Raw genomic sequence first — 57,671 nt, 5'->3', positions numbered from 1 at the left:
GCGCGTGAACGTACACATTTAAAGCTCACTTTACGTGGCAAACGACTTGGGTTGTCATTATCTGACATTAAGAGTCTGGTCGACATGTACAGCTCGCCTAAAGATACCGAGCCACAATTACAACGTTTTATTGCTGTATTGGCGCAACATCGCGCTGCTTTGGAGCAGCAACAAGAAGATATTGATGTATTGCTGACCGAAATCAGCGCGCACGAAGAAGAGTGCCAGCGAATCTTGAAAGCTGAGTTGAAAACCGAATCGAAGTCAGAAACTAAGTTAGAAAATAAGCCAGAAATAAACATCAAGCCAAAGGCAATAGTTATTCGTAGTTAAAAAGCTATGACTTCAATTGACGTTTACGTTAACGTCAATTGAGGTTATCATTTTGCAGCTACATATTTAAGCACAGCCAACACAACAAACAGCATAGCGAGGAATCCATGTTACATCTGCCCGGTTTAACCTTTGACCACGGTGAAGATATCGCCGCCTTACGTGAATCAGTACAGCAATTTGCGTCGAAAGAAATTGCACCGCGCGCAGCGGAAATTGATAAAACTGATCAATTTCCGATGGACTTGTGGAAAAAAATGGGCGATTTAGGTGTGTTGGGTGTGACCGTCAAAGAAGAAGACGGCGGCATTGAAATGGGCTACCTGGCACATATTATCGCGATGGAAGAAATCTCCCGCGCCTCTGCTTCGGTCGGCCTGTCTTACGGCGCACATTCCAATTTGTGCGTGAACCAGATTAATCGTAACGGTACTCCAGAACAAAAAGCCAAGTATTTGCCTAAGTTGATTTCAGGCGAACACATCGGCGCATTAGCAATGTCCGAACCCAACGCAGGCTCCGACGTAGTTAGCATGAAATTACGCGCTGATTGGAAGGGTGACCGTTGGGTACTGAACGGTACCAAAATGTGGATTACCAACGGCCCAGACGCTGATGTATTAGTTGTTTATGCGAAGAATGACCTCGAAGCGGGTCCACGCGGAATGACAGCCTTTTTGATCGAAAAAAACTTCCCTGGTTTTTCGATTGCACAAAAACTCGACAAGCTTGGTATGCGCGGTTCACACACCGGTGAATTGGTGTTTCAAGATTGCGAAGTGCCAGCTGAAAATGTGCTGGGCGGCTTAGGCAAAGGTGTCAATGTATTGATGTCCGGTTTGGACTTTGAACGCACCGTATTATCCGGCGGCCCGCTCGGTATTATGCAAGCCTGTATGGACGTGGTTGTGCCGTATATCCATGATCGTAAACAGTTCGGTCAGCCGATCGGTGAGTTCCAACTCATGCAAGGTAAAATCGCAGATATGTATTCGACGATGATGGCTTGTAAAGCGTATGTTTATGCTGTTGGTCAAGCCTGTGACCGCGCTAAAAATCCGGAAGCGGTGCGCGCATTGCGTAAAGATGCTGCCGGCGCGATTTTGTATTCGGCTGAAAAAGCTACCTGGATGGCAGGCGAAGCGATTCAAATTTTGGGCGGCAATGGTTATATCAATGAATACTCGGTAGGCCGTTTATGGCGCGATGCCAAGTTGTATGAAATCGGCGCAGGTACCAGCGAAATCCGCCGCATGTTAATCGGCCGTGAATTGTTTGCTGAAACTAAGTAAAAATGCAAACCGGCATGCAGCCTCTGCATATCTCTACGCCGTTATTGGCGCATAGGCCGCTCTCTAGCGAGCTCGGTAAATCGGTCTGGTTGAAGATGGATAACAACCAGCCGTCCGGCTCGTTTAAGTTGCGCGGCATCGGGTTGCTTTGCCAGCGCGCGGTAGCAAACGGGGCGCGGCATTTGATTTGCCCGTCCGGTGGTAATGCTGGATTTGCGGCGGCTATTGCAGGTGCTGCATTGGCGGTAAAAACGACCATTCTGGTGCCGGAAGCGACTCAGGAAAGCGTACGGGCAGCTATTCGTGCGATAGGCGTTGAATTAATTGTCAGTGGCGCACAATGGGATGAAACTAATCAGGCCGCGCTGCAAATGAGCCAGCTGGACGGTGCTGTGTATATCCCGCCATTTGATCATCCCGATATCTGGGACGGTAATGCCACCTTGATCGATGAAGCAGTGCAACAGGCCGAATTTGATGTGGTAATTTGCTCAGTCGGTGGCGGTGGTTTATTGTCCGGCGTAGTACAAGGCTTGCAGCGCAATGGCTTATCAACAGTGCCGGTAATTGCTGTCGAAACCGAAGGCGCCGCATCTTTTCACGCGGCGGTGCAAGCCGGTGAACTGGTGACCTTGCCAGCCATCACTTCCATTGCCACTACCTTAGCAGCCAGACGCGTTGCCAAACATGCGTTTGAATTAACGCGTTCCCATGTTATCCACAGTGTTACCGTGTCAGACAAACAAGCGGTAGATGCCTGCTGGCGCTTTGCCGACGACATGCACACCTTGGTGGAACCGGCTTGCGGTGCCGCGTTGGCGGTGGCATATCAGAATCTGCCCGTTTTACATGAATTTCATCGCCCGTTAATTATTGTGTGCGGCGGAATTGGTGTTGATATGGCGAAGCTGGCCGCCTGGAGATCCTTGTAAAATGCCACAAGTCGCCTTCCCTAAATTGCTCTCCTCGCAAATCGCTTTTGATATTGCGCGCACCATTTTGGATGGCTTCAACAAGCATTACCGTTTGTTCCGTGCAGTGAGCCAACAGGCAAAAACGCGCTTTGAATTAGCGGAGTGGAAAGAAGGACAAAAAATCGCGCGGGAACGTATTTCTTACTACGATAAGCGGGTCATCGAATGCGCAACCATCCTGGAAGATGACTACGATGAAGCCGACTTAACCGATCCGGTATGGCGCGAAGTAAAGCTGCATTATATGGGGCTGTTAATCGATCATATGCAACCCGAATTGGCAGAAACTTTCTTCAATTCGGTGTGCACAAAAATGTTGCATCGTAATTATTACAACAACGATTTTATTTTTATGCGCCCCGCTGTCGCTACCGACTATATCGAGAGCGATCACCTCCCCACCTATCGCGTGTATTACCCTGCCAATGATGGCTTTCATTATTCGCTGAAAAGAATCATCACCAATTTCCGGCTAGAGACACCCTTCGCTGATTTGGATCGTGATGTAACGGCGATCGCGCAGCGCTTAAATGAATTAATCGGTGCAGAACGGGTTGAACCGAATCAGCAACTGCAAGTGCTGTCGAATTTATTTTTCCGCAATAAAGGCGCGTATATCGTTGGCAAAGTGGTGAACGGTAATCGTGAATATCCCTTCATCGTTCCGATTTTACATAACCGCCATAATCATTTGATCTTGGATACGGTGCTGTTAGATCCGGTGCAAATCACCGTCCTGTTTTCATTCACGCGTGCGTATTTTATGGTGGACATGGAAGTGCCCTCCGCCTACGTACAATTTTTGCGCAGCATTATGCCGCGCAAGCCGCGTAGCGAAATTTATACCGTATTGGGTTTGCAAAAGCACGGAAAAAACCTGTTTTACCGCGATTTTTTACATCATTTAAGATACTCATCGGATCAAATTCAAGAAGCACCGGGGATTCGCGGTTTAGTCATGCTGGTCTTCGCCCTGCCCTCGTTTCCGTATGTGTTTAAAGTGATTAAAGACAGCTTTCCGCCGCCTAAGGACACCACTAAAGAATTGATCAAAGAAAAATATCTGCTGGTGAAAAATCACGACCGCGTAGGTCGCATGGCAGATACGCTAGAATATTCCGATGTGACTTTTCCGCGCAGCCGTATTACCGAATCGTTGTTGGCTGAAATCAGACGTTATGCGCCTTCTGTCCTGGAAGAAAATGAAAATGAAGTCGTCATAAAGCACTTGTATATTGAACGACGCATGGTGCCGTTAAATATCTGGTTAATGGAAGCAGAAAAAGAACACAATAACGCGGCAATAGAACATGGCATTCGTGAATACGGTAACGCTATTAAAGAGCTGGTCGCCGCCAATATTTTCCCCGGTGATATGCTGTACAAAAATTTTGGCGTAACCCGTTTAGGGCGTGTAGTTTTTTATGATTACGATGAAATTGAATACACGGTTGATTGCAATTTTCGCAGCATTCCATTAGCGCGTAACGACGAAGATGAAATGGCTGCTGAACCGTGGTATCACATAGCAAAAAATGATGTTTTCCCAGAGCAATTTGCACCGTTTTTATTGGGGAACGCCAAAGTACGTGAATATTTCATGAAATATCATGCCGATTTGTTGACGCCTGGATACTGGCAGGCATGCAAAAAGCGCATAATGGAAGGCCATGTAGAAGACGTTTTCCCTTACCCGCAAGAAATTAGATTTTGTCATTCGTCAGCTAGTCGTGGATCTGGAATTAACACCGGCCCCGACTTTAACCCGGCAGCTTAGGCTGCACAATTTGGAGATTAGTATGAACATTGTGATTGTTGGTGCAGCTCGCACACCAATGGGTGCTTTTCAAGGTGATTTTTCATCAGTAACAGCAAGCCAGTTAGGTGCTGTCGCCATTAAAGCCGCTTTAGAGCGTTCCGGCGTAAAACCAGAAATGGTTGATGAAGTTTTGTTTGGTAACTGCTTAATGGCTGGTCAAGGTCAAGCTCCTGCACGTCAAGCAACATTGGCTGCCGGTTTGCCGATTTCGGTAGGCGCGGTAACTTTGTCAAAAATGTGCGGTTCAGCGATGAAAGCGGCCATGATGGCGCATGATTCCATTTTGGCTGGTACTAACCATATCGTCGTTGCCGGTGGTATGGAGTCCATGACTAACGCACCGTATTTATTGCCAAAAGCACGCGGTGGATATCGTATCGGTCACGGTCAGGTAATGGATCACATGATGCTGGATGGTTTGGAAGACGCTTATAGCCGTGACGAAAAATCCGGTGGTGGCCGTTCTATGGGTACTTTTGCCGAAGAATGCTCCGCAAAATATAATTTCAGCCGTGAAGATCAAGATGCGTTTGCCATTGAATCCGTTAAGCGTGCACAAGCAGCAACTGCAGATGGTTCGTTTGCCTGGGAAATCGCACCAGTGACTGTAAAAGGTCGTTCCGGTGACGTCGTTATCGACAAAGACGAAGGCCCGTTAAAAGCCAAGTTAGACAAAATTCCAACGTTAAAACCAGCATTCAAAAAAGACGGCACCATTACCGCTGCCTCTTCTTCTTCCATCAATGACGGCGCTGCGGCGTTGATTATGATGAGCGAAGAAACAGCAAAAAAACTTGGCTGCAAAATTTTAGCGCGAGTAGTTGGTCATGCAACGCATGCACAAGAACCAAACTGGTTTACTACCGCACCGGTTGGCGCGATGCAAAAACTGTTTAAGAAAACCGGCTGGTCAGTGAAAGATGTCGACCTGTTTGAAATCAACGAAGCCTTCGCAACCGTGCCAATGGCCGCAATGCGTGAGTTTGATATTCCTCACAGCAAAGTCAACGTACACGGCGGCGCATGTGCCTTGGGTCATCCAATCGGCGCATCCGGTGCTCGCATCATTTGTACTTTGATCGGCGCATTGCAAAAACGTGGCTTGAAGCGCGGTGTAGCAACACTGTGTATCGGTGGCGGTGAAGGTACTGCAATGGCGATTGAATTGGCTTAATGCGTTAGTGTGTTAAAGAAAAGGTGAGCTTGGTCTCACCTTTTTTCGTCAAATATTTAGAGAATTAAATATGAGCAAAAAATTAATTTCATCCGGTTCCGACTTTGAAAAATTAGCAGGCTATAGCCGTGCCGTAGTTGAGCATGGTTTGGTGCATGTGTCTGGCACTACCGGTTTTAATTATGACGCAATGACGATAGATGCCGACTTGATCGACCAAACACATCAAATCTTTAAAAATATTGAAGCGGCATTAAAACAAGCAGGAGCAGGATTGGATGATGTAGTTCGAGTGCATTATTTAATCACCGACGCGAGTTATTTTGAGCAAGTCGCGCCAATTTTTGGACAGTATTTTGTTAATGCCCGACCAGCCGCAACGGCGATGGTGGTCGGCTTAATTGATCCACGTATGAAAATTGAAATCGAAGTTACTGCCCGATTACCGAATCTTAACTAAAAATAGTTAGAAAAAAATGCCAACAGTCTTAATTATCGGAGCTTCACGCGGCATAGGTTTAGCCCTGGTGCAGGAATATCATGCCGCCGGCTGGCGCGTGCTGGCAACGGCACGGCAAGCTGCTGATTTGGAAAAGTTATCCACAATCGGTGCGACACCATTGCCGCTAGACGTGACCGATTTAAATGATTGTGCTGCCATTGGTTGGCGGCTCGATGATGAAAAAATTGATGTCGCCATTTTAAGTGCCGGTGTTATCGGAACGCGTACCGAAGGTTTGGATACACCAGGCGCTGACGAGTTTAATCACGTTATGCAAACCAACGTGTTAGCAGCGATGCGCTTGCTACCGATCATCGCACCGATTGTGGCTGCTTCCAACGGCCGGTTGGCGGTAATTTCGTCGATGATGGGTTCGTTATCGATGCGCAATGATGCGAGTTCATGGCTGTATCGCGCCAGTAAAGCCGCCTTGAATTCGGTTCTGTTGGATGTTGCACACAGCTTCCCGGAAATGGTCAGCATTGCCATGCATCCGGGTTGGGTGCGTACAGAGATGGGTGGTGCAGGAGCAACCCTGTCCGGTGAACAAAGTGCCGCAGGAATCCGCGCGACCATTGCCGCCCGTACCAAGCAAGATAATGGAACGTTTTACAATTACGACGGTACACAACTGACGTGGTAAGTCCAATTAAGATAGAAACACACTAGAAAAATTTATGATACTGACATCTGAACACCAAATGATACGCGAAGCGTTGCGTGAATTTTCGCAAGAACGTTTAGCGCCGAATGCAGCGCGCTGGGATAAAGAACATCACTTCCCGCAAGAAGAATTAACGCAATTGGCGCAGCTTGGCGCGTTTGGTGTGGCCGTACCAGAAAAATGGGGCGGTGCCGGCATGGATTATTTATCGCTGGCGTTGGTATTGGAAGAAATCGCCGCCGGTGATGGAGGAACCTCCACAGTTATTTCTGTGAACAACTGCCCGGTTTGCTCGATCGCCATGATGTACGCCAATGACGCGCAAAAGGAACAATGGCTGCGTCCATTAGCGCAAGGCAGCATGTTAGGTGCGTTCTGTTTAACAGAGCCGCATGTCGGCAGTGACGCTGGTGCACTGCGTACTACCGCCGTCAAAGACGGCGATGAATACGTGATTAACGGCGTGAAGCAATTTATCACCAGCGGCAAGTATGCGGATGTGGCGATTGTGATGGCGGTCACTGATAAAAATGCCGGCAAAAAAGGGATAAGCGCGTTTTGGGTATCCACTAAAACACCGGGCTATATCGTTACCCGATTAGAAGAAAAGTTAGGTCAGCATTCATCCGACACGGCGCAAATTTTATTTGAAAACTGCCGCATTCCCGCCGCCAATTTAATTGGTGAAGAAGGTCAGGGTTATAAAATTGCCTTGTCCGGCTTGGAAGGTGGGCGAATCGGTATTGCCTCGCAATCGGTTGGTATGGCGCGTGCCGCATTTGAAGCGGCACTGAGCTACGCTAAAGAGCGTGAAAGTTTTGGTAAGCCGATTTTTGAACATCAGGCGGTGCAATTCAAGTTGGCCGATATGGCGACGCAAATTGAAGCGGCGCGTCAGTTAATCTGGCATGCGGCGAGCATGAAAGATGCGGGCATGCCGTGCTTGAAAGAAGCGGCAATGGCAAAATTATTTGCGTCAGAAATGGCTGAAAAAGTCTGTTCCGATGCGATTCAAATTCATGGCGGTTACGGTTATGTGACTGATTTTCCGGTGGAACGAATTTATCGTGATGTGCGCGTATGCCAGATTTACGAAGGTACTTCTGACATTCAAAAAATCATTATTGGCCGATCATTGGCGCAAGAATAAATCTAAGCAAAAAACGGAGCAGCGATGAGTTCAACTATCCATTTCTATTTTGATTTCACTTCACCCTACGGCTATTTAGCGGCCATGCGGATCGACCAGTTAGCGGCAAAATATGCGCAGCAAGTTGAGTGGCATCCGATTTTGTTAGGCGTGATTTTTAAAACCACGGGAACGCTGCCGCTCGTCGATGTACCGTTGAAAGGCACATATTCACTACACGACTTAAAGCGCAGCGCCAGATTTCACGCTATTCCCTTTCAGCAGCCAGAGCACTTCCCAATTAGCACACAGAACACCGCCAGAGCGATGTTGTGGATTGCAAATAAATTAGGAGAAGACAGCGCGATCAAGTTCGCCAAGGCTGCGTATCAAGCTTATTTTGTCGATGGCATAAATATTGGCGAAATTGAGCATGTCGTGCAAATAGCGAATCGGCTTGGGTTTGATGGCGATACATTGGCCAATGAAATATCTAGTCCTGAAATAAAAGCGCAATTAAAAGCAGAAGTCGATGCAGCACAAGAGCAAGGTGTTTTCGGCGCGCCATTTGTCATCATTGATGGCGAACCGTTCTGGGGTTTTGATCGGTTTGACCAAATAGAAGCACTGTTAAAAAATGGCCAAATCTAAACAGGAACCGCTCTGCCCTTGCGGTTTGGGACCGACGTATGAAAGTTGTTGCGGCCGTTATATAAGCGGTGCGGAATTAGCTCCCGATGCAGAAGCATTAATGCGTTCAAGATACACCGCTTATACGCTGGAAAACGAAGTGTATTTGCAAAAAAGCTGGCATCCAAGTACTCGCCTGAAAGAAGTGATGCGTGAGCAGGATTCCTGTAAATGGATATCACTTAAAGTACTGTCGCATCATCAGGAGCAGCTAACTGCAACAGTTGAATTTATCGCCAAATACAAAATTAACGGACGCGCAGAACAGCTGCATGAAACTAGCCGGTTTGTTTGTGAAGGCGGTCAATGGTTGTATAAAGATGGCGTTTTTTCAAAATAAAAAAGCAAAGTAAATATGAAATTAGAATCTAAATTAGCACCACGCTCAGAAGAATTCAAAGCCAACGTCGCAGCGATGCAAGTCGTGGTGGATGACCTGAAAAATAAAATTGAAAAAATCCTGTTGGGTGGCGGTGACGATGCCCGTAAAAAGCATTTAGCACGCGGTAAATTATTGCCAAGAGATCGCGTACAAATGCTGCTTGATCCCGGCACACCGTTTTTAGAATTCTCACAACTTGCTGCCTTCGAGATGTATCACAACGCAGCGCCTTGTGCCGGTGTGATCACAGGTATTGGCCGGATTTCTGGCCAGGAATGCGTGATCGTCTGTAACGACGCCACAGTCAAGGGCGGAACCTATTACCCGCTAACCGTAAAAAAACATATCCGCGCACAAGAAATTGCCGAGCAAAATAACTTGCCGTGCGTTTATCTGGTTGATAGCGGCGGCGCTAATTTGCCGAATCAAGACGAGGTATTTCCTGATCGTGATCATTTCGGCCGGATATTTTTTAACCAGGCTAATTTATCTGCGCAAGGTATTCCACAAATTGCCGTCGTTATGGGTTCTTGCACCGCTGGCGGCGCATATGTGCCAGCAATGAGCGATGAATCGATTATCGTTAAAAACCAGGGCACCATTTTCCTAGGCGGCCCACCGTTGGTTAAAGCCGCTACCGGTGAAGTCGTCAGTGCCGAAGATTTGGGCGGTGGTGATGTACATACGCGCTTATCCGGCGTGGTCGATCATCTGGCTCAAAATGATATGCATGCGTTGTCCATGGCGCGCACTATCGTGGCAAATTTAAATCGCCAAAAACCTAGTCAGTTAAAGTTGCAGGAAGTTGTAGAGCCTGCCTATCCGGCGCAAGAATTGTATGGTGTGATTCCGGTTGATACACGCAAGCCGTTTGATGTGCGCGAAGTCATCGCACGGGTAGTCGATGGCAGTGTGTTTGATGAATTTAAAGCGCGTTACGGCACAACTCTGGTCTGTGGTTTTGCGCACATCCACGGCATGCCGGTCGGTATTATTGCCAACAACGGTATTTTATTTTCCGAGTCGGCTTTAAAAGGCACGCACTTTATCGAACTATGCTGCCAGCGCAAAATTCCTTTGGTTTTCTTGCAAAATATCACCGGCTTTATGGTTGGTCGTAAATATGAAAACGAAGGAATTGCCCGTAACGGTGCCAAGATGGTAACGGCCGTGGCAACCGCAGCAGTACCTAAATTTACCGTGATTATTGGCGGTAGTTTTGGTGCCGGGAATTACGGCATGTGCGGTCGTGCATTTTCCCCACGGTTTTTGTGGATGTGGCCAAACGCACGTATTTCAGTGATGGGCGGTGAGCAGGCTGCCAGCGTATTGGCGACGGTAAAACGCGATGGTATCGAAGCCAAAGGCGGCGCATGGTCAGCGGAAGAAGAAGCGCAATTCAAGCAGCCAATTAAAGAGCAATACGAACATCAGGGTCATCCGTATTTTGCCAGCGCACGTCTTTGGGATGACGGTGTTATTGATCCGGCAGATACGCGTATGGTGTTGGGTTTAGGTTTGTCGGCGGCGCTGAATGCGCCAATTCCAGAAACAAAATTTGGCTTATTCAGAATGTAGGAACAACAAAATGACATATCAAACACTACTGGTAGAAATAGCACGCGGCGCGGCAACGGTAACTTTAAATCGCCCTGAAGTAAGGAATGCGTTTAACGAGGTCGTGATCGCGGAATTAACCGAAGTATTTCAAGAGTTAGGACAAAATTCAGAGGTTCGAGTTATTGTCTTGGCCGCGAATGGCCCGTCATTTTGTGCCGGTGCAGATCTCAACTGGATGAAAAAAATGGCGACCTATACGCCAGAAGAAAATCTGGCCGATGCCGAGCAATTAGCCGAGATGTTGTACCAAATCTTTGGTTGCCCAAAACCGGTTATCGCCAAAGTGCAAGGTGATTGCTATGCCGGTGGTATGGGATTGGCGGCAGCTTGTGATATTTCAGTCGCAGTAGAGTCGGCGCAATTTTGTTTGAGTGAAGTCAAGCTCGGTTTAATTCCTGCGACAATCTCCCCTTACGTTATTAAGGCGATGGGCGCGAATGCGGCACGTCGTTATTTTATTACTGCGGAACGTTTTTCTGCAAAAGAAGCGCATCGGATTGGCTTTGTGCATGAAGTTGTCGCGGCAGAGCAATTGGATGAAACCGTAGCGCAGTTGGTCAACGCGATTGTGAATAACAGCCCGAACGCGGTCATCGAAGCTAAATGGTTGGTAGAAGATGTCACCAGTGCCGAAATCGATGAAGATTTGCTGGCGTATACAGCAGAGCGTATTGCTGCAATCCGGACCTCAGAAGAAGGACGTGAAGGTGTTGCTTCGTTCCTGGAAAAACGTAAGCCGAATTGGTTGTTGCCGGTAAACTAGAATATCAAAATGGTAGGGGCACCTCTACGAAGATCGGTGTCAACGCACATTAGAATTAGTAAGGAAAAAAGTTGAAGTCAAACAGCAATTGGATAGACCGCAGTCTGCAGCATGTCTGGCATCCTTGTACGCAAATGCAGCATCACGAGACTATGCCGTTGGTGCCGATTAGTCATGGTCGCGGCGCATGGTTATTTGACGCGGATGGCAATCGCTATTTAGACGGTATTAGTTCCTGGTGGGTGAATTTATTTGGTCACGCAAATCCGCGTATTAATGCCGCGTTAAAAGATCAGCTGGATAAATTGGAACACGTTATGCTGGCGGGTTTTACGCATGAGCCTGTCATCCGTTTGTCGGAACAGTTATCCGAAAAAACCGGTCATGCATTAGGCCATTGTTTTTTTGCATCGGACGGTGCTTCGGCAGTGGAAATCGCGCTCAAAATGAGCTTTCATAGCTGGAGCAATCTGGGGCTGGGAGACAAGCGTGAATTCGTTTGCTTAAAAGGTAGTTATCACGGTGAAACCATCGGAGCCTTGGCGGTAACCGACGTGGCATTATTCCGTGACGCCTATGGCCCCTTGATCGGCTCGGCGCATGTGGTGATGTCGCCGGATGCGCGTCAGGCTATAGATGGCGAAACGGCGCAAGACGTGGCGCGTCGCGCAATAGCTGAAGTAGAAAAATTATTTGAGCAACGCAGCACCAAAATTGCCGCGATGATAGTGGAACCGTTAGTGCAATGCGCAACCGGTTTCGCTATGCATGACCCGCTCTATTTGCAATTACTGCGTGCCTTATGCGACAAATATCAGGTGCATTTAATTGCCGATGAAATTGCGGTGGGTTGCGGCCGAACCGGTACTTTTTTTGCGTGTGAACAAGCGGCGATTTGGCCTGATTTTATGTGTTTGTCTAAAGGGATTAGCGGCGGTTATTTGCCGCTGTCTTTAGTCATGACGACAGATAAAGTGTATCAGGCGTTTTATCATCAAGATGTTAAACGCGGCTTTTTACATTCCCACTCTTACACTGGAAATCCTTTGGCTTGTCGGGCGGCATTGGCAACGCTGGAAATTTTTGAACAAGATAACGTGTTGGAGAATAACGTTGAACGTGCGGCTAAAATAACTGCCGCATTAGCGCCACTCGCACTGCATGCGAAAGTTAAGAACTTCCGTCAGCGCGGCATGATCTGGGCGTTTGATGCTGTGGATGTCAGTGCCGGATTTTCATCACGTTTTTTCAAGGCGGCGTTAACGCAAGAACTGTTATTACGGCCGATCGGCAATACGGTGTATTTAATGCCGCCGTATATTTTGAATGATGAAGAGTGTGCCTTGTTAGGGCAGCGTACTTTGTCTGTATTTGAACAAGTGGCGGCAGCATGATTGAACAAATCGAACAGCGTTTGGCTGAACTGGATAAACAAGATTTACTACGTCACCGACGAGTAACTGCAACACCATGCGCTGCGGTGATGAACGTTGATGGTCGTACTATGCTGGCATTTTGCAGCAACGATTATTTGGGTTTGGCCGCACATCCGCAAATTCAACACGCTCTGCAAGAAGGCGTTACGTTGTACGGTGCCGGTAGCGGCGCGTCGCATTTAATTAGCGGCCATTCAAAAGCTCATGCGCAACTGGAAGAACGGTTAGCCGCTATGCAGTCGCCGTATTTGGAACAGGCGCGCGCCTTGTATTTGAGTACCGGCTATATGGCTAATCTGGCGGTGTTGTCTGGATTGGCCGCGACTGATCCTGGTCAGGCAGAAATTTTTTCTGAAAATTTAAATCACGCTTCGTTAATTGATGGTGCTAAATTAGCGCGTTGCAAAGTGCAGGTTTATCCACACGCCGATTTAATCGCGTTAGAAAATTTGCTACAACAAAGTGGTGCTTCAACAAAAATTGTTGTCACCGACAGCGTATTTAGTATGGATGGCGTAATTGCCCCTTTGCCTGAAATATTGGCTTTGTGCGAACGTTATAATGCTTGGCTAGTGATTGATGATGCGCATGGTTTTGGTGTGTTAGGTGACGGTGCTGGAATACTTTCCCACTTCAATTTACGCAGCAAAAATATTGTCTACATGGGTACATTAGGCAAAGCTGCTGGCGTGTCTGGTGCGTTTATCGCAGCACATGGCAGCGTGATTGAATGGCTGGTACAAAAAGCCCGCCCGTATATTTATACTACCGCCGCACCGCCAGCTTTAGCGCATGCGCTGTTGACGAGTCTGGATATTATTTGCGGTGCCGAAGGTGCACAACGTCGGACGCATTTACAAGGTCTGATTAAGCAGTTTAAAACCGCAATAGGCTCTGAGGTCGGTGGCATGTCTTTACTGGCTTCCGACACGCAAATTCAACCGCTGATCGTCGGTGAAAATCATCTGGCTATGCAGCTGGCGGCACGTTTATACGAGCGCGGGATTTGGGTGCCGGCAATTCGTCCACCAACCGTGCCGGTTGGTACAGCGCGTTTGCGGGTTACTCTGTCAGCCGCACACAGCAGTGCGCAAGTTGCGACCTTGCTGAGCGAGCTAGATGGTTTACAAAAGAAAGCAGCGTGAAGATGGAATACAAAAAACCGTTAGCATTTTTTGTGGCGGGTACCGATACCGAAATTGGCAAGACGCTGGTTTCAAGCGCCCTGCTTTACGGCATGGTGCAGCAGGGGTTGCAAAGTATCGGCATGAAGCCGGTCGCGGCAGGCGCATTTTTGCAGGATGGCGTTTGGTGCAATGAAGATGTATTGGCACTAAAAGACGCCGGTAATGTGATTTTGCCAGCGGAATTGTCCAAGCTGGTTAATCCGTATTTATTTAAGTTAGCGGCAGCTCCGCATATCGCCGCGCAACAGGAAATGCAGCAGATTAATTTGTCGGTGATTCTGGATTGCTATCAACAATTAACGACTTATGCACAAGCGTTAATCGTCGAAGGTGTCGGGGGTTTTAGAGTGCCATTGAATGCGCAGGAAGATAGTGCAGACATGGCGCAACAATTGAATTTGCCGGTGGTGCTGGTGGTTGGAATGCGGCTCGGTTGCATTAGTCAGGCATTGCTTACAGTTGAGGCTATTACTGCGCGTGGCTTAACTGTGGCGGCTTGGGTGGCGAATTGTGCGCAAGGTGAAATGGCGCATTTGCAGGATAACTTGATCGCTTTGCAGGAACGTATCAATGCGCCGTTGTTAGGTTGCATTCCGTGCTTAGACAAACCAACAGCGCAGGCCGCAGCGGCGCATTTAGATTTAACAAAATTATTGAAGTTGCCTGAGCAACTTATTACCTAGTTTAAATGAGGAAAACACGATGGAACAAAATACAGAGACCAGCAAACAACAAGGCGTAACGTTTCATCCGGCGCCAAAACCAGTCACACCTATCGTGGCCGAAACTTGGCCAGTCGATGAAGTATTGGGTTTGTTTGATTTGCCATTTAATGAGTTGCTGTTTCGCGCTCAAGAAGTGCATCGCCGTGAGTTTCCGGACGGTGACGTTGAGCTGGCGACTTTGTTGTCAATTAAAACCGGTGGCTGCGAAGAAGATTGTGGATATTGCCCTCAAGCGGCGCGTTATGACACTGGCGTAGAAGCTAAAAAAATCCTGGGCATTACCGAAGTATTGGATGCTGCACGTTCTGCTAAAGAAAGTGGCGCAACCCGTTTTTGCATGGGTGCTGCATGGCGTTCGCCTAAAGACCGCGACATGGAAAAAGTCGAAGAAATGGTGCGTGGAGTGAAGGCTTTGGGTTTAGAAACCTGCGCTACGTTGGGTATGTTGAAAGAAGAACAGGCTGCGCGGTTAAAAGACGCTGGTCTGGATTATTACAACCACAATTTAGATACTGCGCCAGAGTTTTACGATAACGTGATTTCTACCCGCGATTATCAAGATCGTTTGGATACGCTGGGTTATGTACGTAATGCTGGCTTAAAAGTATGCTGCGGCGGGATTGTGGGAATGGGTGAATCACGTCGTCAACGCGCTGGTTTGATTGCGCAATTGGCGAATTTAAATCCCTACCCGGAATCGGTGCCGGTGAATCATTTGGTACAGGTGGAAGGTACGCCTTTGTTTGGTACCGAAGAGCTTGATCCGCTGGAGTTTGTGCGCACTATTGCTGTGGCGCGGATTACTATGCCGCGTGCGCGGGTGCGGTTGTCGGCTGGGCGTCGGCAGATGGGGGAGCCGGTGCAGGCTATGTGTTTCTTGGCTGGTGCTAACTCGATATTTTATGGGGATAAGTTGTTGACTACTGAGAATCCTGAGGCTTCGGATGATCGGGTTTTGTTGGAGAAATTGGGGTTGAGGACGCGGGCTAAAGTTGAGAGTGGTGGGTGTAAATAACTCGACGTAGGGTGGGCACGGGTTTGTGCCCACGCGTTACCGTTGATTGACAATTACTTCCGGTTGATTTGTCGTTTATTTTTTGATAGCAGCTTGATTGATTTTAGTTTTGTAGGCCGGTGGTAGACCGGCGGCTAGTTACCTTTTTTGCTTCGCCAAAAAAGGTAACCCAAAAAAGGCGACCACGCTATTTCGGAAACCCCGATAAATTTACGGATAAATGGGAAAAGTTCGAAACTCGCCTGCGGCTCAGACAGCGAACCTTTCTGATCCATTTATCCGTAAATTCATCGGCCGAACTAGAAGTGGGGTAGGTCAAAAACAAGGTCAAATGCAGCGTCAAAAGCCAAGTCAACAACAAGGTCAAATTCAACAGCAGCACATACGCATTATTTAGCGCAATTCAGTTTTTGCTTCATCGCTTTAAGACATTAAAAAATAATAAGGAATAACCATGTTTACTAAAATTCTCATCGCTAACCGGGGTGAAATCGCTTGTCGGGTGGCGGCTACTGCGCGTCGTCTGGGTGTTAAAACGGTGGCGGTGTATTCGGAGGCGGATGCGCTGGCTAAGCATGTGGCGGCTTGTGATGAGGCGGTGTTGATTGGGCCGGCTGCGGCTAAAGAGAGTTATTTGCTGGGCGATAAAATTATTGCTGTGGCGCTGGCGACTGGGGCACAGGCGATTCATCCGGGATATGGATTTTTATCCGAGAATAGTGAGTTCGCCGATGCTTGCGCTAAAGCGGGGTTGGTTTTTATTGGGCCACCGGCTTCGGCGATACGCGCTATGGGCAGTAAGTCGGCGGCTAAAACGCTGATGGAACAAGCCAAGGTGCCGCTGGTGCCGGGCTACCATGGTGAAAATCAAGATGCGGATTTTTTGCATAAAGAAGCTGATCGTATCGGTTATCCGGTATTGCTGAAAGCCTCTGCTGGCGGCGGCGGTAAAGGGATGCGCGTGATTGAAAACAGCGCGGACTTTAAAGCGGCCTTGGCTTCTTGCAAGCGCGAAGCGATCAGTTCTTTTGGTGACGATAAAGTCCTGGCTGAAAAATATTTACAACGCCCGCGCCATATCGAAATTCAGGTCTTTGCCGATACCTTCGGCAACTGCGTTTATTTGTTTGAACGTGATTGTTCAGTGCAACGTCGCCATCAAAAAGTATTGGAAGAAGCACCTGCGCCGGGCATGACGGAACAACGTCGCGCGGCGATGGGCGAAGCGGCGGTGGCTGCCGCTAAAGCGGTTGGTTATGTCGGCGCTGGAACGGTCGAATTTATCGCTAATCAAGACGGTTCATTTTATTTCATGGAAATGAATACGCGTTTGCAAGTTGAGCATCCGGTCACTGAAATGATTACCGGAACTGATTTGGTCGAGTGGCAGTTGCGCGTGGCAAGTGGCGAACCGTTGCCGTTGTTGCAGCCGCAATTACGTATACATGGCCATTCGATTGAAGCGCGTGTTTATGCTGAAAATCCAGAAAAAGGTTTCTTGCCGTCGATTGGTACTTTGGTGCATGCACGCACACCAGAAGCCGTGAATTTTGAGTTAGGCGGTAGTTCAGATCCAGCTAGTTTCAGGATAGATAGCGGCGTGCGCGAAGGCGACACGATCTCACCTTTTTACGATCCGATGATCGCTAAAATGATCGTATGGGGTAAAGACAGAAATGAAGCCTTGGCGCGGATGGCGCAAGCTTTAGCGCAGTATCAGATTGTTGGGCTGTCATCCAATATTGGATTTTTACAGCGACTGATACACAGCAAAGCATTTTCTAGTGCTGATTTAGATACTGGTTTAATTGAGCGTAATCAGGCCGAATTATTCCCAGCTCCGGCCGTGATGACATTGCCCGTATTGGCGTTAGCGGCAACCAAATTATTACTGTCAGAATGCCACGCCAATAGTAGCGACCCGTGGGCCTCTAGCCACGGCTGGCGCATGAATAGCAGTTTGCTGCGCACCTTACGTTTTGAATCCGAAGGTGACGTGCATGAGGTCGTTGTGCGTTATCTGGCAGATGGTTGGAGCATGAGCGGAGCGGGTTCTGAAGCGCGGGTGCGGTTAGCTCAAACTGAACACACACTAAGTATTCAAGTCGGTGAATTAACCGTGAGCGGCACCGTCGTGCGTCATGGTGAACATTTCCATGTGTTCAACCAAGGCCAGCATGTTGAATTAACTTACACCGATCCGTTGTTGCATGCCGGTGAAGCGGAAGCGGAAACCGGGCGCTTGACTGCACCGATGCCAGGCAAAATTGTGGCCTTGTTAGTGGCAGCCGGGCAAGCGGTAAAAAAAGGCGAGCCGTTGCTGATTATGGAAGCCATGAAAATGGAACACACGATTGCGGCACCGGTTGATGGCGTGGTGAAAGAGCTGATGTATTTAGTCGGTGACCAGGTAGCCGATGGCGCGCAATTATTGATGTTTGAGTGAGATGTTATTAAGTGAATATTAAGTGAATAAGCTTCAACCGTCATTCATGTGCAACTGGATCTCCGCCTGCGCGAGGATGACGGTATTGAGGGTTTTACGCTAAATAAGAATATGAACATTATCTATTGCAACCAAAGTAGTAATCCTGAAGTCCCATTACGCGCATTTCAGAACGCTTTACCGCACGCGAAAATCAGGCAATGGCAAGCAGGTGACAATGCTCCTGCTGACTACGCGCTAGTCTGGAAACCGCCAGTGGAAATGCTAGCTGGCCGTGATGATTTAAAAGCGATTTTTAATCTAGGCGCAGGTGTTGACGCCATCATCAAGATGGTTGATCAGTTACCCAAACAAGTGCCGATTATTCGCTTGGAAGATGCTGGCATGGGCGAGCAAATGGCAGATTATGTTTGCCACGCGGTGCTGCATTATTTTCGCCGTTTTGATCTGTTTGCGCGTCAGGCCCAACACGCACACTGGCAGTCAATAGCGCCATTGAGTAAAAAAGAATTTACGGTTGGTGTACTTGGCATGGGTACGCTAGGACAATCCATCGCCGCGAGTTTGCTGCAACTTAAATTCCCAGTTATTGGCTGGAGTAACTCAGCTAAACAAATTGATGAAATTCAGTGCTATTCGGGTGCAGATGAGCTGCCTAAATTTTTGGCAGAAAGCAAAGTCATCGTTTGTATTTTGCCGTTGACGGAACAAACCAGCGGTATTTTAAATCGGCACACGTTAGCGCAGTTACCGCGCGGTGCGTATGTAATTAATGTGGCGCGCGGTGCGCATATTGTGGAACAGGATTTGCTGGAACTGGTGCGCAATGGGCATATTGCGGGGGCGACTTTAGATGTAGTTCAAACCGAGCCGCTGCCGGGCAATCACCCGTTTTGGCAAGAGCCAAAAATCACTATTACACCGCATGTTGCAGCGCTGACGTTATGGGATGAAAGCGCTGTACAGATCGCTGAAAAAATCGCGTTGCTAGAACAGGGTTTGCCCGTTACTGGCGTTATAGATTGTGTCAAAGGATATTAAAATGAACTCATATGCAACCTCAGCCACTCTTCCAAGCTCAGTCAAAATAGTGGAAGTCGGCCCGCGTGACGGCCTGCAAAATGAAGCGACGACGATTAGTGCCGAAGTTAAAATTGAATTGGTGAACAGGTTAAGCGCCGCCGGGTTTATTAACATTGAATCGGCCTCGTTTGTTTCGCCAAAATGGGTGCCGCAAATGGCTACTTCCACGGAAGTCATGGCTGGTATAGAGCGCAAAGCCGGTGTTATTTATTCGGTGCTCACACCCAATATGAAAGGCTTTGAAGCGGCAATCGCTGCGGGCGCTGATGAAGTGGTGATATTTGGTTCTGCTTCGGAAGCTTTTTCCCAAAAAAATATTAACTGTTCAATCGCAGAATCAATCGAACGGTTTCGAGAAGTGGCCGTAGCGGCTAAGGCCAATAACAAACGCTTGCGCGGCAGCTTAAGCTGCTCGTTCGGCTGTCCATATCAAGGTGCAGTTAGCCCAGAAGCCGTTGCCGATGTTGTACAGCGTTTGCGCGACTTAGGCTGCGATGAAATCGACATCGCCGACACAATCGGCGTAGGCACTGCCAGACAGGTGCAAACCGTTATGCAGCGAGTAATGAGAGAGTTTCCGGTATCAGGTTTGTCAGGCCATTTTCATGACACTTATGGACAAGCCTTGGCTAATATTTATGCCAGTCTGGAAGTCGGCATTAGCATTTTCCACTCCTCCGTTGCTGGCTTGGGTGGCTGTCCTTACGCCAAGGGTGCAACCGGCAATGTCGCAACCGAAGACGTGCTGTTTTTAATGCAAGGCTTGGGGATTCACACTGGAATTGATTTGGATAAAACCGTCGATGCCGGTCAGTTTATTTCTCAGCATTTGGGACGTAAAGCAGTTAGCCGCGCAGGGAATGCGTTGGCGGCTAAACGGGTTGGTTGATTAATCAAGGGCACCCGCAAAGGGTGCCTCCTACAAAATCACCCCAAACTATGTGCCATATAAGTAGGCACTTTTCTGCGCTTACTCGCCTGTTCATAAGCATAAGCCAATTTAATTAACATCCCTTCCGCATACTGCCCAGCGATAAACGAAACGCCAACCGGTAAGCCAGCAAAAAAACCAGCCGGTACGGTGATATGCGGATAACCCGCAACCGCTGCCGGTGTGGAGAAGCCGTCAATAACGTGGTCGCCATTTACATAGTCAGAAATCCAAGCTGGGCCGCCGGTCGATGCAAACAAGGCATCCAGCTGATGTTCTCGCATGATTTGATCTATGCCTTCAACGCGTGAATATTGATGATTATTTTCAAGCGCGATTAAATAAGCGGGGCTGTTAAGATCACCTTTTTCTTGAGCTTTAATCAGCAATTCCTGATCAAAGTAAGGCATTTCGCGCGAGCGGTTCTTTTCATTGAAAGCGATCACGTCAGCCAATGAATTTACAGCACAACCCTGGCCGAATTCCGCCAGATATCGATTTAAATCGGCCTTCAATTCATACAGCAATACTTCCAGTTCCGAATCGGTATATTTGGCAATGTTAGGCAGTTCCACATCAATCAAGATTGCGCCCTGCTGCTTCAATACTTCCAACGCTTCATCAACCACGGCTTGTTGCCGCAAATTACTGGACATGGCATTGCGCGTGACGCCTATTCGGGCACCCTTGAGTCCATTTTTATCCAAGAATTTGGTGTAGTCGGTAGCGCGTCCACGACTGCTGGCCGTTGCTGAATCACGCGCATCTATTCCGGCTAACACCGTTAATAATAATGCTGCGTCGGACACGGTGCGCGTCATTGGGCCGGCAGTATCTTGTGAGTGTGCGATTGGAACAATACCGTCACGACTAATTAAACCTAAGGTTGGTTTGATACCGACCAGACTGCACAGTGATGCGGGTGAAACGATCGATCCATCGGTCTCAGTCCCCACCGCCAAGGTCGCCAAACTAGCGGCAATGGCGGCAGCCGAACCAGAGCTGGAACCGCTGCAATTACGGTCGAGTGCATATGGATTTTTAGTCAAACCACCGCGTCCGCTCCAACCTGAGGTGGAACGGGTGGAACGCATATTGGCCCATTCGCTCAAGTTGGTTTTACCTAGAATGACAGCGCCGGCGGCACGTAATTGTTTAACCAAAAATGCGTCACGCGGTGCGCGAGCGCCAACCAATGCTAACGACCCTGCCGTGGTTTGCATTTTATCTGCCGTGGCGATGTTGTCTTTGATGAGTACCGGAATGCCATGTAAAGGGCCACGCGCACCGCTTACTTTTCGTTCCGCATCAAGCGCTGTTGCGATCGCTAATGCATCAGGATTAAGTTCGATAATCGAATTGAGATGCGGACCTGCGCGGTCTATGGTTTTAATGCGTTGTAAATACTGCTCGGTTAATGATTTGGCGCTTAATTTACCCGAGCTCATTAAGGCTTGTAATTCGATTACGTCAGCGTCAATGAGGGAGTGATTATTTGCTAAATGTGCTTCACTTTTTGAGCTGCTAGAAACAGCCGCATCTGCATCATTATTAATCGAATTTGCTGCACCGATAAGTAATCCTAATTTCACAAACAGTCGACGATCCATGGCAACTCCACAAGTTAATTTGTAATGTTTTTCTGTTTAATCGTTAAATCAAAAAATACCGATTGAAAGCCGATGCTGCTCTGCTATAACTTAATTATGCACGTCAAAAAGGGAGATCATTATGAGACGCAGATGCTATTTTATGTTGCCCGATATTGCTAGTGCGCGGGCGATGTTAGATCAACTATTATTGGCACGAGTTGAAGAGCGATATATCCATTTTCTGGCTAGCCCGGATACTTTACCAGCAGATATGCCAGAAGCAACTTTATTTCAACGTACTGATTTGGTGCATGGTACCGAGGTAGGTATTTTTATTGGTGCCTTTTCTGGTTTGATGGCGAGCGGCTTAATGCTGATATTGCCGTTGGTCAGACTGGAAACGCAGATAGTGTCGTTCATTTTGTGTGGCATTATGGGGGCTGTTTTAGGTGCCTGGCTGGCGGCACGCGCCTCAACGGCTATCCCGAATTCGGCTCTTGAGCAATACAGTAACGGCATATTGCAAGGACAAGTTTTGTTGATGGTGGATTTGCCGGTGGGACGGATGGGCGAAATTAAAGAAATGATTAATAAAAGCTATCCAATGAAGGCTAATTTAGAGCCAGAAATTAGCACGAATCCAAGCATTGCTTAGTTTGGCGATTGTGAATATGGATTTAAGCTGTCATGTAGACAGCATGGATAAGTTGTTGAAAAATTTTAGTTATCGGCTCTATTTAGTGATCTTGGTAGCGCGGTTGCGGGCTGTAGTTATTAGCAACACGCTGCTTAAAATAACAGTCATTGCGACAATATCGCGTGTGCCGATTTTTTCACCAGCAAACATCACTCCGAGCGTAACGGCGATGACTGGATTAACGTAGCTGTAACTAGACGCTAATGCCGGTGGAACCGTGGCAATTAAGTACATATACGCAGTAAATGCGCCTAAAGAACCTGCCACCACTAAGTAGCTCCAGGCGAACCAGGCCGAGGGTGTAATTGTGCCAACGAAGTGTTCGCCATTTAAGTAACCCAGGACGACTAAAAACACCCCTCCCAACAGCATTTCACTGGCAAAACCCATTGCCCCGGGTGCTAAAGAAAATTTGCGTTGCGATAAAACCGAGCCTAAATCCCAACAAATAATCGCACCTAATAACGCGACGATACCTATCGGTTTTGCTGAAAAATCGCCGCCGCTAGCGAGTAAAAGAGCACCTGCAAAGCCAATCAAAATACCCATCCATTCGCGTCGATTCGGCCATTCCCCATACATGCCGACACATAAGGTTAAAACAAAGGGCGAGCAAGCAATGAATACGGCGGTCAAGCCGGAAGAAATGTATTGTTGAGCGTAGGAAGTTAAGCCCATTCCGCCACCTAAAATTAAGCTGCCGACCAAGCCTGCGTCGCGCCATTGTTTAGTTGTTGGATTGGTTTTGCCGCGCCACTTTAAAAAAATAAATAGCAGGCTACCCGCAGCTAAAAAGCGGGTTCCCATCAGCATAAAGGGCGGGAATGAAGTCAGCGCAACATGGATTGCAAAGTAGGTGGAGCCCCAAACTAAATATACGGTGAGTAAGGCCAAGGCGACTAATCTAGGGAGAGCAAACATATTAAATGCGCATAGTAAATGCGGTTAAAATTATTAAAGAAATTTTTAAAGACACAGCACATCACTGAATGCACTAATTTATGGAACTACGCCAACTCCGTTATTTTGTCGCCATCGTTGACCACGGTTCTTTGTCGCGTGCTGCAAGAGTGCTGCATATTGTACAGCCAGCGCTGACTCAACAATTACAATTACTTGAACAAGAATTAGGTGCACAGCTGTTGCATCGTTCGGCGCAAGGGATGTCGGCAACGGACGCGGGTAAATTATTTTACGAGCATGCGCAGGCGATTTTAAAGCAGGTCGGTGACGCGAAATCGGCGGTGGCGCAATCGGCGTTACGTCCAACGGGCACCGTGGCGTTGGGCATTCCACAAAGTGTTTCTGGCGCGTTGGCACTACCGTTATTGATGGCGGTGCGTGAAAAATACCCTGAAATTTCATTGCAATTAACCGAAGAATTATCGGGTAATTTAATCGAGCAATTGAAGTCGGGGCGGATTAATTTAGCGGTCTTGTTTGATGACGGGCAGCTGGCCCCATTCATCGTAAAGCCGATGATTGAAGAACAGATGATGTATATCACCTGTGCTAATTCACGCTTTGCTCATCTGGGTACGTCAATCGATCTTGCTGCCGCGCTGCAAGTACCGTTAATTTTGCCGGGTTACCAGCACGGGGTCAGGCCACGCATAGAAAATTTGGTACGACATGCCGGGTTAGCGATAGGCGATGTGATCGACATTAATTCCGTCGCTATTTTGAAGTCGGCATTATTGGCTGATATGGGCGCGACTATTTTGCCGGTTGCGCCGTTATTATCTGAAATTGAACGTGGGGAAATGATCGCATTGCCGATTGCAGATAGCCACATTTCACGCACAGTGGTGTTGTGTGCGTCGAAAAATATCCCGCTCACGAATGCCGCCAGTGCGGTGGAACGACTGGTGTTAGAGGTCGCTCAAACGCTGTGCGACAGTGGCCGGTGGTTGGGAGCGAGCAGTTTGATGTAATGCGAATTACAAAACAACTTTCACCATGGGGTGACCGGATAAAGCGCGGTATAAATTGTCGAGTTGTTCACGGCTAGTGGCGCGTACCGTGACGGTAATCGCCAAATAAGTACCTTTGGCCGATGGACGCATTTCCATTTTTGCGGCGTCAAAATCAGGATCATGCAATAACACTAACTCGAACATGGTTTGCGCAAACGACTCATGCATCGCACCCATGATTTTGATGGGGAAGTCGCTCGGGTATTCTATTAAACTATCTTCACTCATTGTTTTTTCGCTATTTGGTAAGCAGTATAAAGTGCTGTGTAGATGGGGCCGGGTTGGCCAGTGCCAATGATGTTGCCATCAATGGATACCACCGGTAAAACTTCTTTAGTGGCAGATGATAATAGTATTTCATCGGCAGCAAAGACTTCAGAACGTGTAATTTTACGCGCAACAAGCGTAATTTGCAGATCCTGGCACATTTCTTCAATTAAACCATAACGTATCCCCTCCAAAATCAGATTATCTTTAGGCGGTGCCGTGAGTACGCCATCTTTGACGACCCATACGTTAGATGCGGATGCTTCGGTTAAAAAGCCATCCCTAAACTGGATGGTTTCGGTGGCCTCATTTTCTACCGCGTATTGTGCCGCCAATATATTTCCTAGTAGCGAAATAGATTTAATTTCACAATGCAACCAACGTTTATCTTCCATGCTGATGCAAGCCACTCCTTTGGCACGTGCCGCCATGCTGGGCGATGCGAGTGGATTGGTCATGATGAATACGGTTGGCGTCACGTCAACAGGAAATGCATGGGTGCGTTTTGCGACGCCACGGGTAACTTGTAGATACACCATTTGGTCATCGGCAGGATGAGCGTTAATCACTTGCTCAATGAGATTAATCCAGGCTGATTCAGTATACGGGTTCGTAATACGAATGGCGGCCAGGCTGCGAAACAAGCGCGCTAAATGCTGCTCTGCACGGAACATCTTACGCGCATAAACAGGAATGACTTCGTAAATGCCATCACCAAAAATAAAGCCACGATCTAATACAGGAATTTTGGCTTCAGAAAGAGGCGTCAGTACGCCATTTAAATACACTAATGAGTCTTGCATGATGAGGTGATTTTGCAGGGATTGAGATACTATTTTTACATAATTTCCCTCATCACTTTATGCAAAGAAAGTATGGCCTCGAATTCTCAATATTGCTTGGACGCGTATTAGCAGGATTTGGGGGGGGCATCACGCGGATCGCCAGGCTGAAAACCTAGACGTGACTAACGTGTTTGTATTCCGATTTTTGTTTGAGTCGGCGGACGATTGTTGCGCCAGTTTTGCCCACCGGATGGGCGATTAGCATAATCATGAATATTGGTGGCTACGTGGTTGTTAATATGTCCGTCACGCCAATTGGTGTACCACCCAGAGCCAACTGCTGCCCCCCATGTAAAGCCAAAGGAAAAGCGGCCGCCAATTGGGTAAGGATAATAATAAGAGGGGTACGGTGTTGGGTAATAGCTCCAAACGTAAGGCGTTGGGGAATAAACGATGACGCGTGCCGGTTGATACATCGGCACATAGATCACTTCCGGATTGATAGGCACGATGGTGATGATTTTGTTGTCAACCGCGACGACCTGTTTGGCATCGCTTTTTAAATTGCCTACGGATTCAGCCTGGCGACGGAATGATTGAATCGCTGCAAGAGCCCCTGTTTCATCCGCATCAACGGCATCACCTAATGCCTGGGTCCAATCCAAGTCGTCGTTCATCAGCCTGATGATGTCGGGATAATTGAGTAACTTAACCACAGGGTCCGCCATTGATGGGTCCGGCATTAAGCTATTGTCCATCCTAAATTTATCCAAAAAACGTTGCGCTTTTACAACATCAAGCGGGTACGTTGAGGCGGGTAATGTGATGGCGATCAAGTCGTCAGGGTAAAGCGCGATGCGCCCAACCAAGGTTTCAAGCTGTTGCGGTGAATAAGCGGCAGTGTTATTGCTTGGTATCGCTTGCGCTAAAGCGAACGTGCTGCTCAAAAATCCGATAACTAAGAGGCTGAATACGGCGAATCGACGGGAACTAAAAATCGACATCATTTAAGTGCTCCAATGCAATAAAGATTAAATCGCGTGTAAATTTGAGTTTAGCTGGAAATAGTTAATAACCTGTAGTGCTTACGCAAAATGTAATTGAATGTACTGAATAATCAACGAAGTGTTGGATGTTGCTGTGCAGACGATTGATTGAAGCGCCGAAGTGTAGAGATACAGTTTGGTAGCTGCTTAATGTTATTAATTAAGGGGGATTAATTAGGGCGACTAATCCACTACAAAACTGCGGGAGAGTGGTCGTTATCTCCGCAGTTTGTTAGAGAAGGATTAAAGAACGTTAGTGAACAGTAACGATTTGCAGCATGTAAGGGTCGTATTGACCCAAAAAATCATCTACTTCCTCTAAACTAGGGTCTGAGGCGATGAGATCCGAAACATCTTTGCGGAAGGTGACAGCTTGCATACCTCCCATGAAAAATTCACGCTTTACCGCTTTGTCGGTAATTTCATAACCGCCATAGCGCAACGCTTCATTGTCATCATCAGCGCCAAATTCTACGACGCTGTACTGCTCGCTGTTATAAATGAGGTTCATTGTGATTCCTTTGCTCAAGACCAGGTTAAAGTGAAAGATGGTGTTTGACCAGGGGATTTCAAGTGACAATCTACCTCTTACGACTTACGACATACTCCTTGTTCCAGTATAAGTGATAACGGCTAAACTCACAGGGTTGTTGACTGCAGCTAACAATCTGTAACAATTCTCTAGGAGTTGATTGAGTTTAGGTTAAGCTCAGTGCTTAATTCAAGTATTTTTTTATAACTGGGCGTAGTTAAGAAGAGCTTTACCTGTTCAAGATGCTCTGCTGTGGAGAGGCTTAAGAACAGTTGATGAGGATTTTGCTGGATCAGGCGATTCAAATAAACCCGCATGATCATATTGTTACCGCAACAAAGACAACCTGAGGCAATACGGGAAATGATGGTGTTGGTATCAGATAATAACGTGGTTTTACCGTCTGCCAATCCTTCTAATAGAACCGCTGATTTTTTGAAATCAGGCTCTGAGGAAGTAGCGAGTGCGTTCGTTATCGCTACTTCACGTTCAAAAGCTGTTCCACCTATCACTAAGATAGTTTTGATCATTCCACAATCAATTGTGTCGTTTGGATGATTTTAATGATTCAACACCAAGCTGTTTTAATTTGCGATACAGGTGCGTGCGTTCTAAGCCAGTACGCTCGGCAACACGTGTCATGCTGCCACCTTCGCGTTGCAAATGGTATTCAAAATAAATACGCTCAAAAGAATCCCGGGCTTCACGCAAAGGCAAATCGAAAGAAAATTGCGAGAGCGGGTTGAGAGGCATGGGCGCAGGTGCCAAGCGTGCGTCAAAACTGCCGCCGACAACATGGTGAGTGCCAATTTGCGTAGTTTGGATGCTGCTATTACCGTAACTGGCTTGATGCGAAACGACCATGCCGGCATCGGTGGTTAAAGCCATGCGGTTCGGCAATGAGCCGCGTTGTGGTTCCGTCGTTTTAGTTAGGCCTTGCTGAACTGCCTTTAGCAATTTTTGTAAAGAAATTGGCTTTTCTAAAAAGTTCAGCGCACCGATACGAGTGGCTTCAACCGCCGTATCAATGGTGGCATGACCAGACATCATAATGACCGGCATAGTTAGCAGGCCGTCACGCTGCCATTCTTTTAATAATGTTACGCCGTCGGTGTCCGGCATCCAAATATCGAGTAAAACCAAATCAGGACGGGACAATCCGCGAAGTTCGCGAGCTTGTTGGGCATTTTCAGCGGATTGCACAACATGACCCTCGTCTCCCAATATTTCGGAGAGTAATTCACGTATTCCCATTTCATCATCAACGACGAGAATATTTGCCATTATTTGTTGCCTTTCATTTGCAATCCTGTCTCATGAACCTGAACACTGCAGGTTGATCAATTATTAGGTGCTAACTTTAACAGTAAAATCGCTACTTTTGCACCATTTCCATCAGTTCGGTTTTTAATATCGACACGTCCGCCGTGTTCTTCTAATATTTTCTTTACTACCGCCAAACCTAAACCGGTTCCACGTGGTTTTGAAGTGGCATAGGGCTCAAACGCACGGGCTAAAATTTTACTGCTAAAACCTACGCCATTATCAATAATTGATAAGCTTGCCGCGCTTTGTATTTCCCCTTCAGAATTATTGTAATGTACAACTTCGGTAATTACATCAATTTGTCGGTCTGGGGAATTGCCATGCTGTTCATTGACGGAATCTTGAGCATTTTGCAAAAGATTATGAATAACCTGTCTTAGTTGCGTCGCATCACCCATGATGGTCGGCAAGTCTGTGGATAATTTCATGCGTATGACATCGGCGCCATCACCGCCAATATACAGATTCATGACCTCATCAATCAAGCCATTTAGGTTCAATGGGGTTAAATGAGCCGGTGGAGTTCGCGCATAATCGCGGAAATCGTCCACCATGCGTTTCATGGAGCTCACCTGATTCACAATCGTAGCGGTACTTTTACTTAATATTGCCGCATCAGCTACATTCAGTTTATCGTGCAGTTTCATTTGCAGGCGTTCTGCGGAAAGCTGAATTGGGGTAAGCGGATTTTTAATTTCATGCGCTAAACGACGCCCTACTTCACCCCATGCAATGGAGCGTTGGGCGGAAATAATATTAGTAATATCATCAAACACAACGACATTACCCGTGCCGGAAGAAACCGGTAAATGTGATCCGCGTGCCAGCAGCGTGATGGTTTGATTATTATTGGCCATTTCGCCAAAATCAAAACCGGAATCCTGTTCGCCAGTAAGGTGGCGCGGCAGTTCTATTTGCTGTTGCCAGTGCTGATCGGCATTGTCGCCAGCGGCGGATTGTGCATTGTGTTCAGAAAAAGCTTTAGCAATGGCGTGCGCAAACGTACTCAGGCCAGGGATTTCAATAAGTGGCTGGCCGATGTAATTTTCTAATGGTAATTGCAAAATACGCTCAACCGACTCATTGCACGTGACCAGATGAAAACTGCGATCCAATACCATCACGCCGGCAGACATATTGGCTAATACCGATTCTAAATAGGCTTTGGCATTTTGCAGTTCACTACGATTTTTTTCAACAGTAGCGCGCGCATCAAACAGTTGATGCGTCATGATATTAAATGACTTGGTCAGGCTGCCGAGCTCATCGGAACTGGCGATGATAGGCCTCGGTGACAGATTTCCTTGCGTCACCGCTTTGGTACCTTCTGCCAATAATAAAATCGGTTTTATCAGGTCGGTGGCAAGTAAAAAAGCGCTCACAATCGACGCAAAAATAGCCAGCAATAAGGTCAGCGTGAGCGTGGCAATATAAATTTTCCGCAAAATAGTACGCCCAGCAGCCAATTCCTGATATTTACTTCTGGCCGACGCTAACTTGTCGGTGTTGATGCGAATAGATTCAGGGATAGGTTGAATGAGCTGTAAATATTGCGGATCTTCATGCAAAGAAAGGCTGTCTTGGTTGTTGGGAATTAACACTAAAACGCGCAGCCGAATGCCGGTTTGTTGGGTGGCTTTTGGTGTGAGCTCATTCCCGCCGTCGCCGTCCATACTCCCGTCAGGACTCGTTTCGTTGCCGCCTTCATAGTCGGAAAATTCCCGGTTATTACGTGCCTGACGCAACATCGCCTGTGTTGGCATGTCGGGCAATAAAGAACTGAACTGACCGCCGGTACTGCTAACAAGCTGGCCCCGGCCGGTGACGATGGTGGCTTCAAGTTGTTGGTTTTGCTCAAATAACCGTGACAGTTGAATAACCCGGTTTGATCCTGATAAATCGGCTAATTCTTGTGCTGAGCGGTGTGCCCGGATGGTTAATTCACTGAGCGAGTTGTCTAGTGCACTGCGTCCTAAATTAAGGCCGGCATCAATCGCGTTTTCAACACGCGCATCAAAACCGGATTCGATCGAACGTGACACAAATTGAATCGATACTGCATAGATTAAGGCGCCGGGTACGATAGCCAAGGTCGCAAATAAAATTACTAGCCGGGTGAGTAAGCGAGTGCCGAACTCTTTCTTTTTATAGCGGCGATACAGTCGTGTGAGTAGTAAAACAATGAGTGCCAGGAGAGCAATCGCGACCAGGCTATTTAAGCCAAATAGCCAAATGTAGTTCTTTTCAAAAACGGCGGTTTGATCAGAAAGAGAGGCGATTAAAAATAGAAAAATGCCCGTTACTGCCGCGCCAACAACGAATAAATACCTTAAAAGACGGGTCACTTTTCATCAGCCTTGAAGGTCATCCGTTTCCAATCGGAAGAGAGGCGCCAGTCACTGTTATTGAGTGCATTAAATTGAAACGGTTTAGGTAATTGGTTGGTATCTAAGCGGCTACGTACTGCGATGTTGTAAGTGGCACCGCGGCTGAGGCTGGTTTTTTCCGCAACCATCCAGCGGCTTGGGTGGCGTACTAACGACAGCGCTTCATCGAGGTCTTTGTAGTTTTGCGCAAAGTTGCCATTAACCGAAGCGCGATATTGACGGGTGACCACGTTGTAGGAAATGCGCACGGTCTGTTCATTGGTAATCGTCTTCTCATCGAACCAATACCATCTTGGTCGTGTGATTTCTACCTCAGTCACAAAATACAAGGGAATGCCACTGGTAATAACATTTTCCAATTCATGCGTTAATTCAAAGTTAAAACTGGCAGCGAGTCGATAACTGTCATCGCTCGATTCAATCCTGGCGTAAGAAATTTCAATACTGCTTGCATGTGCAGAAGGCTGCCCAAAAAGTAGGCAACTGAGCATGGAAAACAGTAGCAAGTGAATGAGTCGTTGCATTTTGTTTGGCTGAAACGCTTTAAAGATTAAGGGACTTACGCAAAACCGCTCCAGCGGCGTTACACCAGTTGTACTGCCATCGTCGGCGTGCCTTGCCGGAACAATTTTGTGTAAGTCCTAGATTAAATAAAAATGGATACCGTCGGCGTGATCAAAAGAACCAATTACAACAATTTATTCTTTTTGAAATAAGGCATAGAATAAACCGTCATGATCAGAGTCTGCCGTCGCTGTTGGTAGCATCTGCCCAGGCGCCGTTAAGCGTTTAGCTTGATGGCGATGTGCAAACGCGGCAGCTTGTGCTTCTGATTCTTGTGGCCACACCGAACAGGTAACAAGTAATAATTTACCATTAGGCTTGGTCATCATCCAAAGATTGTCGAGAATTCGCGCTGAAAGTGTGGCAAGTTGTGCAGAATCGACCTTGCGTCGTAACCAGCGGATATCGGGATGACGCCGCACAATGCCGGAAGCGGTACACGGAAGATCGGCAATGACCCGGTCAAATTGTTGACCATCCCACCAATCTGTTTTAGTTGCATCGCCGACGATTAACTTTGCTTTGAGCTGCAATCGATCTAAATTCTCGGTGATTCTAGTGACGCGTTTTGGATCAGAATCTAAAGCCAGCAAATTGATATTTGCGGTTTCCAGCAAGTGACCAGTTTTACCGCCCGGTGCCGCGCAGGCATCTAACACACGCATACCGTCTTGCAGATCAAGTAAGGGCGCAGCCAATTGGGCAGCAGCGTCTTGTACCGACACTAAGCCATCCATGAAGCCGGGAATTTGTTGTACTGGAAGTGCTTGTTCCAAGCGCACTGCAAAGTCGCCGATGGATTTTGCTGGCATTCCATTTTCTTGCAACAGGGATAAATAGGTCGACATGGAAGTTTTATGCTGATTAATTCGCAGCGTGAGTGGCGGCGTTAAATTGCCTGCAGTGAGGATTGCTTGCCAGTCGTTAGGGTAAGCTGTTTTGCATGAATCTATCCACCATTGTGGATAATTCCATCGTGCTGGTGGCAATTTCATTACCGTGTCTAGCAACTCTTTGCGCTCACGTAAAAAACGCCGTAATAAGGCGTTCACCATATTTTTAGCGTGTGCAATATCGGGATGTGCCGCTGCTGCATTCACAGCCTGGTCAACTACCGTAAATTCGGCATACGGATGTACGGATTTATCTTCTTCTACAATTAACGCTAAACAACAACACAGCAAGCTGTATAGCAATGCCGGTTCTGGCGCTTTGGTTGTCATGGCACTGATCAACGCATCAACGCGGCCGACTTGGCGCATTGTTCGATAAGATAAATCCTGTATGGCACCGCGATTTGCTGGCGCAACATTGGAACTAGTAAATATCTTGCTGAGTGCTTGCGGTAAAGCCAGACCGTTTAATACCAGAGAAATAGCTTGTGAAGCGCCGATCAGGCTGTACGACAGCGAGTCTGATTTTAAATCGAGATCGGATAATAACGGCGCAGCTTGGGGAAATTTAGGTGGCTTAGGTAGTTTAGTCATCTTATTCTTATAAAAAAACGAATGCAGCGGTTGATGGCTTGGAGCGGCTATGTGCAGTCAATATTACGTACTAAAATGACGCGCGGCTAACCAAGTTTGTAAATCATGAAATACATCTGCTGCTCCGACTTCATTAAAAATTTCATGGTAAAAGTCTGTATAAAAATGTGCCGTACCGAGGTTACTTGGCAGACTTTCAAAAAAATCATGGCTGCCTTGCGGGTCAACCAGTTGATCGGCTTCAGCTACTAATAAAAGCGTAGGAATGTCGAGTATCGGTGCGCGGGTTTGCGCAAATTCGATGGCTGCGAACATGCCATTTAATAAGCTGGCCGTGATTTTTTTATGTACCAAAGGATCATTTTCATACGCAGTCATCACCGCCGGATCATGTGATAACAGTGCCGGCTTCAATCCGTTTGAAATAGCAAAATGCGGCGCAATTGAGCTCATTACACTCAGAAGGATTTTTTCTATTTTTGACAGGCGCAGAGCCAATGCCGGTGAAGATAAAATCAAACCGCTTAATGGAATGTTGGCTGCAGTAGCAACACGAGCGGCAAATAAACCACCCATGCTGTGTCCCAATAATATCGGACGAGTCTGGCAATGCTGCGCAAACTCGTTAATGATGATTTCAGCGTCATGCACAATCGCTAAAAGATCAGGAATATCGCCACGCGCGCCAGTCGATTGACCATGACCGCGGTGGTCATAAGTGCGTACCGAAAAGCCGCATGAATTTAAAAATGCTGCAACATGGTTGTAACGCCCGCAGTGCTCGCCAAGTCCGTGCAAAATAACAATGCAGGACTGCGTTTCACCTTCTATGAGCCAATCGCGTATGAATAACTCGGTACCATCAGCCATACTTAAACGTGACTCGTGGGCGCCTACCATTACACGCCCCAGACTATTTCACTACCTTGAGCATTTGCTGCGCGTAACATTTGTAAAAATGGAAATGCGCGGGAAGCGAAGCTGACGTTTTCAACGCGCTCATGCACATGGTCGCCGTTTTCACTAGGTTGTGGATGCGCTGTGATGTCATGTTGTACGAATTCAGTTACTGAATGGGCACGGCTGTCGGCGATGGCTGCTTCAATAGTGGCAATAGCGGTGGTTGTGTCGGTATGCATAATAATGCCGCGTTCAACATCTTTATCTAACAATTCTAAAATGCGCTGTGCATGTTCCTTGTACATGACGATGTCAGGGGAGGCCTTGCATTTAAACGTGATTAACATGGAAATCTTTCTTAACTAAAATAAAAGGTTAAACAGAAACGGGAAGAGTGTTGCACAGCAAAATAAAAAATTCAAATATAAATAGCGCTAAAAAAAGTGCCTTTTGTCAGATGAATGTTGTCTTTGCCGTATTAAATTGGTTTAAAAGAGCTGAGGAAGGTATCAACAGCATCTTTATTAATCGCCTTTTCTGGCCCAACGACCACTACTTGAAACACCCAGACATCGCGTGCCACTAAACGTCCCACCATACGGGTTGTTGTAGTCGTGCTAATTGCATCGAAATCGGTGTTAATGGTTAGTTTACTCTCGCTAGTATTGGCCGAGGTTTTTTCGTGCGTAATTGTTCCGGAAATATTTTTTAGTAGTGCTATTTTTATATTGGTCAGTGCAGTTTGGGCTTGCGCTGCATCGGGCAGTTTAACTGCGCCAACGGCAAAACTAACGCCATCAATTTGCGCCCCTGTCATGTGCATGGTGACGGTTTGTTGTCCCAGTTGAATCTCGCGGCTTAATAACGCCGGCTTGGCTGGCATTAACACGGTATAAGGTGATTCTCCGCCCCGCACATCGCGCCAATCAAACTTGGGCGAACAGGCAGTAATTGACAGCGCTAGCAAGAAAGCGATAGTTAATTTAAGCACAAAATACTCGTGAAAATAAGGTAAGCGCTATTGTAGACTAGCCGATGGCGTAAGTTCGGTTTGGCGTTGAAATAATCGTATTGCTAAGGTAACAGCAAGTAAGCGTGTCGTTTCTTAAGGTATTTTGATCGGCCTATGATTTTTCTTTACTTGATTCGACAGCGACTCGTCTATGTGTTGATGGATCGTTTCAGTGATTTTCCTTGCTCGATCAATGTCAAAATAAATCAAAAACAAGTAATCAATTATTAAAAACTATCAAAACAATAGCAAAAAAATATTGGTAAAGAGCTTCTTCAGCAAGTAAGCTTAGCTTTGCCTGATCGTATTCAGACAGGTTTTGTACTCGTACACCGAGCTTAAGTTAACACCCAAAGGAGCAATATGACTGACAAAAAACTCACTACCGCCGCTGGTGCGCCGGTTCCCGATAACCAAAACACCATGACTGCCGGAGCACGTGGCCCCGTGTTGTTGCAAGATGTCTGGATGTTGGAAAAGCTGGCGCATTTTAATCGCGAAGTGATACCGGAACGGCGTATGCATGCCAAGGGTTCCGGCGCTTATGGCAGTTTTACGGTCACGAATGACATCAGTAAATATACCCGCGCCAAACTATTTTCTAGCGTAGGCAAAAAAACCGATTTATTTGCTCGCTTTACTACGGTAGCTGGTGAGCGTGGTGCGGCCGATGCCGAACGCGATATTCGCGGCTTTTCAGTCAAGTTTTATACCGAAGAAGGTAACTGGGATTTGGTCGGTAACAATACGCCGGTTTTCTTTTTGCGTGATGCTCTTAAATTCCCCGATTTAAATCACGCCGTCAAACGTGATCCACGCACTAATCTGCGCAGTGCCACTAATAACTGGGATTTTTGGACTTCGTTACCGGAAGCCCTGCATCAAGTCACTATCGTAATGAGTGACCGCGGCTTGCCTGCCACCTATCGTCACATGCATGGTTTTGGTTCGCATACATTTAGCTTTATCAATGCGCAAAACGAACGTTCTTGGGTCAAATTTCATTTCCGCTCAGAACAAGGCATTAAAAATCTGACCGACGCTGAAGCAGAAAAACTGGTTGGGCAAGATCGCGAAAGTCATCAGCGCGACTTGTTCGATAGTCTTGAAAAAGGTGATTTTCCTAAGTGGACGTTGCTGGTGCAAATCATGCCGGAACAAGACGCGTCTAAAGTGCCGTACAACCCGTTTGACCTGACTAAAGTCTGGCCGCACAAAGATTATCCATTAATCGAAGTTGGTGTAATGGAGCTGAATCGCAATCCGGAAAATTTCTTTGCTGAGGTAGAGCAATCGGCATTTAATCCTGCGGCGGTTGTGCCGGGTATTAGTTTTTCACCCGACAAAATGTTGCAGGCGCGTTTGTTTGCCTATGGCGACGCCCAACGTTACCGGTTGGGAGTAAATCACCATCAGATTCCGGTCAATGCGCCGCGCTGCCCGGTACATAGTTATCACCGCGACGGTGCCATGCGTGTGGATAACAATCACGGCGGCACAATTGGATACGAGCCGAACAGTTACGGCCAATGGCAGGAGCAACCCGATTTCCGTGAGCCACCGTTGTCCGTTGAAGGCGCGGCCGACCATTGGAACCACCGCGTGGATGCCGATTATTATTCACAACCAGGTGCGTTGTTCCGTTTGATGTCGTCAGCGCAGCAGCAAGTGCTGTTTGAAAATACCGCTCGCTCGCTAGGTGATGCGCCGTTGGCAATCAAGCAGCGCCATGTGGACAATTGCAGTAAAGCTGATCCGGCATATGGCGTTGGAGTGGCAAAGGCCTTGGGTTTGAAATAGTTAGCGGGGCGTAACACCATGACCATGGATTTACGCCCCCAGTCGTTGCATCATAAATTCAATAAAGGTACTGAGTTTAGGCACCTGTTGACGGTCGCGTAAATAGACCAGATGCACGGGGCGTGGCGGTGCCAAATAGTCGCTCAAAATACTGACCAGATGGCCTTGCACCAGATCGTCGGCCACTAATAATTGGGGTTGCATGATGATGCCGAAACCTTGCAGCGCAGCCATTCGTAATGCTTGCCCGTTATTGGACTGAAAGCGGCCGTTGGATTGAGTGGAAAACTCGCCATCAGCTTGTTGTAAGCGCCATTCAACCCGTTGATTAGAATGGGTAAAATTCAGACATTGGTGATTAGTCAGTTGTTCCGGCGTGACCGGCGTGCCGTGTTTAGTCAAATATGACGGCGCGGCGCAAACCGCCATGTGGTATGGCTGCAAAGGTCGGGCGATCAGGTTGGAATCAGCTAACTCACCCACACGGATCACCGCATCATAGCCCTCTTCAATCAGATCCACGACCTGGTCATTCAAGGTCAGTTCCACGCTTATATCCGGGTAATTGTTTAAGTATTCGGTCAGCAGCGGCGCTAATTGTATTGAACCATATGTCACTGTGGTGCTCAGCCTCAAATGACCGCGTGGAGTAGCCTGCATTGCTTGCGTGCCAGCTTCGGTAGCGCGGAGTTCTTCTAGCAACGCTTTACAGCGCGGATAATAACTACGGCCAATTTCAGTTAAATTTTGGCGGCGCGTGGTGCGTGACAACAAACTCGCGCCCAAACGCTGTTCGAGATGACGTATATGTTTACCGACCATCGGCGGTGAAATACCAAACAGTTCTGCTGCCGCCGTCAAACTGCCGCTCTCTACCACGGCAACAAACACTTCCATGCTCAATAATCTATCCATTGCAAACTCTGAGTTTTTAATGAAATGCAGTTTATCGTATTTATCTGCGGACGAGAAACACAGAAGATAGCGACTCAGCTTCACTTCTTATGTACTTCTTATTTACTTATCAACGAGGAAATCATGAAAATTGTTCACATCGGAGCAACCGGCACCTTAGGCAGCGCAGTCGTTACAGAGCTTGCCCCGCGCCATGAAATTATTCAGGTTGGTCATCAACGCGGTCAGTTGCAGGTTGATATCACCAATTCCGACAGCATTAAAACGTTGTTTGAACGCATCGGAAAAGTCGACGCCATTATTGCTACTACCGGTAATTTGCATTTTGGGCCGTTGACGCAAATGACCGCCGAGCAGTTCCGCATTGGTCTAAATAGTAAATTATTAGGGCAAGTTGACCTGGCCTTGATCGGACAACATTATCTGAACGACGCTGGATCGATTACCTTAACCAGCGGCATCGTTGCCAATCAGCCGATCCGCTTAGGTGCTAACGCATCTGCCGTGAATTCGGCGATTGAGGGTTTTGTGCTGGGCGCGGCGATCGAATTGGCGCGTGGAATCCGGATCAACGTGGTTAGCCCAACGATACTGGAAGAATCGATGGGTATTTATGGCGATTTCTTTGCCGGTTTTGAAGCAGTACCGGCACGCCGTGCAGCGCTGGCGTTTCGGCGTAGCGTTGAAGGTGCACAAACTGGGCAGGTTTATCAGGTCGTGTGATGCGAAAGAAAATGATTTTTCATTTTCAGTATGATTGCGATTGATAGTGAAACAAGCCATGTCAGAAGGCGCGCCAATGCAATATGTGTTGGTACTGGCTGTAGATAAGCGTGAAGACTCTGCTGTTTATGCTTCAGCAAAATTACGATTAGAGTTAAAAATAAAATCGGGTAATGCTTCTTAATTACCTGGTTAATGGGAGTAGTAAGTAACTCGCTTAAGTGCGTAACAGTTGACTGCGATAGAGCGTTAATAAAATATAAATGACTCAAAAGTCATTAGCAAATTTAAGAAGGCACGATTATAATTACTAACCCAAAAGTCAGTAATTTTGTAAATCCATCTTAAATTTGCTCTTGGTTCAGCGCCAGGAAAAAGGAAAATCGTGCCTTTCACCTCAACTACCACCTCAAATAAGCTGCACTTTGCCAGTCAAAAAATAGTCCAATTTGTACAGATAAGTTGCGTAGCAAGCATGATCTGCTTGTTGGCGGCTTGCTCCAAGCCGGTAGAAAAAGTGGAAGAAGTGCGTCCGGTGCGTGCCGTTATGGTGGGCGCGGGTAGTGCTGACGTGCTGGCCGAGTTTTCTGGCGAGCTGCGGCCGCGTGTGGAATCGCGTTTAGGATTTCGGGTCGCAGGTAAGATTGTGGCGCGCAAAGTCGATGTCGGTACGGTGGTGAAGCGTGGTCAACTGCTGATGCAGTTAGATGGACAAGATTTAGCCTTGGCGCAAGTACAATCCAGCGCTGGGTTACGCGCAGCAGAAAGTAGTCGTGATCTGGCGCGTGCCGAACTGAAGCGTTATACCGAATTACGTGCAGAAAATTTCGTTAGCCAAGCCGTGCTGGACAGCAAAACCACCGCTTATCAAGGAGCGCAAGCCAGTTATGAACAGGCTGCGGCGGCGCAAAAAAATCAGTCGAATCAATCGTCGTATGGCTCTTTACTAGCTGATGTCGATGGTGTTGTTACCGAAATCGATGCGGAAGTCGGGCAAGTAGTCGCAGCCGGTACGCCGGTGGTGCGCGTGGCGCAAAGCGGTGAAATTGATGCAGTGATTGGTATCCCTGAAGATAAAGTGAATGCGATCCGCAACATTAGTGATGTGCGGGTGCGGATCTGGGCAAATCCTAACTCGTCTATTGCTGGTAAATTGCGTGAATTGTCCCCTATTGCTGATCCGGTCACGCGTACATATACGGTCAAAATTGCGTTACCCAATGATGTAAAAGATATTAAGTTAGGCATGACAGCCTATGTCACGTTTGCCGCTAAAACCGCGACTAGCGTTTTAAAGCTACCGACTACCGCGCTGTTTCAGGATAAAAATGTTACCTCGGTGTGGCTGGTGGAACAAGGCCACGTGCGCCTGGTGCCGATTCAGGTTGCTGGTTCCGCTGGCGAAGACGTGTTGGTTGCGTCTGGCATATCAGCTGGACAAACCGTGGTGACTGCGGGCGTGAACATGCTCAAGGAAGGCCAAAAAGTACAGATATTAGGCGCTGTGCAAGCTGCTAATGTGACTGCGCCAGTAACTGGCTCGGATTCAACCTCAACTCCAACTTCGGCCGTTAGCGTGCCTGCATTACATCCTGTAGCTGCTGTGACCGATGTCTTCTCGGCTTCCGCTGGAGTTACGCAATGAGCGGGCATGAACAGCGCAGTGAGCAAATGGAGAGTAAATCCAAAATAAAATCCGGTTTTAATTTGTCACGGTGGGCGCTGGAACATATTCCACTGACCCGTTATTTAATGGTGGCATTGCTGATCGGCGGAATATTTAGCTACGGCCAACTAGGACAAGATGAGGATCCGCCGTTTACCTTCAGGGCGATGGTGGTACGTGCGGTTTGGCCGGGCGCAACTGCCTTGCAAATGGCTGAGCAAGTAACAGATAAGCTGGAAAAAAAATTACAAGAAACACCCTACATAGATAAAATCCGTAGCTATTCCAAGCCCGGTGAAACCACGATTATTTTGCAGCTGCGGGAATCGACTCCACCTAAGGAAACACCTCAAGCCTGGTATCAGGTACGTAAAAAAATGGCTGATATTCAAGGCACGTTGCCGCCCGGCGTCATCGGTCCATTTTTTAACGATGAATTTGGTGATACTTACGGTTCTATTTTTGCCTTATCCGGCGACGGTTTTAATTATGCGCAAGTCAAGGAATATGCCGACTATGTGCGTCAGGAATTGCTGAGGATTCCATCAATCTCAAAAGTAGAATTATTTGGCGCGCAGGACGAGCGCGTCATGATCGAATTTTCACAGAAAAAATTTGCACAGCTGGGCATTACTGTCGATGCGGTAGTAGCGCAATTGAACGCACAAAATGCGGTCGATTCAACCGGTGTGTTAGTCACTTCAACCGATAATTTACAAGTGCGCGTGACCGGCGCGTTAAAGACCGCAAAAGACTTTGAAGATCTGGAACTGCGTGCCAATGGAACACCGTTCCGCCTCGGCGATTTTGCGATTGTGAAGCGTGAATACCAAGATCCGCCGCAAGACAAAATGCGATTTAATGGTCGTGAAGTTATCGGTCTCGGTGTGTCGATGGAAAAAGGTGGCAACATTATTCTTTTGGGTCAAAACCTGGAAAAAACCGTTGCGCAAATCAAGGCCAAGCTGCCAATCGGTATTTCACTTGAGCGGGTTTCCAATCAACCTAAAATCGTCGCCGATTCAGTCAATGAATTTATTCGTGCACTAATGGAAGCGGTCGTGATCGTGCTGGCGGTCAGCTTTCTGGCGCTGGGCCTGCATACCAAACCGCTGCGTCTGGATATCTGGCCGGGCCTTGTAGTGGGTTTGTCGATTCCGCTGGTGTTAGCCGTGACTTTTTTATTCATGCGGATTTTAGATATCGATTTACATAAAATTTCGCTCGGCGCCTTAATTATCGCACTCGGTTTGCTGGTCGACGATGCCATTATTGCTGTCGAAATGATGGTCCGCAAAATGGAAGAAGGTTTTTCACGCTTTGATGCCGCCACTTTCGCGTACACCTCAACCGCAATCCCGATGTTGACCGGCACCTTAATTACCGCCGCCGGTTTCTTACCAATCGGCTTGGCTAAATCGGCCGCCGGTGAATATACCTTTTCAATGTTTTCAGTGAATGCGCTGGCTTTGTTGATCTCATGGCTGGTGGCAGTTATTTTTACGCCTTATCTCGGTTATTTATTACTCAAGGTGAAACCCGTGTCATCGCACGGTGCAGGGCATGAAGTTTTTGATTCACCGTTCTTTAATCGCTTCCGTTCGCTGGTGAACTGGTGCGTGGAATGGCGTAAAACCACCATCGCCATTACTCTGGGCGTGTTTGCCTTGGGTTTGTTTGGCTTTAAATTTATTGAACAACAATTCTTTCCAGATTCCAGCCGACCTGAATTAATGGTGGAAATGTGGCTACCGGAAGGAAGCTCATTTAAAGCGACCGAAGCGCAAGTTAAAAAATTTGAAGCGTTGGTGCGTAAAGAGGCTGGCGTCGAAAGTATTACCAGTTACGTTGGCACCGGTAGTCCGCGCTTTGTTCTGACGCTGGATCAAATTTTCCCGCAATCGAATGTGGCGCAAATCGTGGTGTTGCCGGTCGATTTAAATGCACGTGAAGCGCTGCGCTTAAAAATTGGCGAGTACTTTAAAACCGACTTCCCGGAAGTCCGTGGGCGAGTACGTCTATTGCCGAATGGCCCGCCAGTGCCATATCCGGTGCAGTTCCGCGTCATGGGACTGGAAGTGCAGACCGTGCGCAAGATTGCCGATCAGGTTAAAGAAATCATGCGCGTTAATCCGAATACGTTGGGCGTGAATGACAACTGGAATGAATCGGTTAAAGTGCTGCGGCTGGATCTGGAGCAGGATAAATTACGTGCATTAGGCATCAGCTCGCAAACGGTAATGCGTACTGCGAATACCCTATTAAGCGGTACGACGGTTGGGCAATTCCGTGAGGATAATAAGCTGATCGATATCGTCATGCGCCAACCAGCGGAAGAACGTTCTACGATTGAAGCCTTAAATCAAGCCAATATTCCAGTCGCAGGTGGCCGCACTGTGCCGTTGTCTCAAGTGGCGCGGGTGCATATGGTGTGGGAGCCGGGCGTGGTTTGGCGTGAAGGACGTGAGTGGGCCATTACCGTGCAGTCGGATGTAATTGATGGCATTCAGGGAGCTACGGTATCGTCACAAATTGATCCGAAACTGGAAGCAATCCGCGCTACTCTGCCGGCTGGTTATGTGATTGAACTGGCCGGTGCTGCGGCTGACAGTAGCAAGGCGCAAGACTCGATTGCCGCCAATGTGCCGTTGGTGATTTTTATTATCTTTACTCTATTGATGCTCCAATTGCAGAGCTTTTCACGCACGGTACTGGTGTTTTTAACCGGCCCGTTGGGTTTGGCAGGAGCTTCGATGGCTTTGCTGATTTTGCACCGGCCAATGGGCTTTGTGGCGCAACTCGGCGTGATTGCCTTGTTTGGAATGATCATTCGTAATTCGGTGATTTTGATTGATCAGATCGAACAGGATATTGTCGCCGGTTCGCCGCCGTGGACAGCGATTGTGGAATCAGCCGTGCGTCGCTTCAGACCAATTATTTTGACAGCCGCCGCCGCGGTGTTGGCGATGATACCGTTGTCGCGCTCGGTATTCTGGGGTCCGATGGCGGTGGTGATTATGGGCGGATTGATTGTGGCAACTGCGCTCACTTTGCTGTTCTTGCCGGCGCTGTATGCCACCTGGTTTAAGGTGAAGCCGGTGCAAAATTGATTAAATTTTAGTTTGGTTTAGAACCAAGTTTCCTTGTGTGCCTAGTCATAAAAAGCCAACAGTTATCTTAACTGTTGGCTTTTTTTCTGGGAAAAATGAAGCAATGTTAATCATAAAATGCTGGGCTGATAGAGCGTTCGCCCAGCCTACCCTATCCTACCCAGCTGCATCGGCATGATGAGGTTTTTTTCTATGAAACAGCATAATTAATCCAATCACCAACAAAGCTGGAAACAGCAATGGTGATAACAAAACGAGGCCACCAATAAAAAGCGCAGCAAACAAGGCGATTAAAAACACTGAAACACCGGCGAGTATCAAGCTGACAAATACCGCGCATAGCACTACTGCTACGATAGCCATCAAAACACCACCGAATGCAAAACCGGCACCGGTTATCCCGGTAACATGCTCACTATCGACGATAACTGTCATCGGGTCAGCGAAGCAATACATCAAACAAACTGCAATGAATGCGAGCGCGGTTAATGTAATAGTGATAATCAGAGAGTTGCGTGCCATGGTTTTCATTTTTATCCCTTTCAAGGTAGTTGAAGAACTGATGGCGTCATCCTATCGCGTATAAAATCTGGATCAATTTGTAAGCGATGGAGTGCAGAAACAGAGGGATAGACTGAAAAAATACGGGGCAGAATGCGTCAGATGGCGTTCAGCAAAGTTCCACAAACTAATTTATTCACATGCGGGTAGTAAGCTAGACATTTTTAGATTAGGCTGGAGATTGGTATTGATACAAAGAAATTTCTTCTAAATTATGGAATTTGGTATTCACGACTATCAAGATGAACCGACAGGTAATACAAGGTGACGGTATGGAATTCAAAAAATGGATTAATAAGCAACGCTGGTGTAGTAAATTTACCATCATAACAGCGACGTTTTTGGCGCTCGTGACGCTGCAAGCTCGCGCTGAAACACTCCTTATTCACCCAGCCGCCGAATCAGCTGCCGACCCACGTTATCAATATGACTGGGCCGTGTTGCGGGCGGCAATGGACGAAACCGTTGACACATTTGGCCCTTATAAAATTCAAGAAGCCGACGAGCTTGGGATGGTGCAAAAGCGTGTGGATTACGAAATGCAAATTCCGACTGGCTCCATCAATGTCTTTGTTCGAGCAACATCCATCGATCTTGAAAAATTATTCCTTCCGATCCGCATTCCGGTTGATCGCGGTATTCTTGGCTATCGGGTATTTTTAGTGCGCAACGCAGATCTTCCACGCTTCGCTTCTGTCCACAAGTTGGATGAATTGCGCAAATTTCGTTTTGGTCAGGGCAAGGATTGGATTGATGTCCAGATTCTGACTTCTGCCGGTTTTACCGTAATTGAGGGCACTAATTACGATGGCTTGTTTTCGATGCTGACGCATTTACGCTTTGATATCTTTTCACGCAGCATCGATGAGGCGTTTAGCGAATACGGTAAGCAGCAAGAGAGCAATCCAACCATGTCGATTGAACCTAGCTTGGTGCTGCATTATCCCCTGCCGCGTTATTTTTTTGTGCGACGTGATCCACAAGGTAAGCAATTGGCAAAACGAATTGAAAAGGGGATGGAAAAGATGGTGCGCGACGGCTCTTTAGTTAAGTTGTTTTTCCAATTCAAAAAACAGCAGATTACCCAAGCCAGACTTGATAAACGTGCCGTATTAAACATTTCTAATCCGCTGTTGCCGCCCGAGACGCCGTTATCGCGACGCGAACTTTGGTATGATCCGCTGGATCCTATATCGGCAAGTAATAAAAAATAAGGCCGATATTAAATCAGCACATGCATGTTTGTAGTGCTAATTTGCGCATTGTGAATAAATCAACTTATTGTGCTTAATATATACTGTCGAAAAACATAATTTTTATCGCTCTAAGAGCCATTAGATACGTTAAAAAATCAAAAACGATGGTGTATATTAGGTGGCCTTAATTTGTTATAAATTTCCTTAGTCCACCATTATTTTCAATAAAATATCCGCAAGATTATCTATCTTCCACACGCCATTAAAGAAAGCCTATGCTAGCCACTTTGTCATTCCGCCAGTTATTGCTGGCGGGTTTTTTGTTGATTGCCGTGCTGCTGAGTGGTACCTCGGTGCAAGCCTTGCTCACGATAGGACATCTGGCTACCCAAAGCCGCACAGTGGCGCATCAGGCTGTGGCATTAACGGCAGAAACACAACGCTTGGCGGAACGTACTGTGGCGATGGAGCGAAGCGCGCGTCAATACATGGTGCTGGATGATCCGGCGTTTCGCGCACTCTTTCTCTCCGCCTTACAAGATGCCCGCGCCTCGTTGCAATTAGTGGTGCAGGCCGCTCCCGGTTTGCCTACCCAGCCAGTAGCAAAGTGGCTGCAACAAAGCGCGTTAGCCTGGGACATGATGCAAGATGCGCCGGATAGAGCCGCCTTAAAAAAACAGCAGCAAGCTTTGTATTCCGCACTGGTCAACTTGTCTGAGATTAACGATCAACTCGCTTTGGCGAGCAAGCGCGAGATAGAACGCAGCAATGAAGCGGCGCTGTCTGAGCTTGAGCAGCAGCGCCGTTTGTTAATCGGCCTGGTGAGCGGCGCTATACTACTGGCGATCTTGTTGGCCTTGTCGTTCGGCGTCTGGCTGTCGCGTCCGCTGGCGCAAATCGAAGTAATAATTGAACGTTTGGGCGAAAACAAATTTGATCAATCCATCGTTATTCATGGCCCTGCCGACATGCGTAAATTGGGCCTGCAACTGGATTGGCTGAGGCAGCGATTGGGAAATCTGGAAGACGATAAAAGCCGCTTTCTGCGTCATATTTCGCATGAATTAAAAACGCCGCTGGCGGCATTGCGGGAAGGTGTCGCGCTACTTAAAGACGAGGTGGTTGGCACGCTCACTGAACCGCAACGTGAAATTGCCCGCATCCTGAGCCAAAACAGCGCTTCGCTACAAATCCAGATAGAAGATTTATTACGCTATAACACGGCAGTATTTGATGCCCGGCAGGTGCAATTGAGCCGCGTCAATTTACCGGAATTACTAACCTCGGTAATTCAGGATCAACGTTTGCAATGGCAGGCACGCAGCCTGCAAATAACTGTCGTGCCCGGCACGGTGACGGAGATAGATGCGGACGCGGGTAAGCTGTCTATCGTATTGGCCAACCTGCTCACCAATGCCGTCCGGTTTAGCCCGGTTGGCGGCGTGATCCAGTTTGTGCTGGCTGCCAAAGCGCAGGCTGTTCAGATCGATTGTATTGATCAAGGGCCGGGCATCGCTGCTGAAGATACCAAGCATATTTTTGAGCCTTTTTATCAAGGTGCGCGACAAATGCCGGGAGCCCGTAGCGGGAACGGCATTGGGCTGTCTATTGTGGTTGAATACATCGCCGCGCATGATGGTAATGTACAACTTTTACCTGTTAGTGCAGGTGCCCATTTTCGGATTGAACTGCCCTATGAACACTAAAATAATGCTTGCTGTGTGCGGCTTGTCCAGCGTACTGCTGCTGGGTTGTAAAACTCCGCCAACCTCAGAAGTCATCGTGCCAAGCGTGCCAACCTCCCCTGTCATCGCGCCAGTGGCGGCTCCCGTGCACACGGAAATAGATGATTTGCTGGCCTACTATCAAAGCAATCATCAAATGTCGCAAACCGAATTACTAAAAAATTTGGTTGACCTGAATTCGGCATTAAAAAGCCCGCATAGCGATTTGCAGAAAGCGATTATTTTGGGCTGCTTGCGCGGCCCGGTTGAGTTAAGCCGCGCAACCGTTTTATTGGATGGCATTATCAAATCGAGCGATCCACAGGCACAGCGCTTGCTGCCATTGGCTACTCTGCTCTATGCCAATTACAGCGAATGGCGACGCCTTGATGACGCACTGGATAAACAAAATCAACAGCTCAAAGAAGCGCAACGGCGTGCCGATCAATTGAGTCAAAAATTGGAAGACCTGAAAGCGATTGAACAGCAATTACCCAGCCGGCCACACGCCAGTAATGAAAGCCGTCCATGAGCAAATCGAATGAAGCTGCGCCGAATGAAACTGCCCATATATTGCTAGTGGACGATGACCCTGATCTGCTCACCTTAATTTCCATGCGTCTGCGCGCAGCCGGGCATCGGGTCACAGCGGTAGCCAGTGCCGAAGCCGCGCTGGCCAGGTTGGCGATTGAATTGCCCGCGTTAGTGATTAGCGACGTGCGTTTGCCGGGGCGCGATGGTTTAGCTCTATTTGATGAAATTCGCCGCCTGCATGCTGCCTTGCCGGTCATTTTACTGACGGCGCATGGCACGATACCGGACGCGGTAGACGCAACGAGTCGCGGTGCTTATGCGTATCTGACCAAGCCGTTCGATGGCACTATTTTGTTGGAAAAAGTCACTCATGCATTGAGCTTGACAGCACCTACTTCCGGCTCCGGCAACAGTGATGGTAGTGACGGTAATGGCGAAAACTGGCGCGCTGAATTAATCAGCCGCAGCCAGCGCATGGCGGAGTTGCTGACCGAGGCCAAACTGGTAGCTGCCACTGATGCCAGTATTTTGATTCAGGGCGAAAGCGGCACCGGTAAAGAATTACTGGCACGCGCAATTCATCGCGCCAGCCCACGCGCCAAAGCACCATTTATAGCTGTTAATTGCGGCGCGATACCAGAGCAGCTATTGGAGTCGGAATTATTCGGGCATGTTAAAGGCGCATTTACCGGAGCGTTGGCGCATCGCAACGGCTTGTTTCAATCCGCCAACGGCGGCACCTTGTTTTTAGATGAAATTGGTGACATGCCTTTGCCGCTGCAGGTCAAATTATTACGGGTGCTGCAAGAGCGCATGGTGCGCCAAGTCGGAGCTGATCAAGCCAGTGCGATTGATGTACGCGTACTGTCAGCCACGCATCGTGATCTGGATGTGGCAATGCAAGAAGGCCTGTTTCGTGAAGATTTGTATTACCGCTTAAATGTTGTCACGCTGGTGTTACCGACGTTAGCCGAGCGACGCGAAGATATCGCACTACTGGCCAACCATTTCCGGCAGCAGCTGGCTGAAAAATATGGCAAGGAGATTAATGGCTTTGCGCCCGATGCACTGGCCGCATTAATGGCTGCAGCGTGGCCTGGTAATGTGCGCCAACTGCATAACGTGGTTGAGCAAGTCTGCGCGCTGGCAACGACACCGTTGATTCCTCTGTCACTGGTGCAGCGTGCGTTAAGGCTGCCAGCTCTGGAAGTATTGAGCTACACCGAAGCCAAGCAGCGCTTTGAACGTGATTACTTAATCCAGCTGTTAAAGCTTACCGATGGCAATGTGTCGGATGCCGCCAGACTGGCGGAACGCAATCGCACCGAGTTCTATCGCTTACTGCAAAAACATGATTTAACTGCCAGTTTGTTTCGGGATGATCCAGACCCTGTCGCTGCAGAGTGACAGGAATAAACCGTTTGAAATCAAAGGTTTAACTATTTAGGTTGAATTGCTGTCGCTAATTCCAGACACTATGTCGTCAACATTATGCGTGTGGAGTTGTTAAATTACACGGCTAATTTGCTAAGTCATTGAATGTGAAGTGATTTTTTGGGGCTGGCACGGTCTGTGCTCTAGGGTAGTTATGCAGCGTCATAAAGACACTGCGTTCAACCTGAAAGGATTTATTATGCAAAACCGTAAAATGATCGTTCCATTTATTACAGCCGCATTATTGTCAGCCGTATCGATTTCTTCTTTTGCGCAGCAGCCACCTGCCGAGCCAACAGGCCAACCAGGGATGGTAGAAAAAGCTGGCGTTGTTGTGGAAGATTCTGTGATTACCACTAAAGTGAAAAGCGCATTGGTTGCTGATAAAGACGTTTCAGCCCTTAAAATTAATGTCACGACCAAGCAAGGTGTGGTCATGCTGACGGGCGCTGCGCCAACTGTTGAAGCGATTAAACATGTTTTGCAATTGGTCGCTGCGATTGACGGCGTAAAAGATATCGAAAGTCATCTGCAAGTAAAAGCTAGTTAATTAGGTTAGCTATTCAATGACCGTCAACTCAGGTTGGCGGTATATTTCTCCCCCTGAAATCGCTGCTGAAGCGATGATTCCATCTCGGAGAATCAAACATGATTTATGAAATACAGATACGCGCAACAGGTAGTAAACAATATTCACCCCAATCTTTATCTCAATCTTCATCCGAACAATTAATCTGGGTCGAAAGTAGCTTGCCAACGCGCGCTTTCGAACAGTGGCTGGTAAAACGTAACTTGTTGAATTTTTTAGGTAATGGCGCGGTAGCTCGTTGGAGCATCGTCCAGACCAAGCGCCCGGCGCATTTTGTGCTTGACTCCGAAGAGCGTGCACTAGAACAGCGGATTGCCGCGTTAATGCACCCAACATCGGTCGTAAAGAAAGTTCCGGCTATTACTAAAGCACATAGAGATTTGCATTTAAGCGAGTTTGCCTTAGCTGCGTGAACGTTGAATAAAACGCATAGTTAGTTTTTATATCGCCACGCCGCATCCCACCCTTGAAGCGTGGCGATTTTTTTTGTGATTACGGACAATTTGTGTTTGCCGTTATTTATTTTTTACCTTAAGTGTTTTTGGCGCCTTCCAACGTCGCCATATTTTTCGCACTATCCACAAGAGCAAGGCCAGCAATACACTCCATGGCAGCATAAATGCGATGAAGGTAATGAGCGCCGACATTGCTTGTGATAAATTGCCGGTAAATTCAGACAAAGCTTGTTTTATCGGTGTCCAGAAGCCACTGCGGTGTGCCGAATCGATATACACCGATAGTGTTTCAGTTTCTACTCGTTGCATAAGCTGCGCCTGCTTGCCAGTCATCGCTTCGATCTCGCTTTGTACTTCAGCCAGCTCTTTATTCAACTTGATCAATGTGTCGATATTGCTGCCGGGTTTTGCTTGCAGCTCTTCCAATTGATGGCGGTAACTAGTCAGCATGGCCAATTTTTTTACAGCGTCTTCGATGGAGCCGGCCAGATCTTCTGCTGTAGTGGCCTGGCTGGTAATGGGGCCTTGGGTGCTGAGGGCGGTAATCAGTTTTTGTATGCCCGCTGCCGTGGCGCGTATTTTCAAATAAGCGCTGCTGGAGCGACCGGTACTAAGTTCTGATGCTAAAATAACACAGTGTTCACTTACTGCTGCCAGGCAAGCCGCCTGCCCAGCATTAAAAATGAGCGTTACTTTCTGTTCATCCGTATCGATGCGGATGGTGTGCTGATATGCCAGATATTGTTTTTGCAGGCTGGCGCCGGATGCTGCCATTTTCGCTGCCGGAGCGGAATCGGGAGACATTCCCGCTTCTTTATGCGAACAGGCAGATAAGCTCGCGATAAGGAATGAACAGAAAAGTAGACGCTTCATTAAAATTCCGCAGTGAGAGTTAAGTGGTGTGACGGGATTGTAAATGAAGCGATAATTAATTGGTGTATTTTCCTTTACTCCCATCCCCGTCATATCGTTCCACCCGCCCCGCATAGCAACCACGACGTGCGTTATGTACATGCAGATAGCTGGTTTGTGGGTCGGCAAAAAAACGTTCGAATAATTCCGTCACGAGAATTCCTTCAACGATTTCTGCATCGATCATCATATGCTCCGCATTGTAGGCGCGCACTGCCAGCAGCCGCGTTGCCAATATCTCAGGCACGCTATCAACCGTCGTAAAGGCATGCTTAGCCAGTTTTCGTACATAAATAGCGTGGGTGGCGCGGTACGGTGTGTTGGCTGGTTGGTGCTCGAAATTCAATAGCAAAAGTTCTTCGCCGAGTTCGGCATGCGCCATGCTAACTCGGCACGGCATGCCTGGCTCATCCGCAAACAGGCGCCGCGCGCCGATTTTTTCAAGTTCAGCATCCGACAAAGAAAATAAAGGTTGAAACTGGTCCGGTGCCAGACCGAGGATACGAAAAGACATGGCTACTCTCCTTAATGTGTGAGGAGTGCAGTGTATTCGCTGAGGTGTTGAATGACTGGCCGGATTCAGACCTGTAATTTTAAGTAAAGGAGAATAAAAAAGAGTACGCCGTTAGAAAAATTACAGCTACCTGACACTAACGTTATTCAAACCATCAAGGATAAGTAAGCACGATGCGTTTTATTTGTGGGTCGCGCATTTGCATAAACTGATTAATTGACTCAACCGTGACAACGTCGATCTTGCCCGCCATGCGCCTGTCCATTGGGTGATCGTCAAAGGCCACGTTGGCGCGGAACATGCGGGCACCCAGTCGGGTCAGAGCTGGAATATTTAATTCACTGGGCTGATAACCCGCCAGTTTCAGCCAGTTCTGTGCCTGACCGCGATTAGTAATAACAATATCCTTGCTCTGCCCGGCAGCGAGCAATTCCAGCGCCCATTGGTTGGAGTTTTGATATTTGGTCGAAAATGGGAAGGCCAGCATGTTGTAATGCGCGTCGTGTAATTGCAGCGCGACCTTGGTATCAATTAATTCCTTCAATTTCTTTTGCTGGTCTTCATTGGGGATGATCAACATGGTTTCATAGGCAAACACATCGTCCATGAAAAAATTACCCAAACCTTCGTTAAACAAACTGGATTCTGCAGTGCCGCATTGATTTAATTCATGCAGCACATTCCAACGGCCGTTAGGTTCGCGATATACCAAGCCCAAGTGTGAATAGCGCAAATTGTATTTGGATAAATCCTGACCAACCCGTGCAATGATGGCTAACTCCGCGCCGGAATCATCCAGCGCCAGCTTGGTTTTTTGGGCCAGCTCCAGCCCTTTCATGATGGAGGTCGGATTCGACTGGACATCATCACAAGAGCGACCGGCAAAAGCGGGATTGAGCCAGCAACCGACCAGTAACAACAGGCCGCAACTGACTAATTTTAGGCGGGTCATGACCCCACCTTGGAATGATGTATCAGAGCCTGGCCGATTTCATTCGGAATAAACGCCAGTACTGTTCCTGACGCGACCAGCAAATAACCGGTAGCCATGGCACTGGTGTTAATTACTGTGCCTGCTGCCAGAGATATGCCTTGTGCTGCCTGGCCGGATAGTTTTATTGTGGCACTGACGCCGTTGGAAATCCCTTTCACCACAATCACAATGCCATCCGCTCCTACTACAACACTTTCCACGACGATCATGCCAGATGCGGCGACGACACTCATTGAGCCTACTAGAACGAGTCCGGAACCGGCGGATAGCCCGGCTGAACCTTGGGATGGGGCGCAAGATATACAATCCGCAGCCTGCGCATTCAAACTTAAGCTCAAACAAAGCAGCGCCGCTAACATCCCTTGTTTTACTAGTTTCATGGTTCACTCCTGATTAAAGAAGTCGCCAGTATTAGCGAGATTGATACATTCCTCTATGGAAATTATAAAGGCACCAAATGACGATGCCTGTTGTATCATCTTTCGCTACTTTACAAACTTTTGATGCCATGTCTAAAGCAATCACGATTATTGATGCATTGAAGCGCGAATTAAAAAATCGCGACATAACCTATGCCGATTTAGCCGAACGCATCCGCATGTCGGAAGCCAGCGTCAAGCGGATGTTTTCCCAGAAAAATTTCACCTTGCAGCGCTTGGATGAAATTTTACTTGCGGCAGAAATTGATTTTCACGATCTGACCAGTCATGAGCATGAGTCCAAATTAATCTTGGAACTGAGTTACGAGCAGGAGCAAGAGATCATCAGCGATCCGAAGAAATTTTTAGTGGCGGTGTCGGCACTCAATCTGCTTACGTTGGAGCAGATTGTGGATATTTACGCGATGACTGAAGCCGAAGTAGTGGGTTATTTATTGCGTCTGGATAAAATCGGCTTCTTGGAATTGCAGCCGAATAATCGAATTAAGCTGTTGGTAGCACGTACCTTTAAATGGATTTCCAACGGCCCGATCCAGCATTATTTCAAAGCGCAAGCCTATGCGGACTATCTCAATTCGGATTTTGATGGTCAGCACGAAATTATGCGTTTGGTGAATGTAATGCTGTCCAGGCCATCGATAGACCAGTTATTAACGCGCTTAAAACAAGTAGCGCGCGAATTTTCCGAACAACATCAGACTGATGCTAAATTGCCGTTGACTGACAAACACCGGATCAGCTTTATGCTGGCGGCCCGGCCATGGTTACCGGATGAATTTAAAAAGTTGGTGAGAAAAGAATGGCTGGAGAAAAACAGCAAGGAAATGGCTAGGTAGCAGCCTTAATTCGACCTAAATTGAGGATTTTCTATACTCACTATGTTTAAGCTACATTAACTGTACATTACAAAATTTATATATAGTAAGTACGCTGTTCGCCAATCAGGGAAATCAAACTCCATAAAAAAGCGCCGAACTAGTCGGCGCTATCGGGAAACAAATTACCAATTACCCTCTTACTTCAACCACAACCGTATCGAATCCCAAGCGCGGCCAAAAATACTGGCTTGATTTACTGTTTCCAAGGCCATGACCGGAAACTCGGCAACTGGTTTGCCATCGATCATCATCTTCATGGTGCCGATTTTGGCATTTGCGGCGATTGGTGCAACTAAAGGGTCTTTGCGTTCTAATTGCGGTTTAATACGCGCGGCACTGCCTTTTGGCAAGGTTACGTATAAATCGTCAGTAAAGCCGATTTTGATTTTCGCTTGAGTACCTTTCCAAATTTCAGGCGTGTCAATTGCCTGATTTTTTTCGTACAGTTTGACAGTATCAAAATTCAAAAAGCCCCAGTTCAACAGTTTTAAACTTTCCTGCGCACGTACTTGGTCGCTGGTTGCGCCTAACACTACTGAGATTAAACGACGTTCGCCGGTACCGTTGGGACGTTTCGCCGATGAAACCAGGCAAAAGCCAGCTGCCGCAGTGTGGCCAGTTTTCATGCCATCGACGGTTGGGTCTAACCACAGCAAGCGGTTGCGGTTAGGTTGGGTAATTTTGTTATAGGTAAAGCTTTTGGTGGAGTAAAACGTTTTGTAATACTCAGGGAACTCCACAATTAAATGCTGTGCAATTCTCGCCAAATCTTGCGCGGTAGAATAATTTTGTGGGTCAGGCAAACCATGTGGATTGGCAAAGTGGGTGGCTTTGAGTCCCATCCGCTCTACTTCACGGTTCATCAACACGGCAAACGCTTCTTCGCTACCTGCTACCGTTTCGGCCAGCGCTACCGCTGCATCATTGCCAGATTGCACGATTAAACCGTACAGCAAATCATTAACCGTGACCGGTGTTTTTGGTTCAATGAACATTTTGGAACTATCGGAATCGACTTTCCAAGCTTTGACCGAGACATTAACCAATTGCTCCATCGTCACTTTTTTGTCGCGCAGTGCTTCAAACACTAAGTACGCGGTCATGATTTTGGTCAGCGATGCAGGTTCAATCCGCATTTCAGGATTCTCAGAAGCAATGATTTGATTGCTGGTGGTATCTAATAACAACCACGATTTAGCCGCGATGGTTGGTGCAGGCATGGTTTGCGCCTGTGCGGAGCTGAAAACCGCAAGGCAGAGAAGAGAAAGTGCTAGAAGTTTTTTCATAATAGATTGATTTAATACCAAATAAAACACAAAGACAGATTGTGACATTAAACGCTTAAGCTACCAAAGCGCTGTTACTAAATTTTTAATATGGTGCAATTTGCGGTGGAAAAAGTGGTCCGCACCAGGAATAACTGTAACGGGGATGTCTTGCGGACGCGCCCAATCAAATACATCGGTTAATGGGATAGTTGTGTCTTGTTCACCGTGGATCAGGATGGTGCTAGCAGGAACTTCGCCCATTTCCCATTTGCCTGCTGCACATCCTATTAATACCAGGCGTTGTGGTGGTGAGTTTTGTGCCGCCAGCAAACGTTGTAAACGGCTTTGAACAAAGGTGCCGAATGAAAAGCCGGATAGTGCCAATGGCAGATCAGGGTACAAAGTTTGCATGTGTGCTAACAAAATCTGCATGTCCTCAGTTTCACCAATGCCATGGTCATGAACACCTTCGGATTGCTCAACACCGCGAAAATTCATTCGCGCGGTCGCGTAACCCAATGCCACAAAGGTGCGCGCCAAAGTTTGCGCGACTTTGTTGTCCATCGTGCCGCCGTATAAAGGATGCGGATGAGCAACTAAAGCGATGCCGATTGGCGCTTGGTCAAGCGGTAAGTCCAGCGCGCATTGCATTTGGCCAGCGCCGCCAGTCAGGAAAAAAGAGCGTGTTTGAGCATTCATGCTGGATCTATTAATAAGCGTTGAACAATTTTCCCATGCACCAGATGGGAATCAATAATTTCATCAATATCGTGATTGTCGACAAAGGTATACCAAGTGCCTTCTGGATAAACTACCAACACTGGTCCCGCATCACAGCGATCCAGGCAGCCGGCCTGATTGATGCGAATCTTACCCGGGCCGCTTAAATTCAATTCCTTAATACGCTGTTTGGCATATTTTTGCGAAGCCAGCGCGCCACAATCGGCGCAGCTAGCGCGTCCGTCATCGCGTTGATTCACGCAAAAAAACACATGATGTTGAAAAAATAAAGGTTCAGTCATGGGGATATGGGATGTAATAAGTAAATAATAAGTGGGCCAACGCTGATGTCGTGCTGTAACAAAAGACGTATTGTAAGCCTTATGCAGCAATCTGTTGTTTGCTGCATTCGCTGATAAAGCGCAGGCAAAAAACGCAAAAAATACGCAACACTTGGTGTAAAGTTGTATTTCGGCAAAATAACAGAATTATCGTTGTTGGCAAAATAAACGCAACGTAGCTTGGACTTGTTCAAGGGATATCAGGTCAGCGCTCTATTTATTATGTGCGACGGTATCTTGATAATTACCGCCTTACCCCAAATTATGTTGCCATCACTCAAGAACGTAAAATGGTAAATCCGGCTAAAATTGTTTTTTATTCGTATTTTGTTGTTACTTACGTTATTGAATCGTTTGCTCGTCATCCCGCTTAAGGTTATCTATGGTCCCACATCTTGTTACTGCCTTAAATGGCCCGCTGCTTGAACTAGAAAAGAAAATATTAGAAGCAACGCCTGCGATTGAGCGCTGGTTCCGTCTGGAATGGCAAGAGCACACGCCACCGTTTTATTGTTCAGTCGATTTACGCAATTCCGGTTTTAAGCTAGCGCCAGTCGATACCAATTTGTATCCGGGCGGTTTTAATAATTTAGCGCCGGAAATGTTGCCGTTGGCGGTGCAGGCTGCGATGGCTGCCGTAGAAAAATATTGCCCAGACGCTAAAAATTTATTGTTGATTCCTGAACGCCATACCCGCAATACCTTCTATCTGCAAAACGTTGCGCGTCTGATGCAAATTTTCAGACAAACCGGTTTGAATGTACGTTTGGGTAGTTTGTCTGAAGACATTAAAGAGCCAACCAATCTGGAATTGCCGGATGGCTCTATTCTCACTATGGAACCGCTAGAGCGCTCTGCCAATGGCCGTCGCTTAGGGTTGGCCGGTTTTGATCCGTGCACCATTTTGCTGAATAACGATTTATCCGCCGGGATTCCCTCTATTCTGGAAAACCTGAACGAACAAACTTTATTGCCACCGTTGCACGCCGGTTGGGCGGTGCGTCGTAAAACCAATCATTTTGCCGCTTACGATGAAGTCGTTAAAAAATTCGCCAAGATCGTCGATGTTGATCCGTGGATGTTGAATCCGTATTTTGCCAAAGCATCGCAAATTAATTTCCATGAACGGATCGGTGAAGATCTGCTGGCTGCGCAAGTCGATGCGGTTTTAACCAAGATCCGCAAAAAATACAAAGAATATGGCATCAAAGAAAAACCGTTTGTGATCGTTAAAGCAGATGCCGGTACTTATGGCATGGGCATTATGACCGTGCGCGATGCAAGCGACGTGAAAGATTTGAATCGTAAGCAGCGTAACAAAATGGCCGTTGTAAAAGAAGGCCTGGAAGTCAGTGATGTGATTATTCAAGAAGGTGTACATACGTTTGAACAAATCAACGAAGCCGTCGCCGAGCCGGTGGTGTACATGATGGATCGTTATGTAGTAGGCGGTTTTTATCGGGTGCATTCTGACCGTGGCGTGGATGAAAACTTGAATGCGCCGGGTGCGCACTTTGTGCCATTGGCGTTTGCTCAGCAACATGCTTTACCAGACGTGCATGCTAAACCGGGCACTGCATCACCGAACCGTTTTTATATGTACGGCGTGGTTGCGCGATTGGCTTTGCTGGCAGCTTCTTTGGAATTAGAAAAGACTGATCCAAATCCTGAAGTCTATTAAGTGAGTGCCGAATGAAAATCGCTTTTTTAACCGATCCACTCGACGACTTCAAAATCTATAAAGACACCACTTTTGCGATGATGCGTGAAGCCGCCAAGCGCGGCCACGAGTTGTATGCCTTTATGCCGAAAGACATGGCGTTGGAGGGCGCGCAAGTTGTGGCGCAAGTGCGGCGCATTCACTTAACTGGTCAGGAGGTCTGGTATCAGGCTGAAGCGCCAGAAGAGCGGCGTTTAAATGAGTTTGATGCCGTGTTGCAGCGCAAAGATCCGCCGTTTGATATGGAATATGTGTATGCCACCTATTTGCTTGAGCTAGCGGAGCAGAGCGGCGCACGGGTATTTAATAAGCCTGCGGCGATTCGTGGTCACAATGAAAAACTCAGCATTGCGCAGTTTCCGCAATTTACCGCGCCCACTCTGGTTACCAGCGACGAAGTCCGTTTACGGCGCTTTCATGCCGAGCATCAAGATATTATCC

Annotated in this window: 58 protein-coding genes (2 of these 58 cut by a window edge); 35 read left to right on the top strand and 23 right to left on the bottom strand. The window is 47.5% G+C overall.

Going from position 1 to position 57,671, the window contains the following annotated elements; translation table 11 throughout:
* The 19 genes from S2091_RS10340 to S2091_RS10250 all read left to right on the top strand — a co-directional run.
* Positions 1-333 carry the 3' portion of a MerR family transcriptional regulator gene (locus S2091_RS10340; protein WP_341476996.1) on the top strand. The gene continues 153 nt to the left of window position 1, outside the view, so only the last 333 of its 486 coding nucleotides appear in the window; its start codon lies off the left edge, out of view; it ends in the stop codon at positions 331-333.
* A gap of 107 nt (positions 334-440) precedes the next feature.
* The gene (locus S2091_RS10335) at positions 441-1,625 is read left to right on the top strand and encodes an isovaleryl-CoA dehydrogenase (RefSeq protein ID WP_105531731.1); all 1,185 of its coding nucleotides are present in this window, start codon (positions 441-443) and stop codon (positions 1,623-1,625) included.
* Between the two features lie 14 nt (positions 1,626-1,639).
* A complete protein-coding gene (locus S2091_RS10330; protein ID WP_105531761.1) occupies positions 1,640-2,557 on the top strand; it encodes a pyridoxal-phosphate dependent enzyme in 918 nt (305 codons plus the stop codon).
* A 1-nt stretch (position 2,558) separates the two neighbouring features.
* Entirely contained in the window at positions 2,559-4,376 is a 1,818-nt protein-coding gene (gene aceK / locus S2091_RS10325) for a bifunctional isocitrate dehydrogenase kinase/phosphatase (RefSeq protein WP_105531730.1), read from the top strand.
* A 22-nt stretch (positions 4,377-4,398) separates the two neighbouring features.
* Positions 4,399-5,592, top strand: a complete 1,194-nt coding sequence (locus S2091_RS10320; RefSeq protein ID WP_105531729.1) for an acetyl-CoA C-acetyltransferase — start codon at positions 4,399-4,401, stop codon at positions 5,590-5,592.
* 70 nt (positions 5,593-5,662) lie between these two features.
* Positions 5,663-6,052, top strand: a complete 390-nt coding sequence (locus S2091_RS10315; protein ID WP_105531728.1) for a RidA family protein — start codon at positions 5,663-5,665, stop codon at positions 6,050-6,052.
* A 16-nt stretch (positions 6,053-6,068) separates the two neighbouring features.
* Positions 6,069-6,737 (top strand): SDR family oxidoreductase, encoded by a 669-nt coding sequence (locus tag S2091_RS10310; RefSeq protein ID WP_105531727.1) that lies wholly within the window; start codon positions 6,069-6,071, stop codon positions 6,735-6,737.
* 34 nt (positions 6,738-6,771) lie between these two features.
* Entirely contained in the window at positions 6,772-7,908 is a 1,137-nt protein-coding gene (locus tag S2091_RS10305; RefSeq protein ID WP_105531726.1) for an acyl-CoA dehydrogenase family protein, read from the top strand.
* 24 nt (positions 7,909-7,932) lie between these two features.
* Positions 7,933-8,538: a 2-hydroxychromene-2-carboxylate isomerase gene (locus S2091_RS10300; protein ID WP_105531725.1), complete on the top strand. Its 606-nt coding sequence runs from the start codon at positions 7,933-7,935 to the stop codon at positions 8,536-8,538.
* Positions 8,525-8,917, top strand: a complete 393-nt coding sequence (locus S2091_RS10295) for a YchJ family protein (protein ID WP_105531724.1) — start codon at positions 8,525-8,527, stop codon at positions 8,915-8,917. Before S2091_RS10300 ends, S2091_RS10295 begins: the two co-directional genes overlap by 14 nt.
* A 15-nt stretch (positions 8,918-8,932) precedes the next feature.
* Positions 8,933-10,537 carry a carboxyl transferase domain-containing protein gene (locus S2091_RS10290; protein WP_105531723.1) on the top strand — a complete coding sequence of 535 codons (1,605 nt, stop codon included), beginning with the start codon at positions 8,933-8,935 and terminating at the stop codon, positions 10,535-10,537.
* Positions 10,538-10,547: 10 nt separating this feature from the next.
* Positions 10,548-11,342, top strand: a complete 795-nt coding sequence (locus S2091_RS10285) for an enoyl-CoA hydratase/isomerase family protein (protein WP_105531722.1) — start codon at positions 10,548-10,550, stop codon at positions 11,340-11,342.
* 71 nt (positions 11,343-11,413) lie between these two features.
* Positions 11,414-12,736, top strand: a complete 1,323-nt coding sequence (gene bioA / locus S2091_RS10280) for an adenosylmethionine--8-amino-7-oxononanoate transaminase (protein ID WP_105531721.1) — start codon at positions 11,414-11,416, stop codon at positions 12,734-12,736.
* Entirely contained in the window at positions 12,733-13,923 is a 1,191-nt protein-coding gene (gene bioF, locus S2091_RS10275) for an 8-amino-7-oxononanoate synthase (protein ID WP_105531720.1), read from the top strand. The genes bioA and bioF overlap by 4 nt, the downstream gene beginning before the upstream one ends.
* Before the next feature lie 2 nt (positions 13,924-13,925).
* Positions 13,926-14,648, top strand: a complete 723-nt coding sequence (gene bioD, locus S2091_RS10270) for a dethiobiotin synthase (RefSeq protein ID WP_105531719.1) — start codon at positions 13,926-13,928, stop codon at positions 14,646-14,648.
* Between the two features lie 19 nt (positions 14,649-14,667).
* Complete coding sequence (gene bioB, locus S2091_RS10265) at positions 14,668-15,705, top strand: biotin synthase BioB (protein WP_105531718.1); 1,038 nt, start codon at positions 14,668-14,670, stop codon at positions 15,703-15,705.
* 454 nt (positions 15,706-16,159) lie between these two features.
* Entirely contained in the window at positions 16,160-18,151 is a 1,992-nt protein-coding gene (locus S2091_RS10260; protein WP_105531717.1) for an acetyl-CoA carboxylase biotin carboxylase subunit, read from the top strand.
* A 111-nt stretch (positions 18,152-18,262) separates the two neighbouring features.
* On the top strand, positions 18,263-19,192 hold the full coding sequence (locus S2091_RS10255; RefSeq protein WP_105531760.1) for a 2-hydroxyacid dehydrogenase: 930 nt from the start codon (positions 18,263-18,265) through the stop codon (positions 19,190-19,192).
* Position 19,193: 1 nt separating this feature from the next.
* Positions 19,194-20,123 carry a hydroxymethylglutaryl-CoA lyase gene (locus S2091_RS10250; RefSeq protein WP_105531716.1) on the top strand — a complete coding sequence of 310 codons (930 nt, stop codon included), beginning with the start codon at positions 19,194-19,196 and terminating at the stop codon, positions 20,121-20,123.
* 38 nt (positions 20,124-20,161) lie between these two features.
* On the opposite strand, the gene S2091_RS10245 is transcribed toward S2091_RS10250, so the two are convergent.
* A complete protein-coding gene (locus tag S2091_RS10245; RefSeq protein WP_105531715.1) occupies positions 20,162-21,775 on the bottom strand; it encodes an amidase in 1,614 nt (537 codons plus the stop codon).
* Between the two features lie 121 nt (positions 21,776-21,896).
* Between S2091_RS10245 and S2091_RS10240 the strand changes: the two genes are divergently transcribed.
* Positions 21,897-22,412, top strand: coding sequence for a DUF1269 domain-containing protein (locus S2091_RS10240; protein ID WP_133166893.1), 516 nt, complete (start codon positions 21,897-21,899; stop codon positions 22,410-22,412).
* Positions 22,413-22,490: 78 nt separating this feature from the next.
* Here the strand turns inward: S2091_RS10240 and yedA are convergent, their stop codons facing one another.
* A complete protein-coding gene (gene yedA, locus S2091_RS10235) occupies positions 22,491-23,375 on the bottom strand; it encodes a drug/metabolite exporter YedA (protein WP_105531713.1) in 885 nt (294 codons plus the stop codon).
* Positions 23,376-23,455: 80 nt separating this feature from the next.
* Here yedA and S2091_RS10230 point away from each other — a divergent pair, with 80 nt between their 5' ends.
* The gene (locus tag S2091_RS10230; protein ID WP_105531712.1) at positions 23,456-24,388 is read left to right on the top strand and encodes a LysR substrate-binding domain-containing protein; all 933 of its coding nucleotides are present in this window, start codon (positions 23,456-23,458) and stop codon (positions 24,386-24,388) included.
* Between the two features lie 6 nt (positions 24,389-24,394).
* On the opposite strand, the gene S2091_RS10225 is transcribed toward S2091_RS10230, so the two are convergent.
* The 12 genes from S2091_RS10225 to S2091_RS10170 all read right to left on the bottom strand — a co-directional run bounded on the left by S2091_RS10225 (position 24,395) and on the right by S2091_RS10170 (position 34,715).
* Complete coding sequence (locus S2091_RS10225; protein WP_105531711.1) at positions 24,395-24,658, bottom strand: DUF493 family protein; 264 nt, start codon at positions 24,656-24,658, stop codon at positions 24,395-24,397.
* Positions 24,655-25,500 carry a D-amino acid aminotransferase gene (locus S2091_RS10220; protein ID WP_105531710.1) on the bottom strand — a complete coding sequence of 282 codons (846 nt, stop codon included), beginning with the start codon at positions 25,498-25,500 and terminating at the stop codon, positions 24,655-24,657. The genes S2091_RS10225 and S2091_RS10220 overlap by 4 nt, the downstream gene beginning before the upstream one ends.
* A 164-nt stretch (positions 25,501-25,664) precedes the next feature.
* On the bottom strand, positions 25,665-26,489 hold the full coding sequence (locus S2091_RS10215) for a DUF3300 domain-containing protein (RefSeq protein ID WP_105531709.1): 825 nt from the start codon (positions 26,487-26,489) through the stop codon (positions 25,665-25,667).
* A gap of 292 nt (positions 26,490-26,781) precedes the next feature.
* On the bottom strand, positions 26,782-27,039 hold the full coding sequence (locus tag S2091_RS10210) for a BTH_I0359 family protein (RefSeq protein ID WP_105531708.1): 258 nt from the start codon (positions 27,037-27,039) through the stop codon (positions 26,782-26,784).
* A 170-nt stretch (positions 27,040-27,209) separates the two neighbouring features.
* Positions 27,210-27,590, bottom strand: coding sequence for a GTPase (locus S2091_RS10205; protein WP_207769677.1), 381 nt, complete (start codon positions 27,588-27,590; stop codon positions 27,210-27,212).
* A 7-nt stretch (positions 27,591-27,597) separates the two neighbouring features.
* Positions 27,598-28,344 (bottom strand): response regulator, encoded by a 747-nt coding sequence (locus tag S2091_RS10200; protein ID WP_105531707.1) that lies wholly within the window; start codon positions 28,342-28,344, stop codon positions 27,598-27,600.
* A gap of 56 nt (positions 28,345-28,400) precedes the next feature.
* A complete protein-coding gene (locus tag S2091_RS10195; protein ID WP_105531706.1) occupies positions 28,401-30,731 on the bottom strand; it encodes a sensor histidine kinase in 2,331 nt (776 codons plus the stop codon).
* On the bottom strand, positions 30,728-31,297 hold the full coding sequence (locus S2091_RS10190; protein ID WP_243405389.1) for a DUF4390 domain-containing protein: 570 nt from the start codon (positions 31,295-31,297) through the stop codon (positions 30,728-30,730). Before S2091_RS10190 ends, S2091_RS10195 begins: the two co-directional genes overlap by 4 nt.
* A 174-nt stretch (positions 31,298-31,471) precedes the next feature.
* A complete protein-coding gene (gene rsmB, locus S2091_RS10185) occupies positions 31,472-32,824 on the bottom strand; it encodes a 16S rRNA (cytosine(967)-C(5))-methyltransferase RsmB (protein WP_105531705.1) in 1,353 nt (450 codons plus the stop codon).
* Positions 32,825-32,887: 63 nt separating this feature from the next.
* A complete protein-coding gene (locus S2091_RS10180) occupies positions 32,888-33,724 on the bottom strand; it encodes an alpha/beta hydrolase (RefSeq protein ID WP_105531704.1) in 837 nt (278 codons plus the stop codon).
* Positions 33,724-34,071 carry a DUF1840 domain-containing protein gene (locus tag S2091_RS10175; protein ID WP_105531703.1) on the bottom strand — a complete coding sequence of 116 codons (348 nt, stop codon included), beginning with the start codon at positions 34,069-34,071 and terminating at the stop codon, positions 33,724-33,726. The genes S2091_RS10180 and S2091_RS10175 overlap by 1 nt, the downstream gene beginning before the upstream one ends.
* A gap of 131 nt (positions 34,072-34,202) precedes the next feature.
* Positions 34,203-34,715, bottom strand: coding sequence for a hypothetical protein (locus S2091_RS10170; RefSeq protein WP_105531702.1), 513 nt, complete (start codon positions 34,713-34,715; stop codon positions 34,203-34,205).
* 384 nt (positions 34,716-35,099) lie between these two features.
* Between S2091_RS10170 and S2091_RS10165 the strand changes: the two genes are divergently transcribed.
* Positions 35,100-36,536, top strand: a complete 1,437-nt coding sequence (locus S2091_RS10165) for a catalase (protein WP_105531701.1) — start codon at positions 35,100-35,102, stop codon at positions 36,534-36,536.
* 30 nt (positions 36,537-36,566) lie between these two features.
* Here the strand turns inward: S2091_RS10165 and S2091_RS10160 are convergent, their stop codons facing one another.
* Positions 36,567-37,451, bottom strand: a complete 885-nt coding sequence (locus S2091_RS10160) for a LysR family transcriptional regulator (protein ID WP_105531700.1) — start codon at positions 37,449-37,451, stop codon at positions 36,567-36,569.
* A 123-nt stretch (positions 37,452-37,574) separates the two neighbouring features.
* Here S2091_RS10160 and S2091_RS10155 point away from each other — a divergent pair, with 123 nt between their 5' ends.
* From S2091_RS10155 to S2091_RS10145, 4 genes are all read left to right on the top strand, one after another.
* A complete protein-coding gene (locus tag S2091_RS10155; protein WP_105531699.1) occupies positions 37,575-38,174 on the top strand; it encodes a short chain dehydrogenase in 600 nt (199 codons plus the stop codon).
* Positions 38,175-38,232: 58 nt separating this feature from the next.
* Positions 38,233-38,358 (top strand): hypothetical protein, encoded by a 126-nt coding sequence (locus S2091_RS24650; RefSeq protein ID WP_279337697.1) that lies wholly within the window; start codon positions 38,233-38,235, stop codon positions 38,356-38,358.
* Positions 38,359-38,559: 201 nt separating this feature from the next.
* Complete coding sequence (locus S2091_RS10150; RefSeq protein WP_243405388.1) at positions 38,560-39,819, top strand: efflux RND transporter periplasmic adaptor subunit; 1,260 nt, start codon at positions 38,560-38,562, stop codon at positions 39,817-39,819.
* Positions 39,816-42,950 carry an efflux RND transporter permease subunit gene (locus S2091_RS10145; protein WP_243405387.1) on the top strand — a complete coding sequence of 1,045 codons (3,135 nt, stop codon included), beginning with the start codon at positions 39,816-39,818 and terminating at the stop codon, positions 42,948-42,950. The genes S2091_RS10150 and S2091_RS10145 overlap by 4 nt, the downstream gene beginning before the upstream one ends.
* Positions 42,951-43,106: 156 nt before the next feature.
* Here S2091_RS10145 and S2091_RS10140 read toward each other — a convergent pair whose 3' ends face one another.
* Positions 43,107-43,472, bottom strand: a complete 366-nt coding sequence (locus S2091_RS10140) for a hypothetical protein (protein WP_165794965.1) — start codon at positions 43,470-43,472, stop codon at positions 43,107-43,109.
* Between the two features lie 281 nt (positions 43,473-43,753).
* Between S2091_RS10140 and S2091_RS10135 the strand changes: the two genes are divergently transcribed.
* The 6 genes from S2091_RS10135 (at position 43,754) to S2091_RS10110 (ending at position 49,401) form a co-directional block, all read left to right on the top strand.
* On the top strand, positions 43,754-44,725 hold the full coding sequence (locus S2091_RS10135) for a hypothetical protein (protein WP_243405386.1): 972 nt from the start codon (positions 43,754-43,756) through the stop codon (positions 44,723-44,725).
* 257 nt (positions 44,726-44,982) lie between these two features.
* Positions 44,983-46,413 (top strand): sensor histidine kinase, encoded by a 1,431-nt coding sequence (locus tag S2091_RS10130; protein WP_105531696.1) that lies wholly within the window; start codon positions 44,983-44,985, stop codon positions 46,411-46,413.
* Positions 46,403-46,963, top strand: coding sequence for a hypothetical protein (locus tag S2091_RS10125; protein WP_105531695.1), 561 nt, complete (start codon positions 46,403-46,405; stop codon positions 46,961-46,963). Before S2091_RS10130 ends, S2091_RS10125 begins: the two co-directional genes overlap by 11 nt.
* Positions 46,960-48,372 (top strand): sigma 54-interacting transcriptional regulator, encoded by a 1,413-nt coding sequence (locus tag S2091_RS10120; protein WP_105531694.1) that lies wholly within the window; start codon positions 46,960-46,962, stop codon positions 48,370-48,372. The genes S2091_RS10125 and S2091_RS10120 overlap by 4 nt, the downstream gene beginning before the upstream one ends.
* A 226-nt stretch (positions 48,373-48,598) precedes the next feature.
* Positions 48,599-48,949, top strand: a complete 351-nt coding sequence (locus tag S2091_RS10115; RefSeq protein ID WP_105531756.1) for a BON domain-containing protein — start codon at positions 48,599-48,601, stop codon at positions 48,947-48,949.
* A gap of 98 nt (positions 48,950-49,047) precedes the next feature.
* The gene (locus S2091_RS10110; protein ID WP_105531693.1) at positions 49,048-49,401 is read left to right on the top strand and encodes a hypothetical protein; all 354 of its coding nucleotides are present in this window, start codon (positions 49,048-49,050) and stop codon (positions 49,399-49,401) included.
* A gap of 102 nt (positions 49,402-49,503) precedes the next feature.
* Here S2091_RS10110 and S2091_RS10105 read toward each other — a convergent pair whose 3' ends face one another.
* The 4 genes from S2091_RS10105 to S2091_RS10090 form a co-directional block, all read right to left on the bottom strand.
* Positions 49,504-50,316, bottom strand: coding sequence for a DUF4349 domain-containing protein (locus tag S2091_RS10105; RefSeq protein WP_165794964.1), 813 nt, complete (start codon positions 50,314-50,316; stop codon positions 49,504-49,506).
* 55 nt (positions 50,317-50,371) lie between these two features.
* Positions 50,372-50,869: a DUF1203 domain-containing protein gene (locus S2091_RS10100; protein ID WP_105531691.1), complete on the bottom strand. Its 498-nt coding sequence runs from the start codon at positions 50,867-50,869 to the stop codon at positions 50,372-50,374.
* Between the two features lie 154 nt (positions 50,870-51,023).
* A complete protein-coding gene (locus S2091_RS10095; RefSeq protein WP_105531690.1) occupies positions 51,024-51,821 on the bottom strand; it encodes a DUF2145 domain-containing protein in 798 nt (265 codons plus the stop codon).
* Positions 51,818-52,243 (bottom strand): hypothetical protein, encoded by a 426-nt coding sequence (locus S2091_RS10090; protein ID WP_105531689.1) that lies wholly within the window; start codon positions 52,241-52,243, stop codon positions 51,818-51,820. Before S2091_RS10090 ends, S2091_RS10095 begins: the two co-directional genes overlap by 4 nt.
* A gap of 77 nt (positions 52,244-52,320) precedes the next feature.
* Between S2091_RS10090 and S2091_RS10085 the strand changes: the two genes are divergently transcribed.
* Entirely contained in the window at positions 52,321-53,139 is an 819-nt protein-coding gene (locus S2091_RS10085; RefSeq protein WP_243405385.1) for a helix-turn-helix domain-containing protein, read from the top strand.
* 179 nt (positions 53,140-53,318) lie between these two features.
* Here the strand turns inward: S2091_RS10085 and S2091_RS10080 are convergent, their stop codons facing one another.
* The 3 genes from S2091_RS10080 to S2091_RS10070 are packed head-to-tail and all read right to left on the bottom strand — an operon-like array spanning position 53,319 to position 55,471.
* Complete coding sequence (locus tag S2091_RS10080) at positions 53,319-54,467, bottom strand: D-alanyl-D-alanine carboxypeptidase family protein (protein WP_105531754.1); 1,149 nt, start codon at positions 54,465-54,467, stop codon at positions 53,319-53,321.
* Between the two features lie 60 nt (positions 54,468-54,527).
* Positions 54,528-55,148 carry an alpha/beta hydrolase gene (locus S2091_RS10075; protein WP_105531688.1) on the bottom strand — a complete coding sequence of 207 codons (621 nt, stop codon included), beginning with the start codon at positions 55,146-55,148 and terminating at the stop codon, positions 54,528-54,530.
* Complete coding sequence (locus S2091_RS10070; RefSeq protein WP_105531687.1) at positions 55,145-55,471, bottom strand: (2Fe-2S) ferredoxin domain-containing protein; 327 nt, start codon at positions 55,469-55,471, stop codon at positions 55,145-55,147. The genes S2091_RS10075 and S2091_RS10070 overlap by 4 nt, the downstream gene beginning before the upstream one ends.
* Positions 55,472-55,892: 421 nt before the next feature.
* Here S2091_RS10070 and gshA point away from each other — a divergent pair, with 421 nt between their 5' ends.
* Positions 55,893-57,191 (top strand): glutamate--cysteine ligase, encoded by a 1,299-nt coding sequence (gshA, locus tag S2091_RS10065; protein ID WP_105531686.1) that lies wholly within the window; start codon positions 55,893-55,895, stop codon positions 57,189-57,191.
* A gap of 11 nt (positions 57,192-57,202) precedes the next feature.
* Positions 57,203-57,671, top strand: partial view of a glutathione synthase gene (gene gshB, locus S2091_RS10060; protein WP_105531685.1) — the 5' portion only. It continues 464 nt past the right edge of the window; only the first 469 of its 933 coding nucleotides appear in the window; the start codon lies at positions 57,203-57,205; the stop codon falls past the right edge of the window.

It is taken from the genome of Solimicrobium silvestre (genome assembly GCF_002976435.1).
Lineage (GTDB): Bacteria > Pseudomonadota > Gammaproteobacteria > Burkholderiales > Burkholderiaceae_D > Solimicrobium > Solimicrobium silvestre.
Note: the sequence above shows the minus strand (reverse complement) of the source record. Positions and strands in the feature narration are given on the sequence as shown.

Bases quoted from the DNA above. Each gene is read 5' to 3' on its own strand.
- S2091_RS10335 (WP_105531731.1), top strand. From the start codon at position 441: ATGTTACATCTGCCCGGTTTAACCTTTGACCACGGTGAAGATATCGCC.
- S2091_RS10330 (WP_105531761.1), top strand. From the start codon at position 1,640: ATGCAGCCTCTGCATATCTCTACGCCGTTATTGGCGCATAGGCCGCTC.
- aceK (WP_105531730.1), top strand. From the start codon at position 2,559: ATGCCACAAGTCGCCTTCCCTAAATTGCTCTCCTCGCAAATCGCTTTT.
- S2091_RS10320 (WP_105531729.1), top strand. From the start codon at position 4,399: ATGAACATTGTGATTGTTGGTGCAGCTCGCACACCAATGGGTGCTTTT.
- S2091_RS10315 (WP_105531728.1), top strand. From the start codon at position 5,663: ATGAGCAAAAAATTAATTTCATCCGGTTCCGACTTTGAAAAATTAGCA.
- S2091_RS10310 (WP_105531727.1), top strand. From the start codon at position 6,069: ATGCCAACAGTCTTAATTATCGGAGCTTCACGCGGCATAGGTTTAGCC.
- S2091_RS10305 (WP_105531726.1), top strand. From the start codon at position 6,772: ATGATACTGACATCTGAACACCAAATGATACGCGAAGCGTTGCGTGAA.
- S2091_RS10300 (WP_105531725.1), top strand. From the start codon at position 7,933: ATGAGTTCAACTATCCATTTCTATTTTGATTTCACTTCACCCTACGGC.
- S2091_RS10295 (WP_105531724.1), top strand. From the start codon at position 8,525: ATGGCCAAATCTAAACAGGAACCGCTCTGCCCTTGCGGTTTGGGACCG.
- S2091_RS10290 (WP_105531723.1), top strand. From the start codon at position 8,933: ATGAAATTAGAATCTAAATTAGCACCACGCTCAGAAGAATTCAAAGCC.
- S2091_RS10285 (WP_105531722.1), top strand. From the start codon at position 10,548: ATGACATATCAAACACTACTGGTAGAAATAGCACGCGGCGCGGCAACG.
- bioF (WP_105531720.1), top strand. From the start codon at position 12,733: ATGATTGAACAAATCGAACAGCGTTTGGCTGAACTGGATAAACAAGAT.
- bioD (WP_105531719.1), top strand. From the start codon at position 13,926: ATGGAATACAAAAAACCGTTAGCATTTTTTGTGGCGGGTACCGATACC.
- bioB (WP_105531718.1), top strand. From the start codon at position 14,668: ATGGAACAAAATACAGAGACCAGCAAACAACAAGGCGTAACGTTTCAT.
- S2091_RS10260 (WP_105531717.1), top strand. From the start codon at position 16,160: ATGTTTACTAAAATTCTCATCGCTAACCGGGGTGAAATCGCTTGTCGG.
- S2091_RS10255 (WP_105531760.1), top strand. From the start codon at position 18,263: ATGAACATTATCTATTGCAACCAAAGTAGTAATCCTGAAGTCCCATTA.
- S2091_RS10250 (WP_105531716.1), top strand. From the start codon at position 19,194: ATGAACTCATATGCAACCTCAGCCACTCTTCCAAGCTCAGTCAAAATA.
- S2091_RS10245 (WP_105531715.1), bottom strand. From the start codon at position 21,775: ATGGATCGTCGACTGTTTGTGAAATTAGGATTACTTATCGGTGCAGCA.
- S2091_RS10240 (WP_133166893.1), top strand. From the start codon at position 21,897: ATGAGACGCAGATGCTATTTTATGTTGCCCGATATTGCTAGTGCGCGG.
- yedA (WP_105531713.1), bottom strand. From the start codon at position 23,375: ATGTTTGCTCTCCCTAGATTAGTCGCCTTGGCCTTACTCACCGTATAT.
- S2091_RS10230 (WP_105531712.1), top strand. From the start codon at position 23,456: ATGGAACTACGCCAACTCCGTTATTTTGTCGCCATCGTTGACCACGGT.
- S2091_RS10225 (WP_105531711.1), bottom strand. From the start codon at position 24,658: ATGAGTGAAGATAGTTTAATAGAATACCCGAGCGACTTCCCCATCAAA.
- S2091_RS10220 (WP_105531710.1), bottom strand. From the start codon at position 25,500: ATGCAAGACTCATTAGTGTATTTAAATGGCGTACTGACGCCTCTTTCT.
- S2091_RS10215 (WP_105531709.1), bottom strand. From the start codon at position 26,489: ATGATGTCGATTTTTAGTTCCCGTCGATTCGCCGTATTCAGCCTCTTA.
- S2091_RS10210 (WP_105531708.1), bottom strand. From the start codon at position 27,039: ATGAACCTCATTTATAACAGCGAGCAGTACAGCGTCGTAGAATTTGGC.
- S2091_RS10205 (WP_207769677.1), bottom strand. From the start codon at position 27,590: ATGATCAAAACTATCTTAGTGATAGGTGGAACAGCTTTTGAACGTGAA.
- S2091_RS10200 (WP_105531707.1), bottom strand. From the start codon at position 28,344: ATGGCAAATATTCTCGTCGTTGATGATGAAATGGGAATACGTGAATTA.
- S2091_RS10190 (WP_243405389.1), bottom strand. From the start codon at position 31,297: ATGCAACGACTCATTCACTTGCTACTGTTTTCCATGCTCAGTTGCCTA.
- rsmB (WP_105531705.1), bottom strand. From the start codon at position 32,824: ATGACTAAACTACCTAAGCCACCTAAATTTCCCCAAGCTGCGCCGTTA.
- S2091_RS10180 (WP_105531704.1), bottom strand. From the start codon at position 33,724: ATGGTAGGCGCCCACGAGTCACGTTTAAGTATGGCTGATGGTACCGAG.
- S2091_RS10175 (WP_105531703.1), bottom strand. From the start codon at position 34,071: ATGTTAATCACGTTTAAATGCAAGGCCTCCCCTGACATCGTCATGTAC.
- S2091_RS10165 (WP_105531701.1), top strand. From the start codon at position 35,100: ATGACTGACAAAAAACTCACTACCGCCGCTGGTGCGCCGGTTCCCGAT.
- S2091_RS10160 (WP_105531700.1), bottom strand. From the start codon at position 37,451: ATGGATAGATTATTGAGCATGGAAGTGTTTGTTGCCGTGGTAGAGAGC.
- S2091_RS10155 (WP_105531699.1), top strand. From the start codon at position 37,575: ATGAAAATTGTTCACATCGGAGCAACCGGCACCTTAGGCAGCGCAGTC.
- S2091_RS24650 (WP_279337697.1), top strand. From the start codon at position 38,233: ATGTCAGAAGGCGCGCCAATGCAATATGTGTTGGTACTGGCTGTAGAT.
- S2091_RS10145 (WP_243405387.1), top strand. From the start codon at position 39,816: ATGAGCGGGCATGAACAGCGCAGTGAGCAAATGGAGAGTAAATCCAAA.
- S2091_RS10140 (WP_165794965.1), bottom strand. From the start codon at position 43,472: ATGGCACGCAACTCTCTGATTATCACTATTACATTAACCGCGCTCGCA.
- S2091_RS10135 (WP_243405386.1), top strand. From the start codon at position 43,754: ATGAACCGACAGGTAATACAAGGTGACGGTATGGAATTCAAAAAATGG.
- S2091_RS10130 (WP_105531696.1), top strand. From the start codon at position 44,983: ATGCTAGCCACTTTGTCATTCCGCCAGTTATTGCTGGCGGGTTTTTTG.
- S2091_RS10125 (WP_105531695.1), top strand. From the start codon at position 46,403: ATGAACACTAAAATAATGCTTGCTGTGTGCGGCTTGTCCAGCGTACTG.
- S2091_RS10120 (WP_105531694.1), top strand. From the start codon at position 46,960: ATGAGCAAATCGAATGAAGCTGCGCCGAATGAAACTGCCCATATATTG.
- S2091_RS10115 (WP_105531756.1), top strand. From the start codon at position 48,599: ATGCAAAACCGTAAAATGATCGTTCCATTTATTACAGCCGCATTATTG.
- S2091_RS10110 (WP_105531693.1), top strand. From the start codon at position 49,048: ATGATTTATGAAATACAGATACGCGCAACAGGTAGTAAACAATATTCA.
- S2091_RS10105 (WP_165794964.1), bottom strand. From the start codon at position 50,316: ATGAAGCGTCTACTTTTCTGTTCATTCCTTATCGCGAGCTTATCTGCC.
- S2091_RS10100 (WP_105531691.1), bottom strand. From the start codon at position 50,869: ATGTCTTTTCGTATCCTCGGTCTGGCACCGGACCAGTTTCAACCTTTA.
- S2091_RS10095 (WP_105531690.1), bottom strand. From the start codon at position 51,821: ATGACCCGCCTAAAATTAGTCAGTTGCGGCCTGTTGTTACTGGTCGGT.
- S2091_RS10090 (WP_105531689.1), bottom strand. From the start codon at position 52,243: ATGAAACTAGTAAAACAAGGGATGTTAGCGGCGCTGCTTTGTTTGAGC.
- S2091_RS10085 (WP_243405385.1), top strand. From the start codon at position 52,321: ATGACGATGCCTGTTGTATCATCTTTCGCTACTTTACAAACTTTTGAT.
- S2091_RS10080 (WP_105531754.1), bottom strand. From the start codon at position 54,467: ATGAAAAAACTTCTAGCACTTTCTCTTCTCTGCCTTGCGGTTTTCAGC.
- S2091_RS10075 (WP_105531688.1), bottom strand. From the start codon at position 55,148: ATGAATGCTCAAACACGCTCTTTTTTCCTGACTGGCGGCGCTGGCCAA.
- S2091_RS10070 (WP_105531687.1), bottom strand. From the start codon at position 55,471: ATGACTGAACCTTTATTTTTTCAACATCATGTGTTTTTTTGCGTGAAT.
- gshA (WP_105531686.1), top strand. From the start codon at position 55,893: ATGGTCCCACATCTTGTTACTGCCTTAAATGGCCCGCTGCTTGAACTA.